The sequence below is a fragment of the Pseudomonas sp. LBUM920 genome (assembly GCF_003852315.1).
Taxonomy (GTDB): Bacteria; Pseudomonadota; Gammaproteobacteria; order Pseudomonadales; family Pseudomonadaceae; genus Aquipseudomonas.
This window is the reverse complement of the sequence record NZ_CP027762.1, coordinates 690801-748471: the sequence shown is the minus strand read 5'-3', so window position 1 is coordinate 748471 and position 57671 is coordinate 690801. Positions and strand designations below refer to the sequence as shown.

49 protein-coding genes and 1 pseudogene (2 of these 50 cut by a window edge) are annotated in these 57671 nt (G+C 62.4%); 30 read left to right on the top strand and 20 right to left on the bottom strand.

The window, feature by feature from the left end:
• The 7 genes in view from C4J83_RS03220 to C4J83_RS03190 are tightly spaced (at most 13 nt apart) and all read left to right on the top strand, a layout consistent with a single transcriptional unit that may run on beyond the window.
• On the top strand, positions 1–826 hold the 3' portion of the coding sequence (locus tag C4J83_RS03220; RefSeq protein WP_124416335.1) for a type II and III secretion system protein family protein. Its footprint begins 395 nt before the window's first position; only the last 826 of its 1221 coding nucleotides appear in the window; its start codon lies off the left edge, out of view; the stop codon is at positions 824–826.
• A complete protein-coding gene (locus C4J83_RS03215) occupies positions 823–2016 on the top strand; it encodes a CpaE/TadZ family protein (RefSeq protein ID WP_124416334.1) in 1194 nt (397 codons plus the stop codon). Before C4J83_RS03220 ends, C4J83_RS03215 begins: the two co-directional genes overlap by 4 nt.
• Positions 2013–3281, top strand: a complete 1269-nt coding sequence (locus C4J83_RS03210) for a TadA family conjugal transfer-associated ATPase (protein WP_106577721.1) — start codon at positions 2013–2015, stop codon at positions 3279–3281. The genes C4J83_RS03215 and C4J83_RS03210 overlap by 4 nt, the downstream gene beginning before the upstream one ends.
• Positions 3282–3294: 13 nt before the next feature.
• Complete coding sequence (locus tag C4J83_RS03205) at positions 3295–4176, top strand: type II secretion system F family protein (protein WP_106577720.1); 882 nt, start codon at positions 3295–3297, stop codon at positions 4174–4176.
• A 1-nt stretch (position 4177) separates the two neighbouring features.
• A complete protein-coding gene (locus C4J83_RS03200; protein ID WP_124416333.1) occupies positions 4178–5071 on the top strand; it encodes a type II secretion system F family protein in 894 nt (297 codons plus the stop codon).
• 10 nt (positions 5072–5081) lie between these two features.
• Entirely contained in the window at positions 5082–5804 is a 723-nt protein-coding gene (locus C4J83_RS03195) for a tetratricopeptide repeat protein (RefSeq protein WP_124416332.1), read from the top strand.
• Between the two features lie 2 nt (positions 5805–5806).
• Entirely contained in the window at positions 5807–6076 is a 270-nt protein-coding gene (locus tag C4J83_RS03190; protein ID WP_119737773.1) for a DUF3613 domain-containing protein, read from the top strand.
• A 142-nt stretch (positions 6077–6218) separates the two neighbouring features.
• Here C4J83_RS03190 and C4J83_RS03185 read toward each other — a convergent pair whose 3' ends face one another.
• Together C4J83_RS03185 and C4J83_RS03180 are read right to left on the bottom strand one after the other, a co-directional pair.
• The gene (locus tag C4J83_RS03185) at positions 6219–7001 is read right to left on the bottom strand and encodes a response regulator transcription factor (RefSeq protein ID WP_124416331.1); all 783 of its coding nucleotides are present in this window, start codon (positions 6999–7001) and stop codon (positions 6219–6221) included.
• Positions 7002–7127: 126 nt separating this feature from the next.
• Complete coding sequence (locus C4J83_RS03180; protein ID WP_124416330.1) at positions 7128–7601, bottom strand: prepilin peptidase; 474 nt, start codon at positions 7599–7601, stop codon at positions 7128–7130.
• Positions 7602–7673: 72 nt separating this feature from the next.
• On the opposite strand from C4J83_RS03180, the gene C4J83_RS03175 reads away from it, so the two are divergent.
• Together C4J83_RS03175 and C4J83_RS03170 are read left to right on the top strand one after the other, a co-directional pair.
• A complete protein-coding gene (locus C4J83_RS03175; RefSeq protein ID WP_106577714.1) occupies positions 7674–8114 on the top strand; it encodes a TadE/TadG family type IV pilus assembly protein in 441 nt (146 codons plus the stop codon).
• The gene (locus tag C4J83_RS03170; RefSeq protein ID WP_124416329.1) at positions 8111–10843 is read left to right on the top strand and encodes a PAS domain-containing sensor histidine kinase; all 2733 of its coding nucleotides are present in this window, start codon (positions 8111–8113) and stop codon (positions 10841–10843) included. The genes C4J83_RS03175 and C4J83_RS03170 overlap by 4 nt, the downstream gene beginning before the upstream one ends.
• On the opposite strand, the gene C4J83_RS03165 is transcribed toward C4J83_RS03170, so the two are convergent.
• The 6 genes from C4J83_RS03165 to pbpC form a co-directional block, all read right to left on the bottom strand.
• Complete coding sequence (locus C4J83_RS03165; protein WP_124416328.1) at positions 10840–12816, bottom strand: pilus assembly protein TadG-related protein; 1977 nt, start codon at positions 12814–12816, stop codon at positions 10840–10842. The genes C4J83_RS03170 and C4J83_RS03165 overlap by 4 nt on opposite strands.
• Before the next feature lie 213 nt (positions 12817–13029).
• Positions 13030–13587 (bottom strand): DUF4136 domain-containing protein, encoded by a 558-nt coding sequence (locus C4J83_RS03160; protein WP_119737784.1) that lies wholly within the window; start codon positions 13585–13587, stop codon positions 13030–13032.
• A gap of 44 nt (positions 13588–13631) precedes the next feature.
• Positions 13632–14234, bottom strand: a complete 603-nt coding sequence (locus C4J83_RS03155) for a DUF4136 domain-containing protein (RefSeq protein WP_106577710.1) — start codon at positions 14232–14234, stop codon at positions 13632–13634.
• A gap of 24 nt (positions 14235–14258) precedes the next feature.
• Positions 14259–15008, bottom strand: coding sequence for a methyltransferase (locus C4J83_RS03150; protein WP_124416327.1), 750 nt, complete (start codon positions 15006–15008; stop codon positions 14259–14261).
• Positions 15001–15309: a MazG-like family protein gene (locus C4J83_RS03145; protein ID WP_124416326.1), complete on the bottom strand. Its 309-nt coding sequence runs from the start codon at positions 15307–15309 to the stop codon at positions 15001–15003. Before C4J83_RS03145 ends, C4J83_RS03150 begins: the two co-directional genes overlap by 8 nt.
• Before the next feature lie 553 nt (positions 15310–15862).
• Positions 15863–18115 (bottom strand): peptidoglycan glycosyltransferase PbpC, encoded by a 2253-nt coding sequence (gene pbpC / locus C4J83_RS03140; RefSeq protein ID WP_256660641.1) that lies wholly within the window; start codon positions 18113–18115, stop codon positions 15863–15865.
• Between the two features lie 250 nt (positions 18116–18365).
• Here pbpC and C4J83_RS03135 point away from each other — a divergent pair, with 250 nt between their 5' ends.
• Positions 18366–18656, top strand: a complete 291-nt coding sequence (locus tag C4J83_RS03135) for a hypothetical protein (RefSeq protein ID WP_119737790.1) — start codon at positions 18366–18368, stop codon at positions 18654–18656.
• A 139-nt stretch (positions 18657–18795) separates the two neighbouring features.
• Here C4J83_RS03135 and C4J83_RS03130 read toward each other — a convergent pair whose 3' ends face one another.
• Positions 18796–23697, bottom strand: a complete 4902-nt coding sequence (locus C4J83_RS03130) for an alpha-2-macroglobulin family protein (protein ID WP_124416324.1) — start codon at positions 23695–23697, stop codon at positions 18796–18798.
• Between the two features lie 299 nt (positions 23698–23996).
• On the opposite strand from C4J83_RS03130, the gene C4J83_RS03125 reads away from it, so the two are divergent.
• Entirely contained in the window at positions 23997–25334 is a 1338-nt protein-coding gene (locus C4J83_RS03125) for an MATE family efflux transporter (protein WP_124416323.1), read from the top strand.
• On the opposite strand, the gene C4J83_RS03120 is transcribed toward C4J83_RS03125, so the two are convergent.
• From C4J83_RS03120 to C4J83_RS03100, 5 genes are all read right to left on the bottom strand, one after another.
• Entirely contained in the window at positions 25279–26172 is an 894-nt protein-coding gene (locus tag C4J83_RS03120) for an alpha/beta hydrolase (protein ID WP_124416322.1), read from the bottom strand. The two genes, C4J83_RS03125 and C4J83_RS03120, sit on opposite strands and share 56 nt — an antisense overlap.
• Before the next feature lie 155 nt (positions 26173–26327).
• On the bottom strand, positions 26328–28241 hold the full coding sequence (speA, locus tag C4J83_RS03115) for an arginine decarboxylase (RefSeq protein ID WP_106577702.1): 1914 nt from the start codon (positions 28239–28241) through the stop codon (positions 26328–26330).
• 213 nt (positions 28242–28454) lie between these two features.
• Positions 28455–28826 carry a translation initiation factor Sui1 gene (locus C4J83_RS03110; protein ID WP_005784408.1) on the bottom strand — a complete coding sequence of 124 codons (372 nt, stop codon included), beginning with the start codon at positions 28824–28826 and terminating at the stop codon, positions 28455–28457.
• A 182-nt stretch (positions 28827–29008) separates the two neighbouring features.
• Complete coding sequence (locus C4J83_RS03105) at positions 29009–29545, bottom strand: NUDIX hydrolase (protein WP_106577701.1); 537 nt, start codon at positions 29543–29545, stop codon at positions 29009–29011.
• 2 nt (positions 29546–29547) lie between these two features.
• Entirely contained in the window at positions 29548–30615 is a 1068-nt protein-coding gene (locus tag C4J83_RS03100) for a DUF2333 family protein (protein WP_106577700.1), read from the bottom strand.
• Between the two features lie 299 nt (positions 30616–30914).
• Here C4J83_RS03100 and C4J83_RS03095 point away from each other — a divergent pair, with 299 nt between their 5' ends.
• The 13 genes from C4J83_RS03095 (at position 30915) to C4J83_RS03030 (ending at position 47977) form a co-directional block, all read left to right on the top strand.
• Positions 30915–32585 carry a response regulator gene (locus C4J83_RS03095; protein WP_106577699.1) on the top strand — a complete coding sequence of 557 codons (1671 nt, stop codon included), beginning with the start codon at positions 30915–30917 and terminating at the stop codon, positions 32583–32585.
• Positions 32586–34051: 1466 nt separating this feature from the next.
• Positions 34052–34600 carry a methyl-accepting chemotaxis protein gene (locus C4J83_RS31000; protein WP_371924133.1) on the top strand — a complete coding sequence of 183 codons (549 nt, stop codon included), beginning with the start codon at positions 34052–34054 and terminating at the stop codon, positions 34598–34600.
• A 296-nt stretch (positions 34601–34896) separates the two neighbouring features.
• Positions 34897–35352, top strand: coding sequence for a type II 3-dehydroquinate dehydratase (gene aroQ / locus C4J83_RS03085; RefSeq protein ID WP_016972516.1), 456 nt, complete (start codon positions 34897–34899; stop codon positions 35350–35352).
• A gap of 24 nt (positions 35353–35376) precedes the next feature.
• Positions 35377–35838 (top strand): acetyl-CoA carboxylase biotin carboxyl carrier protein, encoded by a 462-nt coding sequence (accB, locus tag C4J83_RS03080; RefSeq protein WP_017738537.1) that lies wholly within the window; start codon positions 35377–35379, stop codon positions 35836–35838.
• Positions 35839–35855: 17 nt separating this feature from the next.
• A complete protein-coding gene (gene accC, locus C4J83_RS03075; RefSeq protein ID WP_017136745.1) occupies positions 35856–37217 on the top strand; it encodes an acetyl-CoA carboxylase biotin carboxylase subunit in 1362 nt (453 codons plus the stop codon).
• 277 nt (positions 37218–37494) lie between these two features.
• Positions 37495–38373: a 50S ribosomal protein L11 methyltransferase gene (gene prmA / locus C4J83_RS03070; protein ID WP_124416321.1), complete on the top strand. Its 879-nt coding sequence runs from the start codon at positions 37495–37497 to the stop codon at positions 38371–38373.
• A gap of 30 nt (positions 38374–38403) precedes the next feature.
• On the top strand, positions 38404–39663 hold the full coding sequence (locus C4J83_RS03065) for a DUF3426 domain-containing protein (RefSeq protein ID WP_124416320.1): 1260 nt from the start codon (positions 38404–38406) through the stop codon (positions 39661–39663).
• Positions 39664–39848: 185 nt separating this feature from the next.
• Positions 39849–40862, top strand: coding sequence for a tRNA dihydrouridine synthase DusB (gene dusB / locus C4J83_RS03055; protein ID WP_119737806.1), 1014 nt, complete (start codon positions 39849–39851; stop codon positions 40860–40862).
• Entirely contained in the window at positions 40859–41179 is a 321-nt protein-coding gene (fis, locus tag C4J83_RS03050) for a DNA-binding transcriptional regulator Fis (RefSeq protein ID WP_002555375.1), read from the top strand. Before dusB ends, fis begins: the two co-directional genes overlap by 4 nt.
• 82 nt (positions 41180–41261) lie before the next feature.
• The gene (gene purH / locus C4J83_RS03045) at positions 41262–42869 is read left to right on the top strand and encodes a bifunctional phosphoribosylaminoimidazolecarboxamide formyltransferase/IMP cyclohydrolase (RefSeq protein ID WP_119737808.1); all 1608 of its coding nucleotides are present in this window, start codon (positions 41262–41264) and stop codon (positions 42867–42869) included.
• 167 nt (positions 42870–43036) lie between these two features.
• A complete protein-coding gene (purD, locus tag C4J83_RS03040) occupies positions 43037–44329 on the top strand; it encodes a phosphoribosylamine--glycine ligase (RefSeq protein ID WP_106577691.1) in 1293 nt (430 codons plus the stop codon).
• Positions 44330–44445: 116 nt separating this feature from the next.
• Positions 44446–47217, top strand: coding sequence for a hybrid sensor histidine kinase/response regulator (locus C4J83_RS03035; RefSeq protein ID WP_124416319.1), 2772 nt, complete (start codon positions 44446–44448; stop codon positions 47215–47217).
• Between the two features lie 163 nt (positions 47218–47380).
• The gene (locus C4J83_RS03030; RefSeq protein ID WP_017253590.1) at positions 47381–47977 is read left to right on the top strand and encodes a MarC family protein; all 597 of its coding nucleotides are present in this window, start codon (positions 47381–47383) and stop codon (positions 47975–47977) included.
• Here C4J83_RS03030 and C4J83_RS03025 read toward each other — a convergent pair.
• From C4J83_RS03025 to cobG, 5 genes are all read right to left on the bottom strand, one after another.
• A complete protein-coding gene (locus C4J83_RS03025; RefSeq protein WP_119737813.1) occupies positions 47974–48753 on the bottom strand; it encodes a hypothetical protein in 780 nt (259 codons plus the stop codon). The genes C4J83_RS03030 and C4J83_RS03025 overlap by 4 nt on opposite strands.
• A 237-nt stretch (positions 48754–48990) precedes the next feature.
• Positions 48991–50628 carry a precorrin-3B C(17)-methyltransferase gene (gene cobJ, locus C4J83_RS03020; RefSeq protein WP_119737815.1) on the bottom strand — a complete coding sequence of 546 codons (1638 nt, stop codon included), beginning with the start codon at positions 50626–50628 and terminating at the stop codon, positions 48991–48993.
• Positions 50628–51362, bottom strand: a complete 735-nt coding sequence (locus C4J83_RS03015) for a precorrin-2 C(20)-methyltransferase (RefSeq protein ID WP_177416165.1) — start codon at positions 51360–51362, stop codon at positions 50628–50630. Before C4J83_RS03015 ends, cobJ begins: the two co-directional genes overlap by 1 nt.
• Positions 51359–51985 (bottom strand): precorrin-8X methylmutase, encoded by a 627-nt coding sequence (locus tag C4J83_RS03010; protein ID WP_119737817.1) that lies wholly within the window; start codon positions 51983–51985, stop codon positions 51359–51361. The genes C4J83_RS03015 and C4J83_RS03010 overlap by 4 nt, the downstream gene beginning before the upstream one ends.
• A complete protein-coding gene (gene cobG / locus C4J83_RS03005) occupies positions 51978–53324 on the bottom strand; it encodes a precorrin-3B synthase (RefSeq protein WP_124416317.1) in 1347 nt (448 codons plus the stop codon). The genes C4J83_RS03010 and cobG overlap by 8 nt, the downstream gene beginning before the upstream one ends.
• Positions 53325–53362: 38 nt before the next feature.
• On the opposite strand from cobG, the gene cbiE reads away from it, so the two are divergent.
• Both cbiE and C4J83_RS02995 read left to right on the top strand, forming a co-directional pair.
• Positions 53363–54568, top strand: coding sequence for a precorrin-6y C5,15-methyltransferase (decarboxylating) subunit CbiE (gene cbiE, locus C4J83_RS03000; RefSeq protein WP_124416316.1), 1206 nt, complete (start codon positions 53363–53365; stop codon positions 54566–54568).
• Complete coding sequence (locus C4J83_RS02995) at positions 54565–55284, top strand: cobalt-precorrin-6A reductase (protein WP_124416315.1); 720 nt, start codon at positions 54565–54567, stop codon at positions 55282–55284. The genes cbiE and C4J83_RS02995 overlap by 4 nt, the downstream gene beginning before the upstream one ends.
• A gap of 253 nt (positions 55285–55537) precedes the next feature.
• On the opposite strand, the pseudogene C4J83_RS30995 reads toward C4J83_RS02995, so the two are convergent.
• Positions 55538–55705, bottom strand: a pseudogene (locus C4J83_RS30995) (DUF6124 family protein); the annotation flags it as partial.
• Between the two features lie 284 nt (positions 55706–55989).
• On the opposite strand from C4J83_RS30995, the gene C4J83_RS02990 reads away from it, so the two are divergent.
• The 4 genes from C4J83_RS02990 to C4J83_RS02975 form a co-directional block, all read left to right on the top strand.
• Positions 55990–56385, top strand: a complete 396-nt coding sequence (locus C4J83_RS02990) for a DUF2946 domain-containing protein (RefSeq protein WP_124416314.1) — start codon at positions 55990–55992, stop codon at positions 56383–56385.
• 46 nt (positions 56386–56431) lie between these two features.
• Entirely contained in the window at positions 56432–56914 is a 483-nt protein-coding gene (locus C4J83_RS02985) for a copper chaperone PCu(A)C (RefSeq protein WP_106577682.1), read from the top strand.
• 64 nt (positions 56915–56978) lie between these two features.
• Complete coding sequence (locus C4J83_RS02980; RefSeq protein WP_124418828.1) at positions 56979–57341, top strand: DUF2946 domain-containing protein; 363 nt, start codon at positions 56979–56981, stop codon at positions 57339–57341.
• A gap of 93 nt (positions 57342–57434) precedes the next feature.
• On the top strand, positions 57435–57671 hold the 5' portion of the coding sequence (locus C4J83_RS02975; RefSeq protein WP_124416313.1) for a TonB-dependent copper receptor. The gene runs 1824 nt beyond the window's last position; only the first 237 of its 2061 coding nucleotides appear in the window; the start codon lies at positions 57435–57437; its stop codon lies beyond the right edge, outside the window.

The following is a 57671-nucleotide window of genomic DNA, read 5'->3' as shown; positions in this document are numbered from 1 at the left end:
CAGCCAAGTGCAGACCGACATCCGCTTTGTCGAGGTCAGCCGCACCAAACTCAAGGAAGCCAGCACCAAGATCCTGGGCATGGGCAAGAACTTTTTCCTCGGCAGCCCCAACCTGTTATTTCCCACGCCCAGCACCTTCAAGCTGCCGGTGAGCGCTGACCAGTTCAACATCGGCTTTGGCGGCGGGCGTGTCTCGGCGATGATCAACGCCCTGGAAAGCAGCGGTTTTGCCTACACCCTGGCACGCCCAAGCCTGGTGGCCATGAGCGGGCAAAGCGCGACCTTCCTCGCCGGTGGCGAGATCCCGATCCCGGTGCCCAGCAGTGGCAGTGACACCATCTCCATCGAGTACAAAGAGTTCGGCATTCGCCTGACCCTGACCCCCACCGTCATCGACCGCAACCGGATTTCCCTCAAGGTGGCACCGGAAGTCAGCGAGCTGGACTACACCAACGCCGTGGTCATTCAAAACATCCAGGTACCGGCGCTGACCATCCGCCGCACCGACACCAGCGTGTCCCTGGCCGATGGCGAAAGCTTCGTGATCAGCGGCCTGATCAGCAGCAACAACACCACCAACATCAGCAAGTTTCCGGGCCTGGGTGACATCCCGATCCTGGGCGCGTTCTTTCGCGATTCCTCGGTCAACCGCCAGGACAAAGAGCTGCTGATGATCGTCACGCCGCACCTGGTTCAGCCGCTGGCCGCCAACGCTCAGCTGCCGTCGTTGCCTGGCGAGAACCTGCGCAACTACGACCCGAACTGGTACCGCCTGTACTTCCTGGAAAACGGTAATTTCGACCGCAACAATGGGTTGTCACAATGAGCGATAGCCTGAGCCAGACCTTTCTGGCAATCACCCGCAACACCACTGACCTTGAGTGGCTGCAGGGCGCGCTGGCACCGCTTGGCCAAGTGGTCAGTGCCGGCAGCGGCACGCTGGACGAGTTACTGGCGCTGGTCGATGTGACCTTCGCCAACCTGGTGTTTGTCGGCCTCGACCGCGAGCATGTGGTGGCCCAGAGCGCGCTGATCGAAGGCGCGCTGGAAGCCAAGCCGATGCTGGCCATCGTCGCCCTCGGTGACGGCATGGACAACCAGTTGGTGCTTAATGCGATGCGCGCCGGGGCGCGGGATTTTGTCGCCTATGGCTCACGCTCCAGCGAGGTGGCCGGGCTGGTGCGCCGCCTGAGTAAACGCCTGCCGCCCGTGACCACCAACACCCAACTGGGCGGCCTCACGGTGCTGTACGGCACTCAAAGCAATGCCGACGGCGCCTTGCTCGCAGGTCACTTGGCGCTGGTTGTACAAAAGAGCGGCCAGCAAACCCTGCTGCTGGACCTGGGCCTGCCACGCGGTGACAGCCTGGCGCTGCTGGGGCTGGAAAGCTCGTTCAATTTTGGCGATGCCCTGCGCCACCTGCGGCGGCTGGACGCGACCTTGATCAACAGCGCCTTCACCTCTGCCGAGGACGGCCTGCGCATCCTCGCCTACGCCACCAACGATGAGCCCCTGGAACAGACCAGCGCCGCCGAGCTGTACATGCTGCTCAGCGCCCTGCGCCAGCACTTCCAGCACATCGTGGTCAACCTCGCCGGCCAGCAGGACAGCGAAGCGCTGCGCACCTTTGTCAGCCACTGCGACAAGCTGCTGTGGTGCACCGATCAAAGCGTGCTCGACTGCCGTCGCAACCTCGCGATACTCAACCAGTGGCGCGAAAAAGGCATGAAACTGGAGCACGCCAAGCTGCTGGTCGATCGCTATATCAAAAGCTGCGCGCCCGATTCCGAGGCGCTGGGAAAGAGCTTCGGGCTGGAGGTAATCGCCGTGTTGCCATTGAGTCCGGAAGTACGCCTGAATGCGAAAAACCAGGGCCAGACCTTGTTCGCACTGGCCCCGCGGGAACCGCTGACCCTTGGCCTGAAAACCCTGGGCGAACGCCTGGCAAAACGCTCCGAAGGCATGAAAAAACCATCTCATAACTGGCTTGACCGCCTGTTGGGCACCGGCAAATGAACGGCGAAAAACTCTTCGGCGCCCCCGCTCGCGGCATCGGTGGCAACACCGACCACGATGGGCTCAAGTTGGTGCTGCATCGGTACATCATCGATGCCATCGAAGAGTCGGGCAAGAATCTGCTGGAAGGCTCACGCCCGCTGCTGGCGCAATTTGTCATCGACAAAGTGGCCGAATACATCAACCGCATGCACCTGGCGATCTCGCGTTATGAAATGGAGCGCCTGGCCGAAGAAATCGTCGATGAACTGACCGGTTTCGGCCCACTGGAAGTACTGCTGCGCGACCCGTCGGTGACGGAAATCCTGGTCAACGGCCCCCACCGGGTGTTTATCGAGCGTGACGGTTTGCTGCATCAAAGTGACCTGCGCTTTATCGACTCGCACCACGTGGAGCGCGTCATGCAGCGCATCCTCGCGCCTCTGGGCCGGCGTCTGGACGAGTCGTCGCCCATGGTGGATGCGCGCCTGCCCGATGGCAGCCGGGTCAACGCGATCATCCCGCCGATTGCCCTGGACGGGCCGTGCCTGTCGATTCGGAAATTTCGCAAGGACATGCTCAAGAGCAGCGACCTGGTGGCCATGCAGACCATCGACCAGAATATCTTCGACTTCTTCCAGGAAGCGGTGGGCAAGCGCTGCAACATCCTGATCAGCGGCGGCACCGGCACCGGTAAAACCACGCTGCTGAATATTCTCAGTCAGCTGATCAACCCGCATGAACGGCTCGTCACCATCGAAGACGTGGCCGAACTGCAACTGGGTCACCCTCACGTCGTGCGCCTGGAAACCCGCCCGCCGAACGCCGAGGGCCATGGTGAGGTGAAAGCCAGCGACCTGATCCGCAACGCCCTGCGGATGCGCCCCGACCGCATCATTCTGGGTGAGATTCGCGGCGTGGAAGTGCTTGATGTACTGACCGCCATGAACACCGGCCACGACGGTTCCATGAGTACCGTGCACGCCAACAACGCGGCAGACGCGTTGCTGCGCCTGGAAACCCTGGTGGGCTTGACCGGCCGTGTGGTGGCCGAGAAAACCCTGCGACAAATGATCTGTGCGGCGCTGGACGTGGTGATTCAACTGACCCGCCTGCCGGACGGCCGCCGTTGCGTCAGCGAAGTGGTCGAGGTGGTGGGCATCCGTGAAGACGTGTACGTGACCAACACTCTGTTCCGCCATGACCGGCGCACCGGCTTCGGCTTCCTGCGCGAGGCGGTCAACCCGGCCGGTGAAAAACTGCGCCGCGAACCGTTACTGCCTTGAAGAGGACGCAAGCATGACCGGGGCCATCCTGCTGCTCATCTGCCTGATTCTGATCGGCCTGTCGATTCGCTCCTTCCAGATCGGTTTGCGCCGCGCCCAGACCGAACGCGTGCTCGGCCGCCTCGCCGAAGGCCAGCCGCAGCTCGTCGAAGAGAACAGCCAGTGGAGCGGCGTGGAGCGCATGTTCCTGCGCGCAGGCCTGGGCAAACCCAGTGACAACCTCGGCCTGTGGCTGGCGATCTGGGCGCTGGGCGCAGTCCTGGGCCTGCTGGTTGCCGGCTGGATCGGTCTGTTGGTGATGTTGGTGTTGCCGCTGCTGTTACTGCGCCTGTACATCGCCTGGCGCTATCAACGGCGGATCAAGCGCATGATCGAACAACTGCCGCAATTGCTCGACCACACCGTGCGCAGCCTCAAGGCCGGGCGAACCCTGGCCGACGCGGTGCTGGGCGGCATCGAGATTACCGAAGACCCGCTGCAACAAGCCATGGGCCGTATCCGGCGCAACGTGCAACTGGGCGTGAGCCTGCCGGAATCGGCCCACGACTTTGCCGAATTCTACGAGCGCGATGAGTTTCGCCTGTTCGCGCTGGGTTTGAAGGTCAACCACCGCTATGGCGGCAACGCCAGCGAGCTCTTGGAAAACCTGATCAAGATGATCCGCGAACGTGAGCAAGCTGCCCGCCAGCTGCGCGCGTTGACCGGCGAAACGCGGGTCACGGCCTATGTGCTCACGGCCCTGCCGATCTCGATGATCGGCTACTTCCTGGCGGTGAATCCCGCGTACCTGATGACCATGTGGAACGACGGCACCGGGCGCATTCTGTTGTTCGTGGCGCTGGTGATGCAGTTGTTGGGCTGCTTCACCTTGTGGCGCATGTTGCGGAGCGTATGAGATGGCGATTGCACTGCTGATCAGCGCTGTACTGTTCATCGCCGCCCTCGGGTTGGTACTGGCCAACCTGATAAAACACCGACGCGGCCAGCGCCTGGTTGCTCAACGTTTGCAGGGCCAGATGGCGCGCGAACACACGTTCGGCACGCTGATGCGCCAGCTGGGTAGCAGCCCGCTCGCGCAACGCTCGGTGAGCCTGGACAACGAAACCCAGATCCTGCTCAACCGCGTCGGTTGGCGCAAAGCCAACCAGCGCTCGATGTTCGCCGCCTTCCAGGTCGGTACGCCGTTGCTGCTGTTGATCATTACCCTGGTGGTCCAGGAGGTGATGTACCCCGCGATCGGCTCGCCGTGGCTGGCGCCGTTGCTGGCGCTCGGCATCGGTTATCTGTTGCCCAAGCGCATTCTGGCCAGGGCCGCCAAGGCGCGCCAGCAACGCATCTCCCGCGAGGTATCCACCTTCATTCCGCTGCTGCGCATCCTGTTCGAATCCGGCATGGCGGTTGAACAAGCGCTGCGCGTGCTGAGCATTGAAGCGCAACGCCTGTTGCCGGCGCTGACCCATGAGTTGCGCTTGATCCTGACACGGGTCGACTCGGGCCTTGAGCTGAGCGAGGAGCTGGGCAAGACCGCTCGGCTGCTGGCCGTGGATGAATTCACCGACACCTGCACCATCCTCCAGCAGCTGGTTCAGCAAGGCGGCGGCGCGATGAAATCGCTGCTGTCGCTCAAGCAATTGCTCGACGACCGACGCCTCACGCGGATCCAGGAATTCGTCTCGAAGATGTCGGCAAAAATGTCCGTGGTGATGATGGTGTTTTTGTTTCCCGCCTTGCTGATCGTGCTCGGGGGGCCCGCCTTTATTGGCATCACCCGGGCCTTGAGTAACTTATGAGGAGCGCCCGATGAAAGCCTTGATAGCCGGTTTGAGCCTGTTGCTGCTGAGTGGCTGCGCCACCAATGGCCAAACCCCGTGGGGCGCGTTTACCGGCACCGGCAGTTGCCCCAAGCCCAGTTCCGATCAGGAGCTGTCGCTGAACCTGGCCGATGAAATGGCCGGCGACGGCAAGCTGCACGCCAGCCTCGCCAACCTGCAAAGCTTGCCGGCCAATCTGCCCCAGGTGCGTCTGCGCCAGGCCAAGGCCTATCGCCTGCTCGGGCGCAGCGAAGCCGAGCCGTTGTACCGCAGCCTGATCGGCACCTGCATGGCCGCCGAAGGCGAACACGGCCTGGGGCAGATCGCTTCGGCCAAGGGCGATAACGGGCAAGCAATGGCCCACTTGCAACGCGCCGCCCGGCTGGCGCCCACCGACGAGAAAATCCGCAATGACCTGGGCGTGGTGTACCTCAATCAACTGCGCCTGGAAGACGCACGCTTTGAATTCATGACCGCCATGGAACTCAAGCAAAGCGACCCGCTGGCGGCGGTCAACCTGGTGACGCTATTGATTTATCAGGACAACTGGAAGCAGGCCGCGCAACTGGTCAGCCAGATGGGCTTGAGCCCCGAGCAAGTTACTGAGGCCCAGGCCCGCGCCGAGAAACTCAAAGGCTCAGGCACGCCCGTCGCCAAAGCCAAGGATCAAGTCGCCGCCGTCAGTGATGCCGCAAGCACCCCGAGGAATTGATGATGAAAACACCTTATCTCGCCAGCCTGGCCATGCTCGTGTTGCCCTTCAGCGCCATGGCCATCGAGCCCGGCCCGTCGTCGCCGCAGCAGGCCTTGACCGAGCAATGGCTGACGCTGCAGGTCACGGGCAGCGCGGCGTCGCAAACACCTCAGAAGGCTTCTGCGGCCGAACGTGACAAGGCGCACCAGCGTTTACTGGACAGCTACAAGTATCCGATTCCGGAATATTTCGATCAGAAGGTGGGGGGCAAAACTCAAGGGAGTAATTGAGAAAAAACCTGCCAGGTCTCCATCAACAAGTGGGAGCGGGCTTGCCCGCGATGACGGTGTGTCAGCTAATACAGCCGTGACTGATCCACCGCCATCGCGGGCAAGCCCGCTCCCACATTTTGACCGAGTTTAAACGGGCAGATCAGTGCGCCGTCACTCGCTGGCGCAGCGCTGAATTATTTGGCGATAACGCCAATGCCAATTGCGTGCGGTTGTGCATGTGCGTCAGGCGCAGCACTTGGGACACGTACAGCTTCACCGTGTTTTCAGTGATGCCCAATTCGCAGGCAATCTGATAGTTGGTCTGCCCCTTCCCCACCAGCCGTGCGACATCCAATTGGCGTGGCGACAACTGGTTGAAGATCGCCGGGATTTCCACCGGCCCGGCATCCTCGGGCGACACCTCGTCGCTTTCCCGCCCAGGCCGGCTGCTGCGCACTTTATCGAGGTCCTGATACAGATCGTTGATGGACTCGGAAAGAAACTGCAGTTTCTGGTTCAAGTTACCCAGCTGCAGGTCCTTTTTGCGCTCTTGCAGCGCGGCTTCCTGGCGCTGCAAGCCTTCGAGCAACTCGTGCAGGTTGATCGGTTTCTGGTAGTAGTCCGCGATGCCTGCGCGCAGGGCCTTGATCACGTCCTGCTTGTCGGCACGACCGGTCAACATAATGGCTTCGAACGCGCGCTGCTTACCGGCGATTTTTTGCAGGGCCTGCACCAACTCGATGCCATCCATCTCCGGCATATGCAGGTCGCACAGCACCAGGCCGATGTCGGCATCTTCGCTGAAACGCTTCAGGGCCTGTTGGCTGGATTCACATGGGACGCAGCGGTAACCGCTGCTTTCAAGAAATTCACAGAGCTCTTCCACGATCAGCGGCTGATCATCGACAACGAGCACTTTTACCGCAGAGGTAAGCTTGTTCACGCGCTACTCCATGCATTTCAAGCCAAAAGATTGACCATCCCTTTACGACACATATTCCCGTACATCTACTCATTAAACGTAGACGCACTTTCTGACTATGTACATAGCGTTAATACCCCCTGACGACTAATGGATCCAAAACCACGCAACACTAAAACTCACCAGTAAAAACGGGGCGAATGGCTGCTTTTTTGACACACCGGGCGCCAGATAGCCCATGTGCTTTTTAAGATGTTGATTCATATGCGGCCAAAGCGTTGGCGCAAGGATCAGCCAGACTAAGTTGGCGACTGCCGCCCCTACAAACGACCACAGCAAGTACTTCGCATCCGACACCAGCGCCAATGCTGCAAGCAGCTTTACGTCCCCCGCGCCCAGACGACCGACGGCGTAGCCAGGCAAGGTCAGCAGCAGCGCCAGAAAAAACGCCAACAGCCCCTGCCCGGTCGATGCCCCCAGCCACGTGGTGCCCGTCCAGAACAGATAGATCATCGCCAACAAGGCAACGCCCAGCGTCAGACGATTGGCGAGTAACCGCTGCCGAACATCCTGCGCTGCACACAGCACCAACCACACCATCACCACTGCGCCATGGATCACGTAAAAAACATCCCTTTTTGCCGATTGATTCTATGCTGATATCAAGTAGTAGCCGTCAGGGTAGACGCGGTGATGAAAACAAGCCTCCCGGATAAGCAAAAAGGCGCGGCAGCAATCGAATTCATTGCTGTGTTCGTGATTTTTTTCGCCGTGTTCTACGGCATGGTCAGCTATAGCCTGCCGCTGCTGTTGTTGCAGTCGTTCAACCAGGCGACGGCAGAAGCCGTGCGTCTGAGCGTGGCGCTGGACCCCAACATGCAGGGCTACGCCGCCGCCGTGCAAAACACCGCCAAAACCGCAGTCGCCAACCGTTTGCTGTGGATCCCGCCCGCCTACAAATTCGACGCCGCCACGCAAGTCACCACCACCTTCAACAGCGGCTTGTTGTTAGTGAAGATCAACTACCCCACAGCCAACCTGCAGGCGGTAATGCCGTTTATTGTCCTGCCCGGCATCGGCACCGTACCGCAGCTGCCGACGACGCTGCAGGCCACCTCGAGCCTGCAGTTTTGACCTCGGGGGACAAACTCTTCGGGCGCCTGCTCGGCCGAAGCAGCGCGCTGGCCCTGGACACGCCTGCGCCGCCGGCCGCCGGGCTGCACCTGTGGTTGGACGCGCACGGCCGCGTGCTCGAAATCAGCGGTGCACTGCGTCCACATCTGGCGCAGTACACGGGTTCACCGCCCCTCCTGGACCTGTTGTGTGCCCACAGCGCGAGGGTGGTAGAAGGCGTTCCTGCCGATTGGCAGCGCCACAGCCTCGACCTGGATTTTCGCGGCGTCGCCGGGCAAGTCCTGCAAACGCGAGGCACGATTGAAGCCCAGGATAACGGCTGGCTGCTGCATGCCGTGGACATCGGCGATTTGCTCAATGGCCGGCACCTGGCAGAGCAGCGCGAACAGAATCAGCAATTGGCCAGCCTTGTGAGTGAACACCTGAGTGTGTGCAGCCTCAGCCGGCTGCCCGACGTGTTCAACGAACAGCTGGCCTGCGTGGCGCAACGTTGGCGCATCCCGTGCGTGGCCCTCGCGCTGCTCGATCAAGAGGACCAGGACTGGGTGATCTACAGCCAGTACGCCAACCATGATGCGCCCCTGTTCTGGCACGACGGGCAGCGCCTCGGCACCTGCCTGGACAGCCTCAACGGCACTGCCCCGCTGAGTTTGCAGGCACCTTATGGACGCGGAGAACACCCGCGGTTGCACAGCGTATTCGGCAATGCCGACGGGTTTCTGGTGCCGTATCGCGATGGCCAGGGCGTGGCCGCGTGGTTACTGTGCGGCGCGTACAACGGCCAGCCGCACATGCGCGACCGCGATTGGCTGAACCTCGCCGCCGCCCTCGCCGCGCCGCTGCTCGGCCGCCTGCGCGAGCAACGCCACCACCAACAATTGGAGCGCCTGGAAGCCCTGCAAGGCCTGCTGGGCACCGGCTGGTTCGAGTTGCTGCCGGCCAGTTCTGAAATCCAACTCGCGCCGCAATTGATGCGCAACATCGGCTCAGAGCAAGCCCAAACCCGGCAAGCCCTCGACACCTGGCTGGCGTTCATCCACCCCGCCGACCGGGAGGAACTGCACAGCCGCCTGCGCGACCTGCAGACCCTGGGCAAGCCGTTGCTCGCCAGCGTACGCCTCAACCGTGGCGACAGCGCCCAACCGCCGACCTGGTATCGAGTGCAGGGCCAAGTGCTGGGCGTGGGTGAGCAACGCCGCTGGGTCGGGTTCATGCTCGACATCAGCGACATCAAGAACCAGCAGGTGCAAGCCGATGCCGCCCATGCTCGCCTGGATAACCTGATTGCCAGCTCACCGGCGGTGATCTACGTGCAGCGCTACGTGAACGGCGCTCTGCTGCCGGTGTTTTTCAGTGACAGCCTGCTGCCGTTGCTGGGCCGCACCCTGGCCGAGTGCAGCCACGACAGCCTGGTGCAATGGGTGCATCCCGACGACCGCGACCTGTACTTTCAGCGCACGCGCCAACTGCTGCGCGAAGGCAGCGTACGCAGTCGTTACCGTGTGCAGGACACACACGGCGATTACCACTGGCTGCTCGACGAAGCCAAATTGCTGCGCGACGACCTGGGCCTGCCGGTGGAAGCGATTGGCCTGTGGCTGGACGTCACCGACGCGACCTTGGCCGCGCAACAGGTCAAGGACAGCGAGGAGCGTTACCGAATTCTGGTCGAAGACTCCCCGGCGATGATCTGCCGCTACCGCCCGGACCTGACCCTGACCTTCGGCAACACGCCATTGGCCAACTACCTCGAATGCCGGCCCGCGCAGTTGCGCGGGCTGAACCTGGGCGACTGGCTCTCAGCCGAACAGCGCGAGGCGTTTGTGCAGCGTATCGGGCAGTTGACCCCGGAGTTTCCAGTCAGCACCGCCGAAATCAGCCTGCAACTGCCCGGGCGCGAACACGCCTGGTGGGTCTGGTCGGACCGCGGCGTGTTCGATGAGCACGGTGCCCTGGTCGAGGTGCAGGCCGTGGGCCGCGACAACACCGAAGTGCGTCGCTCGCAGCAGCAACTGACGCAAAGCGCAAAAATGGCCACCCTCGGCGAAATGGCCACCGGCCTGGCCCATGAAATCAACCAGCCGCTGAACGTGATGCGCATGGCCGTCGTCAATGTGCTCAAGCGCCTGGGCAATGGCGACGTGCAGGTCGATTACCTCACTGAAAAACTCCAGCGCATCGATGCCCAGGTTCAACGTGCAGCCCGGGTGGTGGACCATATGCGCGTGTTTGGCCGCCGCTCGGAGGTCGAGCAGCAACCGTTCGACCCGGCGCAGGCGGTTGAGGGCACCCTGTCGCTGCTCAGTGAAGGCCTGCGCGGCAAAGGCGTGGAAGTTCGCCTGACCCAGGCGGACGTTCCCGTGCAGGTCCAAGGCTACGTCGACCAGCTTGAACAGGTGCTGATCAACCTGATGGTCAACGCCCGCGATGCCCTGCTGGGCCAGCGCGAAAAAAACCCTGAGCTGCGCCCGTGGATTGCCGTGCACACCGAACACGATAGCCGCCACGTGCGCATCTGGGTCGAGGACAACGGCGGGGGCATTGACCCGCGCTTGCTCGAGCGGATCTTCGAACCGTTCTTCACCACCAAGCCGATCGGCGTGGGCACTGGGTTGGGCCTGTCGGTGAGCTACGGCATCGTTGAAAACATGGGCGGACGCCTCAGCGTCAGCAATGGCGAACACGGCGCGCGGTTTTGTGTGGAACTGCCCAGGGCCACCGACGCTTAAATCACCAGGTAGGCCTCGCCGGTCTGGCCGCAGGTCAGGTTGGCGCCCACGTTCACATTCGTCAGGCTGATGCCCAACATGTTCAACAGGTTGTTGAGGATCGGGTTGAGCAGCGGCCCCAGCAGGCTGTCCACCACCGGGGTGACGATGGCGCTGACGCCGCCGAGCAGCGACACGACGCTTGCCGCCAGCGCGCCCAACGGGTTACTGCCGACCGGCTGGTACGCCGTAATGCCTACGCCATTAAGCGTGGTCGACAGGCTGCTGACCACATTGGTTGCCGGCGCGGCAGCCTGATAGGTCGGGGTGAGGCCCACGTTAGGTGGCGTGGCGAACGGCGCAGTACTGGAGAACACCAGGGTCTGATTGCTCGCCGCAATCGGGCTTAGCACCTTGATCGCGACGCCACCGCCGGCGAACGGTACACGGGTACCGCAAGTGCCGATTCCGAGGATTTCATGGCAGGTCTTGGTGCCGATATCGATCAGCGCCAAAGGCGCCACGGTCATCGGCAAGGTGCTGGAAAACGCATTGGTGATAGCGCCCACATTCAGCGACGCCAGCGAGGTGGTGGTGTAGGCCGTCAGGCTCTTGGTGCCAGCGCTGCCCGTCGGGCAACTGTAGGCCGTGACATAGCTGCTGGCGCCGCCGGCATCCAGCACGATATTGAGCGGCAGGTTGCCCGGCAACGCCAGCAGGTCCAGTTGTTGGCAGCCGGCCCCCAGCAAACACAGCGCCGAGTTGATCGTGCTCACCAGGTTCAGGCTCAACAGGCTGTTGATCACCGGCGTCAGCGGCCCCACCAGGTTATTCACAGCCGTGGTGAGCCCCGACAAACTGCTCAGCACCGGCAGGCTGACCGTCACCTCGGTGCGCACCTGGGCGGTGCGCACATAAATCGCATTCGGCCCCAGGGGGTTGGCCGCGGCCAACGCCGGGTCGCCAATCGCCGAGAGTTGCGGCGGCTCGATCACTTTGACCTGCGTGGTGATATTGGCCAGCCCCAGCAGGCTGACGGGCAAAGTCGCGGCAGCCGCACTCTGGCTGTTGGACAGCTGCACCACGCCCTGAATCAGCTGGAACACCTGCAGGTTGGCATTCAGCGCGGCGGCGGTAGTGCCCGTCTGCAACTGCAGGATCTGCCCGAGGGTCAGCGGGGCCTGGTTGATGGCGGCGATTTTCAAGCTGCCCAGGGCCGTCAGTACATCCGCCGTCGCGCCGTTGGCGGTGAGCACCGTGATTGCGGCCTGGATCAACTGCGAGGCGGTCACGTTGGTGTTGAGCAGTTGGGTGTAGTTACCTGCGGTCACGCCCAGGTTGATCGCCAGTTGGTCGAGGTAACTGAGCAGGCTGATATTGGTATTGAGCAAGCCATTCCAGCCGGCGAGTGTCAGGTTGAGGTTGCCGCCGAGCAAGCCGCTGAACAAGGGGTTCAACAGGCTTGCGCTGGCGGTGTTGACGCTGGCCAACGTGCTGTTGATGGTCAGTTGGGCCAAGGATGGCGTGGGCTTGGCCGCCACCGCCGTGGCTGACAGGACCGTGTTGAGGCTGACCGGGTTGCCGGAAAACAGGGCCCACACGCCGCCGGCCACGCTGGTCGTGACGGTTTTGCTGGCCACTACCTGAATGGCTGACGACAGCGCGGGGTTTGCGCTGAACGTGCGCTGGCCCGAGGCGCCAGTGGTGACGGAGCCACAGCGGGTCACCAGGGTGTTGCCGTTGCCCACCACGAAATAATTGCGCGCCACGCTTTGCCCGGCGTAGGCCGCCGCACTCAACCCTGCCAGGCAGGTGCCATTGCGGCTGACAGCTTCCAGCGCTGCCGTGTCCGCCACGCCTTGCAACTTGCGCTTTTCCAGGTACAAACGGCCGCTGTCGATCACCAGCAAGGTAAACGCCAACACCACCGCCAATACGCCGGCGGCCATCAAGCCAATGGCGCCGCGCTGCTTGCAATGAAATCGGGGAGACATCGAGCACTCCTGTGCCGGCGAGTCGCCGAGCGCTTACTCTCCTGGGGTGTCTTTGAGTGTAGACAAGGGCTGAGGGATGCGCTGACTCAAGGCTGCAGGAGATCCAATGTGGGAGCGGGCTTGCCCGCGATGGCGGTGGGTCGGTCACAGCATTATTGACTGACACTGCGCTATCGGGGGCAAGCCCCCTCCCACAGGGAATTGGGGAAAGGTTTAGTGCGGCGGGTAGTTGGAGAGGATTTTGCTGACGGTGGTGCGGATGGCGTTGTTGCGATCCTGTGGATTTGGGCTGCTGGCCATCATCTGCTCGTCACTGCCGCGCCACACCAGCTTGCCGTCCTTGCCGTCCAGCAAGTCGATCTGGATGGTTGCGACTTTGTAGGTGATGTTGCGCGTTTCGTTGTACATCGGCGCGCCCCAGTAGCCATTCCATGGGCCACCCCAGGCGCCGCCGTAGTTGGTGGTGACTTGTTGCTGGCGGTCTTCGACGATCAGGTAAGCCTGCACGTTCAGGTCAGCCTTGGTGCCGGCTGCGGCGGGACGCAGGCCGCGTTGGTCAAGTTGTTCGCCCACGGCCTGGCGGATGCGCTGCTCGGTGAGGTCGCTCTTGATCCGCGGATCATCCGGGCGATATTGCAGCGCCGGGTCTTTCCAGGCCCAGTTGCGGTAGGCGCCGAAGTCGCGGCTGGCGTCAAAGTCGTGGTTGACCTGGTTGGACTGGCAACCGCCCAGCAACACGACAACAGCAAGTGCAGCAATGCGACGAAACATGGTTTATCTCCAAAAGACAATTCAGCCTGAGATGAGAATAGCTGCTAACTGGGTGGATAGGCGCTCATTGCCTTCTGCATCGCTTCACGCAAGGCATCGGCCCGTTGGCTCAGGCTGCCCTGGCTGGCGGTTTCGGCGCTGGTGCTCCACACCGGCTGGCGTGTGCGGGCATCGAACAGGCTGATGCGCGCCACGGCGACCGTCACTTCATACGTGCGCACCACCGGCACGGTGTTGTACATGCCGTAGCCATTGCCATAGCGGTTATAGCCGCCGTAACCGTAGCCATAGTCGTCCTGGACCTGGCGCAGCCGTTTTTCCAGACGCACATCGGCGCTCACCAGCAGGTCAGGCGCACGGTTGTCATGCAAGGGTCGCAGGCCACGCTGGTCGAGCGCGCCACTGACCGCCTCGGCAATCTGCGCCGAGTCGGCCCAGGCCGTGCCCGCCGGCAGTTGGCCGTTGAGCCAGCCCCAGCTGCGGTAGGCGCCATAGTCGCGCACCGGCGCCGGGTAGGCGCTGGCATCAAAGGTGTTGGCCGCCTGGGCCGGTGCCGGGGGCATCGGCGCGGAAGCGGCCACGTAGGGATTGGGGCTGGAGCAGGCGCTCAAGCCCACCGACAACAGGATCAAACAGAGACGACGCATTTCGACCTCCGCAGACTGGGCCGCTTAAACCGGACGGCAAATCCAGTGCAAATAACGCCCAAGTCCGGCAAAGCTTGGGTGACGACGGTGAGCGAGTTCCATCTCCAACAAATCCTGCACATCGGCGCGGGCCTGGAATTCCACCGGCATGTAGTCGTGGAACACCCGCACGCCACTTTGGCTTTCGACCTGCCAAAGCCCCTCGAGTTGCGCCGCCAACTCCCGCGGGTCGAGCGGCTGCTGCGGGGTGAGGCTCTGCTTCTCGCCGGCCATGTCGTTCTTGCGCATTTTGCGAAAGTGACCTTTGAGCAAGTTGCGGTAAATCAGCGCATCGCGGTTGTAGAACGCCAGCGACAGCCAGCCGCCCGGCACGGTGAGCTGGTGCAGCACCGGCAGGATCGCATGGGGTTCGGCCAGCCATTCCAACACAGCGTGGCACAGCACCAAATCGTAGGGCTGGGTGAGTTGGCCGAGCAGTTCTTGCCAGGGCGCATGGATAAAGGTTGCGCTCTGGCCGGCGTCGGCGAAGCGTTGGCGCGCGCCTTCGAGCATCGGCTCGGCGGGCTCGGCCAGGGTCACTTGGTGGCCGCGCTCGGCCAGCCACAGCGACATATGCCCCAGGCCTGCGCCGATATCCAACACCCGCAATGGACGGTCCGGCAGCGCTTCGATCAGGTCGGCCTGGAGCACCGCCAGGCGAATTGCGCCTTTGGCACCGCCGTAGATTTTCTCGGCAAAGCGCGTGGCCAGCTGGTCGAAATGACGATCACTCATGGGCAAACCGCCGTTCGCTGTCGGCCAGTTTGGCGCGTACCACCTCGTTCATGTCCAGGCCCAACTCGCTGCACAGCAACAGCAGGTACAACACGATATCGCCGACTTCCTGCCCGGCGTGGGCGAGTGTGTCGGCGGATAGCTGGCGCGATTGGTCTTCGCTCAGCCATTGGAAGATTTCCACCAGCTCAGCCATTTCCACACTGGCGGCCATGGCCAGGTTTTTCGGGCTGTGGAACTGCTTCCAGTCGTTGTTATCGCGGATGCGGTGCAGGCGTTCGGTGAGGTGTTCGAGGTTCATGCGGGGGCTCCTGAAGGTGTATAGCTTCGGGGGGATCAGGGATGAAGGCAAGTGAATCCCGGTGGTGTGTTTGAGGGCGCCATTGCGGGTAAGCCAGCTCCCACATTTGAATCGGGTGTACATCAAACTTGGGGGGGGGGTTGCTGGGGGCGCTATCGCGGATAAGCCAGCTCCTACATTTGAATCGGGTGTAGATCAAACTTGGGGGGTTGCTGAGGGCGCCATCGCAGGCAAGCCAGCTCCCACATTTGAATCGGGTGTAGATCAAACTTGGGGGGGTTGCTGGGGGCGCTATCGCGGGCAAGCCCGCTCCCACATTTGAATCGGGTGTAGATCAAACTTGGGAGGGGTTGCTGGGAGGTCTATCGCGGGTGAGGCTGCGCCTGCATTTGATAGGTGTTCGCGGGCTTGTTGTGGCGAGCGGGCTTGCCCCGCGTTGGGGCGCGAAGCGGCCCTGAAATCTGACGACGCGAGACATGAGTCTTCTGGGGCTGCTGCGCAGCCCAACGCGGGGCAAGCCCGCTCGCCACAATGGGGTGGGGTGGGCGGGTGGCTAATCGATCACGCTGAATTCGAGGCGGGCGGTTTGGCCGGCTTCGTCGAGGACGCTGAGCTGGTAGCGGCCCAGCTGTTCGAAGCTGGCGTTGATGCTGTCCTGATTGGCGCTGTCGCCCAGTGGCGCGCCGTTGAGGAACCACCATCGCCGGCCACTGCCGCCCAGGGCAGATATTTTCAAGTGCAGGGCCTGCTGGCTGGCGGCGGGCAGGCGCAGTTGGTCGCCTTCGCGTACGCCGACGATGGACAGCGGCGACGAGGCGGCCAGCGCTGGCGGCGGGCAATCGGGGTCGGCAGCCGGGATGCGCGCCTCGCGGCGCTCCCCCCTGGGCAGCCAGGGCTCCAGCGGTGCCGGCCACAAGGCGATATTTTTTGACACTGCGCCAGGGCAATGCGCGTCCACCCGCAAGCCTTTGGCATTGACCCACACGCTTTCCATCAATCCCACGCTCAACGGCTGATCCAAGGCCTGCAAGGTCGGCGGCGTGGTGTTGTCCAGCGTCCAGGCAAAGCGTTGACGGCGGCAATTGGGGTCGCTGCGGCTCATGGGCTGGCCCAGCGGCCAACAGATCGCGGCCACGCCAACATTGGCAGGCACCGGCCTGACGGGCGCGCTGATCCCGCGCTGGCTGTCGCGGTTGGTCAGCACGTCATGCACCTGCAACATCAACGGCGCCGCCGACGCCAGCCCGAACTGCCCCGGTACGGGCGTGCCGTCGGGCCGGCCAATCCACACGCCGATCAGGTAGCGCGGCCCCACACCCAGCGCCCAGGCATCGCGAAAGCCATAGCTGGTGCCGGTTTTCCAGGCAAGCACCGGGCGCTGCACCAGCTCGGCACGCGGGTCACGGTCGGGCCGCGCCTGGCCGCTGAGGATGCGCCGCACAATCCAGGCGGACCCTGGCGACAGTAAAGGCCGTTCTTTAAGCGTATCGTCCGGCTGTAATCGGATAGCAGCACTCCTGCCGTCGCGGGCAAAGGCGCTGTAACCGCTGACCAAGTCCTCCAGACGGCTGCCCGCCCCGCCCAGAATCAGCGCCAGGTTCGGTTCGGCCAACGCCGGCAATGCCAGCGGCACGCCGCCGATGCGCATCTGCGCAGCAAACCGTTTCGGCCCATAGGCCTCCAGCAACTGCACCGCCGGCAAATTCAATGAACTGGACAGCGCCGTACTCGCCGGCACTGCGCCGCTGAAACCCATGGAGAAGTTGCCTGGCCGGTAATCGCCATAACGCCGGGGCACGTCCTGCAGCAGCGACTCGGAGTGGATCAACCCCTCGTCCAGCGCCATGCCGTACAGAAAAGGTTTCAAGGTCGAGCCGGGCGAGCGCAGCGCGCTGATCATGTCGACATGGCCAAAGCGCTTGGCATCATTAATATCCACCGAGCCGAGGTAGGCGCGCACGGCCATGGTTTCTTCCTCCACCACCAGGATGGCGGCGGAGGTGTGTTCCGGCAGCCGCGCGCGCCAGCCCAGCAGCAGGTCTTCGAGGCGGCGTTGCAGCGTGGCGTCGAGGGTGGTGCGGATCAGCGGCGGGCTGTCCGGACGGTTGAGGCGGCGGGCCAGCAACGGCGCGAGGCTGGGTTCGAGCCGAGGGGCGAGCAGCAGCGGCTCTTGCAGGGCTTCATCAACGGCCGACTGCGGCCACACCTGGAATTCGGCAAGGCGGCGCAGCACTTTGTCGCGGGCCTGCTGGGCACGTTGCGGGTGGCGATCCGGGCGCAGACGACTCGGCGCCTGGGGCAATACGGCGAGCAACGCGGCTTCGGCATGGGTCAGCTGCGCCGGGGACTTGCCCAAATACGCCCAACTGGCCGCCGCCACGCCCTGCAACGTCCCGCCAAAGGGCGCGCGGTTCAGGTACAGATTAAGGATCTCGTCCTTGGACAAATGCCATTCCAACTGCGCAGTGCGCCACAGCTGACGCAGCTTGCCGTGGAAAGTGCGCGAATGCGGGTCGAGCAACCGCGCCACCTGCATCGACAAGGTGCTGCCGCCCGACACCACGCGCGCGCCGGTCAGGTTCTGCCACGTCGCCCGCAGCAGCGCCAGCGGGTTCACGCCGGGGTGCTCGTAAAACCAGCGATCTTCGTAGGTGAGCAGCGCGTCCAGATAATACGGCGACACCTCCCGGGTCTGCACCGGATACCGCCACACGCCATTGGCATCGGCAAAGCGCCACAACGGCGTGCCATCCTCGGCCAGCACCACGCGCGCCAAATCATCCTTGGGCAAAGGCAGCGGCCACATACGATCCGCCAGCCACAACAGCGCAATCACCAACAACACCAAACCCACGCCCACGCGCAGTAAATGTGGGAGCTGGCCTGCCTGCGATGACGGTCTATCAGTCGCCTCACTCACAACGGCCCCACCCCGCCCACAACAAATCGCAAATTCAACCCCGCAAACCTCTATGCTTCACGGAACTAGCCGCGACCCTTCGCAACCAAAGGCCCAGTGCTGGCAATTTCGTCCACTTATTCATCGAGACACACCTATGCAAGCAGACTTTTTCGGATGGTTGGGTAACACGATTGGCCTGATCATCCACTACATCGTCGAATTCTTCAGTGGGCTGTTCAATATGCTCACCCATGCCGGTGGCGACTTCGTCGATGGCATGTCCCGCGCACTGGGCATGGACACCTCGATCATCAGCATCATCACCCTGATCATCGGCCTGCTCTTCCTGTATTCGGCCGTTCGCGCCTTCATGCGCGCTTCGATCATCCTGGGCGTCATCTGGCTAATGCTCGGCCTCTGGCTACTCAGCTGGGTCGTCCACTAACCTCACAACCCCCCACTCCCCTGTAGGGGCTGGATTGCCTGCGATAGCGATCTATCAGACACCAAAATGTGCCGGCTGACCCGCCGCCATCGCGGATAAGCCAGCTCTCACATTTGAACCGAGTGCCTACCGCCAGGTATCAGCGCCCCTTGATCACCAGATCCGCCGGCGTCTCCCCCACCGCTTGCCAGTTCGGCCGATACATCGACTCCACCTGCGGCGGCGGCACGCGATAAGTCCCCGGCGTCACCGCACGCGCCAGGTACAACAAGTGCGTGGTGGCGCCATAACCCTCCAGGTTCATCGCCGCCACATAGCGGTCATCGCGGAACTCCTGGTGCTTGAGCGACGCGTTCTGCATCGACTCGCGCCACTCCTTCACCTGGCTGCTGGCGTTTTCCAGGCTGGCTGCACTTTGTGCCAGGTTCTGGTTCTCCAGCTCCAGGCCAGCCGGCAACAGGTCAACCACCAACGCGTCCGGTACACGCTGCTTGGCGCTGACCGCCACATGCACCAGCACCAAATCACCGCTGTTGACGTTATGCAGGTTCAACGGCTGGCCATTCATGCCCAGGTATTCGCGGCGGATACTCAGGTTGTCGCCGCCCGGTGCCGGTGGCACTTGGGGGTAACCCGAGATCGTCAGTTGCTGGTAAACCGGCGCCTCGCCCTGATTGCTCAGGGTCAGGTCGCTGGACAGCTGCTTGCCATCCAACGCCAGCGTCGATTGTTGGTTGTTCAACGTTTGCACACCGCCACTGCCGGTCAGCGACACCTGCCAGTTCGACTCTGGCTGGGAAAACCCGAGGCGCCCGGCCAGGAACAGTGAATTACGCTCCTGAGTCGAGAGATATGGGCTGGCGGCCAACTGGTCCGAGAGCGTAAACAAACGCTCCTCGCGCTTGCCCTTGGCCAAGTCGTTTTCTTCAAGCAATGCCAGGATCATCGCCTGATCACGCAGCGGGCTGCCGTAGTCGGCCAGCCACTCGTTGGCATTGCGTTGCGCCGCCAGGCCGGCAAGCAAGGCTTGATCGGCACGTGGCTGGTCGCCCATTTTTTGCAGGGCAATGGACAACTGCACCAACGGCAACCCGGAGCGCGCCTCGCTGCGGCGCTCGAAGATACTGCGCAACGCGCCCAATGGCGCTTGCTGACTGCGCGCCAGCACCATGCCGGCATAGGCCTGCACGGCAAAGCGGGTGTGGTCGGCGTTGTCGCTGTAATCCACTTCGATCAGGTTGCGTTCCTGCACGTAGCGCAGCAGGCGTTCGCTGGCTTTCTTCAGTGCTTCAGGCGGCACGGCAAAGCCCTGGTCGCGGGCGCGCAGCAGGAAGTCGGTGACATAAGCAGTCAGCCAATACTCCTCTTCGCCGTCGGCGCCCCACAAACCAAAGCTGCCGTTGTAGCGCTGCATGCCCAACAGGCGCTCGATGCCGAGCTCGATCTTGCGTTTGCGTTCGCTCTCCGACTCGCCCTTGACGTCCAGGCGCTTGAGCAGGGCGGCGTCGGCATACAGCGACGGATACAGGCCGCTGGCGGTCTGCTCGAGGCAGCCATAAGGATAAGCCTTGAGTGCACTGATCTGCGCGCCGAGGTTCAGCGGCGGCCGGCTCGACAGGCTCAACAGCGCTTCGCGCCCCGAGGCATCGAACAGGTCCAGGCTGCCGACCGGCAAGCTCCACGGCTGATCCTTGAGCACTGCGCGGTAATGCTTGAGCAGCGCCGGGTAGGCCGGGCGCACACCCAGGGTCCACTCGCGGCTGAACGGCGGCAGGTTTTCGCCCGGCAGGTCGAGGCCATTTACGGTGACCTTGACCTTGCCCTGCCCTAACCCGCCCCAGGCTTTGACCGGGATGCGCAAGGTGGTGCGCTGGCCTTGCTTGAGTTCAACGGACTGCGCGCCGCTGTTGACCAGCTCCAGTTGCCCTTCAGTGCTCAATTGCACATCGAGTTTCTGCGCTGTGCCCGACAGGTTGGACAGGTCCAGCGCTAACGTGGTCTGGTCACCACCGGCGAGAAAGCGCGGCGCCGACAGCTCGGCAATCAGCGGCGCGGCAATCACCGTCTTGCCTTCGGCCATGCCATAACGGTCATCGCTCCAGGCTTGGGCCATCAGGCGCAATTGGCCATTGAAGTCGGGGATATTGACGCTGACTTCGCCCTCGCCCTGTTCATTCAACGTCACGGGCGCGCTCTGCAACGCCACAATGGTCACGCTGGTATCCGGGCGCTTGCCGCCCTTGGCCAGCGCCGCATCACCACCGAAGGCCAGGCTGGCCAAACGGCCCTGGCCGGCCTCGATCAACTGGCCGTAGATATCGAACTGGTCCACGCCATAGGCCTTGCGATCAAACAGGCTGGAGTATGGGTCCGGTGTCGGGTATTCGGTGATATTGAGGATGCCCACGTCCACGGCCGCCAGCAGCACATGCACCTGCTTGGGCACGCTGCCGTCGGCGTTCTTGGCGGCGATCTTCACCGTCAGCGGTTGTTTGGGGCGCATTTTTTCCGGCGCGGTGAGGGTCAGGCCGAGTTTGCGCTGGGTGCGATCCAATGGCAGGTGCAGCAAACCCACGGCCCGTTTAGGCGTGATATTGGCTTTGCGCTCACCCGGACGAATCACCAGCGCGCTGACGTACAGGTCATGGCGCGACCATTTGGGGTCGAGCTTCACGGCGAAGCTTTTGCCTTCGGCCGGCACATCGATTTCCTGCCACCACAGCGGCCCTTCACTGGATTCCACCAGCAGGTAGCCTTTACCGGCTGCCGGTGGCGTGACGGTGACATTGGCGGTATCGCCATCGCCATACGCCGGTTTATCCAACGCCAATTTGACTTGGTCGGGGCGCACGGCACCGCCTTCGGTGTTGTCCTGGGCCTGGTAACCGGCCCAGAAACGCAGGCTGCTGACCAGCCCGGTTTGCGGGTCTTCGACCTCGACACGGTACGGGCCCCACTCGACCTGGAAGCTGACCTTGGCGGTGTCGCCAGCCTTGATATTCAGGGTCTGCTCGTCGAGGTTGAGGAATTTCTCGTTGAAGTGGTAACTCCAGCCGTCGCTTTCCGAGTAGTTCCAGTAGTAGTCGCGGCGCTCACGCACCAGGCGCACCTTGAGGTTTTGCGCGGCGAGTTTCTGCCCGTCCTGGTTGGCCAGCAGCACTTCGAATTCCGCTGGGCCATCGCCGTTGGTTTCCTTGCCATCAAACAAACCACGCAGGCCCGGCAGTTGCTCGGCCGGCCAGATCGGCTGCACCAGGCGCCGAGTGATCGGGCGCCCACCTGACTCTTGCAGGCTGGCTTGCACGATCAGTTGCAGGGGTGACTTGGCCTCGGCCCATTTGCTTTCCAGCGTCAGGTCTTCCTGGCCCTTGGCGTCGAGCACGCTTTCGTCCAGCTCGAAATCCTGACTCAGTTCTTCTTCGGTGACGGAGCCGAACTGGTAGCCCGGCAGCGATTTGACGGCCTCGCGCAACGGGCGCACATACACTTGCCCGCTGACGCGGTTGCCCGATGCCGGTGCGCCGTAGAGGTAGCGACCATTGACGTGAATCACCGGGTTATCCGCCGGGCTCAAGGCTGTGTCACTGCCCTTGAGTTCCAGCGCCAGGCGCTCGGGCAGGAAGTCTTCGACAAGAAACTCATACAGCTGCGGCTTGCCGTCGCCCAGGTCGAACACCAGTTGCCAGCGCCCGGTCGGCGCTTCACCGGCCAACTGCAATTGATACTGATAGAGGCCCGACGCATCGGCATCCCACACGAACTTGCGGCTGACCTGCTCATCCGGCCGGCGCACCTCCACGCTCACCGGTTGCGGCTTGACGGCATTGCCATCCTTGTCGCGCAACAAAGCGTTGAGCAGCACGGTTTCACCGGGGCGATACAGGTCACGTGGGCCGAACACAAAAAACTGCAGTGGGTGCGCCGGCTGGCCGCCGATATCGAACTCGGCCAGGTCCAGCGCAGCGCTGTCCAGACGCAGCAGGCTGGTCTGTTCGCCAAGCCTGGCCAGCAACACCTGGGCTTTTTTCGGCAACGGCAACTCGGCATGGCCACCCTTTTCGGTCTTGCCCTGGCCCAGCACACGGCCTTCGGCATCCAGCACTTCGAGGTCCACGCCCTCCAGCGCCTTGCCACCTTCGAGCGCCTGGGTAAACACATCCAGGCGATTGGCATAGCGGTGCACCGACAGGCCGATATCACTCAACGTGAACAGCGTGGCCGGTTGCGAATAGTTGTAGGTGCCCGAGGCGCGCATCACCGCCAGGTACACGCCCGGCTGCTGCAATTGCTTGAGGCCGGCGATCGGCAGCAACAGGGTTTCGCGCGTATTGCGCGCCGGGTTCAGGTCGAAGCGGCCGCCGTAGACCAGGTCGGCCATCGGTAACAGTTCGCGCGACTCATAACTCTGCAGGCTGGTGTTACGCCCCCACTGCGCGAGGAACGAGGGCAGCGATTCGGGCTTGATACGGAAAAACTCGACATCGATCTTGTCAACGTTCAGCGCAATCACCGGCAGGCCTTCGGCCAGGCGCGTCGGCAACAACGTGCCGCGGCTGGCAAAGCCGACCGTGGCTTGCAGGTCACGGGTTTCCAGGCGCGCGGTGTACTCGGCGGCGAGCTTGTTGTCGTTGACCGCCTTGACTCCGGCATCGACGGTCAGCACCAGTTTGCGCTGCGGCTCGAGGTGGCGCAGGCGCAGCTCCATCAGGTTATCGGACAGCTCCCAGGCGCCATCGACCTTGCCGGACTTGCTGTCCACCAGGTGGACTTTGTCGGCGAATTTCTGCTCGGGGTCCAACGGGATGGAAAAGCTCACCGACAGCGTGCTTGCCCCGTCCAACTGGACTTCGGACACGTCCACCACGCTCAACTCACGGCCGGCATAGCGCTGTTTCAGCGCTGCCACATCCACCGCCGCTTTCGCCGGCTTGGGTGCAACCGTCGCCGCCGCAGGAGCGGTCGGGGCAGCCGGTTTATCGGAGGAATCGCAGGCGCTCAGCAGGGCCAGCGCGCAGGCCAGGAACAGTCCTTTGTTAAGCATGGGGCACTCGTAGTGAGAGGGGTCCGAGGGGTGAACTATATATCAGCCTGCGAGGGGCCGATGAGGTGCTGGTCACATTGACCGACGGAGGGTGCTTTGGTTCTTGATCCTCGCTTATCCCAGCCAAATCCCACAGCTGCTGGAGATCAAAATGTGGGAGCTGGCTTGCCTGCGATAGCGGTGTGTCTGCTATCACTATTTTGACTGACAGTCCGCCATCGCAGGCAAGCCCGCTCCCACATTGGTTCTGCGGTGCAGCGGGGGGCCAGTTACAATACCGCTCCCCCAAAGGAGCCTCCATGACTACCCTGCTCACCGACTGGCGCCACCGCCCCACCCACCGTCGCGTCTGGGCGCTGGCCGCGCCGATGATCCTGTCAAATATTTCGGTGCCGCTGGTGGCCCTGGTCGACAGCATGGTCATCGGCCACCTGCCCCACGCCCACCAGTTGGGCGCCGTGGCCGTCGGTGCCAGCCTGTACACCTTCCTCGCCTGGGCCATGGGCTTTCTGCGCATGGGCTCCACCGGGTTCGCTGCCCAGGCCGCCGGGCGCAATGACGGCGCGGCGCTGCGGCAAATCCTGCTGCAAGGCCTGCTGCTGGCACTGGGGTTGGCGATGTTGCTGGGCACCGTCGGCATTCCGCTGAGCCACCTGGCGTTGGAGTGGATGCAACCCTCTCCCGAACTCAATCAGCTGACCCGCGAGTTTTTCCACACGCGCCTGTTCGGCCTGCCCGCCGCCCTGGCCAGCTACGCGTTGGTGGGCTGGTTCCTGGGGACGCAAAACGCCCGCGCGCCGCTGGCGATTCTGTTGACCACCAACCTGGTCAACATCGCTTTGAACCTGTGGTTCGTTCTCGGCCTGGAGTGGGGCGTGGTCGGCTCCGCACGTGCGTCAGTCATTGCCGAATGGACCGGCGCCCTGCTCGGCCTGGCCCTGACGCAAAACGCCCTGCGCGTCTACCCTGGGCATATCGCCTGGGCCGCGCTCAAAGTTTGGCAAAGCTGGCGCCCGTTGCTGGCGGTGAATCGCGACATTTTCATCCGCAGCCTCGCCCTGCAATCGGTGTTTTTCATGATCACGGTGCAAGGCGCGCGCCTGGGCGACGCCACCGTGGCAGCCAACGCGCTGCTGCTCAATGGCCTGCTGCTGACCGCCCATGCCCTGGACGGCCTGGCCCATGCCGTCGAAGCCCTGTGCGGGCATGCCATCGGCGCCCATGATCGGCAGGCGCTGCGCCGTTCGCTGGTGGTTGCCTGCGGCTGGTCACTGATCGCCAGTGTGGGGTTCGCGCTGCTGTTCACCTTTGCCGGCCATTTGTTTATCGCCATGCAAACCGACATCCCCGACGTGCGCGAAACCGCCGACATTTACCTGCCGTATCTGGCCGTGCTGCCGTTGATTGCGGTGTGGAGCTACTTGCTCGACGGTCTGTTTATCGGCGCCACCCGCGCGCGGGAAATGCGCAACGGCATGCTGCTCACCGTGGCGATGCTGCTGCCCTTCGCCTGGGCGCTGCAGCCGTACGGCAACCACGGCCTGTGGATAACCTTCCTGCTGTTCATGGCCCTGCGCAGCCTTACTTTGTGGGCGATTGCCTGGCGCTTGAATCGGCAGAATCAGTGGCTTGGATAAAGGCCGTGACGCGGTCCAATACCGGCGCCAGCCAGCGTAAGGGCCGAGCGATAGACGCCACCAGTGTCGCGTGGCTGGTCTTGGTGAAGTAAAACACTTCAACCGGTACATCCGCTGTGCGCAGTTTTTTCGCCAACCCACCGGTGTTGCGCGTGGGGTTGACCAGCGTGTCGCTCACCGACGCGATCAACAGACTCGGCGGCGCAGCGTGGCTGACATGGTTGATCGGCTGGGAATCCGGCGGTGAGTCAGGAAAGAAAAACACCGGCTTCACGTCAGGGTTTTCAATCGGCAGGAAGTCGTACGGCCCGGCCAGGCCGATCCAGCCCTTCAGCATTGTGGGCGACAGGTTCACTGCTTTAAGCCAGCGCGGATCCAGCGCCAGCATCGACGCGTTGTAGGCGCCGGAGCTGTGCCCCATCAGGTACAGCTGCCTGGGGTCAGCGCCGTAGTCGGCGATGTGTTGATAAGTCCAGGCGACGGCCTGGGCGTTGTCCTGCAGAAACGAGGGGTAGCGCACTTGCGGGTAGAGCCGGTAGTCGGCGATCACCACCACAATGCCGCGTGAGGCCAGAGCCTCGCCGACAAAACCGTAGTCATCCTTGGCGCCGCTGTTCCAGCTGCCGCCGTAGAAAAACACCACGACCGGGGTGTTGGGCAATGCCTTGATCGGACGGTAGACATCGAGTGTTTGGCGCGGGTCATCGCCGTAGGCAATGGAGGCGGTTTTGGTAAAGGTGCTGGAGGGCGTGAGTGCGTTGAGCACTTTGATGGGGGAGCAGGCCGCCAGGAATGCGGCGAATGCCAGGGTGAAGGCTTGCAGCCATTTGCTCGACATCGTTCAGACCCCACATGCAAGGCACTGCCAAATGAAGATTTAAATGTGGGAGCGGGCTTGCTCGCGAAGGCGGTGGGTCAGTTAACACATGTGTGACTGATGTACCGCTTTTCGCGAGCAAGCCCGCTCCCACATTAGATTGCTATCAGCTTAGATCACGACGACAGGTACGAAGAACGCGTCAAACCAAGACGCAACGCGTCGAGGAACTGCGTACGCTCCGACGCACTGATCTTCGCGCTCGCGCACTTGTCACGGTAGTGCGTCATCAACTCCTCCGGCGACAAGTGCACATAGCGCAGCATGTCTTCGATGGTGTCGTGGGTCTCGATCCCGGCGCTGTACACCGAACCGTCTTCACGCTGGTAGATGTTCACCGAGTCGGTGTCGCCGAACAGGTTGTGCATGTCGCCCAGGATTTCCTGGTAAGCGCCCACCAGGAAAATGCCCAGCAAGTAGTCTTCACCTTCGTTCAAGGCGTGCACCGGCAAACTGGTTTCGATGCTCTGCTCGTCGACGTATTGCTTGATCTTGCCGTCGGAGTCGCAGGTCAGGTCTTGCAGCACGGCGCGGCGCAGCGGCTCTTCGTCGAGACGGTGCAGCGGCAGAATCGGCAGGACCTGGCCGATCGCCCAGGTGTCCGGCAGGCTCTGGAACACCGAGAAGTTGCAGATGTACTTGTCGGCCAGCTTGTCGTTGAGCTCGTCCAGCACCTGGCGGTGCGAACGCTGACGGGCTTTGAGCGAGTCGTGCAGGCGGCGGCACACCGCGAAGTAGCACTGCTCGGCCAAGGCTTTTTCCGCCAGGGTGATCTTGCCGTCGGCGTACTGGGTGGCCACGTCGCTCATGTAGTGCGTGGCACGCCAGTAAGTTTCGGTGACCATCTCGATGTCGGTCGGGCCCAGCAGGTCCACCAGCCACTGCACGGTTTCCGGCAGGTTTTCCTTGTTCTCGATCAGCGGGATTTCGTCGTTGTGTTTCTCGACGTCGGTGACTTGCACCACCAGCATGGCGTGGTGGGCGGTCAGGGAACGGCCGCTTTCGGAGAAGATATGCGGGTGCGGCAGGCTCTGCGCGTCGCAGAATTCCTTGAGCATGCCCACGACCACGCCGGCGTAGTCATCCATGTCGTAGTTGATCGAGCTGGCGTTACGCGAGTGGGTACCGTCGTAGTCCACGCCCAGGCCGCCGCCGACGTCGATGTGGTCCACCGGCAAACCGAGGTTGCGCAGTTCGCCGTAGTAACGAATGGCTTCCTTGAACCCATGCTGATAGTCGGCCAGGTTGGCGATCTGCGAACCCATGTGGAAGTGCAGCAGGCGGATGCCCTGGTCCAGGCCGGCAGCGCGGAAGCGCTCGACCACCGACAGCAGTTGCGCCGCCGACAAACCGAACTTGGACTTTTCGCCACCGGTGTCTGCCCACTTGCTCGACGCCAGGGACGACAACCGCACGCGCAGGCCGACCTGTGGCTTGACCTTGAGGTTGGCCGCCTCTTCGATCACCAGCGCCACTTCGGATTCTTTCTCGATCACGATGAACACGTTGTGGCCCAGCTTCTGGCCCATCAGCGCGAGGCGGATGAACTCACGGTCTTTGTAACCGTTGCAGACGATGGTGCCGCCTTTCGGTGCCAGGGCCAGCACAGCCAGCAGCTCAGGCTTGGAGCCGGCTTCCAGGCCGATGGAAACGTCCTGGGTGGCGATGATGTTCTCGATCACCGCTTCCTGCTGGTTCACCTTGATCGGGTACAGCGCGGTGTACTTGCTCTGGTATTCCAGGCGCTCGATGTTCGCGTCGAACGCACCGGTCAGCTGGCGCACGCGGTCTTGCAGGATGTCGGGGAAGCGCACCAGCAGCGGCAAGGACAGGCCGCTTTTGCGCAGCTCGTCAACTTGTTCGTACAGATCGACAGGCGTGCTGTTCGGGCCGTTCGGACGGACTTCAACGCGACCGGCTTCATTGATCGCGAAATACCCGGCCCCCCAATGGCGAATCCCGTAAACACTGCGGCTGTCCGCAACTGTCCATTGGCTGCCATCGTCTTTGCGTGTGCGTCGTACGGACATCGAAGTCCCCTATATAAAGTCGAAGATCACCACACCCTTCTTGTAAGGCTGGCGAAGTCTAAAGAATGAAAATGACGATTTGCCTGTAAGGAAGGTAGACCCCACTCGCAGGACAGAGTTTAGACACCGGTCAGGAACAGGCTCTGTGAAAACCATGGAGACGACAGTTCGCGTTCAGCAAACCGGCGATCGGGGTGGGTTTCACAGAGGCTGCTAGCCGCCGGATTTCTTCGCCTTGTAACCCAGCTTGATCAGCTCGGCCAACAGCAACTCGACGTGATCGCCCTGGATCTCGATAACGCCGTCTTTCAACGCGCCACCGGTGCCACAGCGCTTTTTCAGCGTGGTAGCCAGTTCCTTCAGGGCATCTTCGGCCAGCGGCACGCCGGTGATGGTGGTCACCGTCTTGCCGCCACGGCCTTTGCTCTCGCGTCGCACGCGCGCAATACCGTCGCCTTCAGGGATCAGGGTCTGTTTGCAGGTGCACGAATCCACGGGCTGACGACAGTCCGGGCAGTGTCGACCTGCGTCGGTGGAAAATACCAGGCCACCAAGGGCGGCGAAGGATGCGGCTTTTTTGGCCACCGGCAATCCTCTTGGGAGGACAAAGACTGATCGGCGCTCACCAGGAGCATTACCGACCGCGAAGCCCCACTCAGGCAGGGGCAGCGCTACCGAACCGCAAAGGTGGTTCGGGTGAAAAGTCGCGCAGTGTAACGGCAAAAAGCCGGCTTGCTAAGAGCCAAATAGCGCCAATTTATGCAACTTTAGCGACGCAAGGCCAGATAGCGCCGCAAGCCCTCTTGAGCGTCCGGGCAGTAAGGCTTTTGTTCAGCTTCCTGCAGGACAATGTCAATGGGCAAAAACCGCGCTTCCATCACCTCTTCCGGTTGCAGGCGCAACGGGCCATCCCAGACAGCAGAGTAGGATTTGCACCAGAGCCGGCTGTCGCCATCCTCAAAGTAGAAATGGTCATGCTCGACCAGCGCCACGCCCGCAACGCCGAGCTCTTCTTGCAGCTCACGGACCGCCGAATCGGCGTAGCTCTCACCGGCCGCCACCATGCCGCCCGCTGCGGTGTCCCAGAAACCCGGGTACATCGCTTTGCTCAGGGTGCGCCGATGCACACACAACTCACCGGCAGAATTGAACAGGAAGATAAAGGTGCAACGGCCGATCAGGCCACGTCGGCGCAGGTCGGATCGCACCAGGGTACCGAGCAGGTTGTCATGCTCATCAACCCAGGCGATCAGTTCAGCGTCGGAGGCCGCGCGGTGCGCGGCCTCCTTTTGAGTAGCGTCCATCATCACCCCTGGTTGAGGAGCTGACGCAAGTCGATCACTGCAGCGTTTGCCCGGGAAATATAGTTGGCCATGACCAGCGAGTGGTTGGCGAGGATGCCAAAGCCACTGCCGTTCAGAATCATAGGGCTCCACACCGGCTCCTGCGAGGCCTCCAGCTCACGAATGATCTGGCGCACGCTGACGGTGGCGTTTTTCTTGGCCAGCACGTCGGCAAAGTCGACTTCGATGGCGCGCAGCAGGTGGGACAAGGCCCAGGCCTGGCCACGAGCCTCGTAGAACACGTTGTCGATCTGCATCCATGGGGTTTCCACCACTTCTTCATCGACCTGCGGCACTTCACCAGGCGCCAGGGCTTCGGTTTTCAGTGCGGTGTTCAGTTTCACCCGGCCAACACTGGCCGACAGGCGTTGCGACAGCGAACCCAAGCGGGTCGCGACATCGCCCAGCCAGTTGTTCAGGTTGTCGGCACGCGCGTAGAACAGCGCGCCGCGCTGGTTCGGGTCCGACAGGCGCGCTTCATAGCGGCTCAGGGAATTGATGCCTTCCTGGTACTCCGACTCGCTGGAAGGCAGCACCCAGCTCTTGTTATCGAAGTTGAAACGCGGCTCGGCCTTGGCCAAGTCAGCGTCTTCGGCCGACTGCGACTGGGAACGGGCGAAGTCTTTACGCAGGGCACGGGTCAGGTCACGCACCTGCACCAGCACGCCGTATTCCCAGCTCGGCATGTTGTCCATCCACAGGCCCGGCGGGAAACGGTCGTTGGAAATGTAGCCACCAGGCTTGTTCAGCAAGGTGCCGACCACGGTCTTGAGGGTTTCGACAGTGGTGTAGCCCACCACCATCTGCTTGCCTTCCTTCTCGGCGGCAAGCTGGGCATTTTGCTGGACCGGGAACAGCGCCGGCTCTTCGCTCCAGTACCAACCCAGGGCGCCGGTGACCAACAGGTACAAACCCAGCACGCTGAGCAAGGCTTTGCTCATCAGCAGGTTGCGAAAGTAACTACGGTTGGCCGACTTGGGCTCAGGGGCGGGGCCTTTGGCACTGCCTGCGCGGTTTTTCCAGTCCAGCATGGCGATATCCTTTCAATCACTTGAGTTCATGCACGTCATTTGTCCGGGTGCGTTCAAACACTCCGACCACAACCCTAACCCATCGTGCCCATCGGCGCGGGGCTTTTAACCGAAAGTGGCGCACAGGGGATGTTCGACTATAAATGAAGCACGCTTTTTACGCAGCGCGACCATCAGGTCAAAAACTGAATGGCCCAGACTGCTACTTAATTGACGTATGACACTCATGTGGGAGAAAAGAGGTGCTAGCATAGAGCCATCAGTCGACCTCAGCATGCACCCTAACTAGTAGTCAGGATATGACCGAGCCAGAAGACCCCAGCCGTGAGCGTCTCAAGCACCATTTTGCCCAGCGGGTAATTCATCAGGCACGTCAAATTCTTGAGATCTGGCAACGCCTGCAACGCAGCGAATGGTCGAACACCGATCTGTCCGAACTCAGCGAAGCCAACCTGCGCCTGCTGCGCTTTGCCGAGCGTTTCGAGCAGCCGGAACACGGCCAACTGGCGCGGCACATCGGCGAGTCCCTCAAGGCGGTGGATGAAAATCGCGGCCGCCTGAGCAGCCAGGTGATCACCGAGCTCAACCGCCTGATGCAGCGCCTGTCCCGCACCGGCCTGCGCCAGGGCGACCAGTTGGAACAAACTTTCCTGCCCCCCATGCGCAAGCCGATCTACGTGATGCTGGCCGATCACGACCGCGCCGAGCGCCTGGCCAAGCAGCTTGAATTCTTTGGCATGAGCGCCCAGTCCCTGGACAGCGTGGCAGCCTTTCGCGCGTCGCTGGCCGAGCGCCTGCCGTCGGCCATCGTGATGGATGTGGATTTCTGCGGCGCAGGCCTGGGCCTCAAGCTCGCCGCCGAAGCTCAGGAAGGCCTGGAGCAAAAGCTGCCGCTGCTGTTTTTCAGCCTGCACGAAACCGACACCCCGACGCGCCTGGCTGCCGTGCGCGCCGGCGGCCAGGAATTTCTCACTGGCACGCTTGAGGCCTCAAGCCTGCTGGAAAAGATCGAGGTGCTGACCTGCGTCGCGCAGTACGAGCCCTATAAGGTGCTGATCATCGACGACTCACGCGCCCAGGCGCTGCACACCGAGCGCCTGCTCAACAGCGCCGGGATCGTCACGCGCACCTTGATCGAGCCGATCCAGGCGATGGCCGAACTGGCGGACTTCCAGCCGGACCTGATCATCCTCGACATGTACATGCCCGCCTGCACCGGCACCGAACTGGCCAAAGTGATCCGCCACAATGACCGTTACGTCAGCGTGCCGATCATTTACCTGTCGGCCGAAGACGACCTTGACAAGCAACTGGACGCCATGAGCGAAGGCGGCGACGACTTCCTCACCAAGCCGATCAAACCGCGCCACCTGATCACCACCGTGCGCAACCGCGCGGCGCGTGCACGCAACCTTAAAGCACGGATGGTGCGCGACAGCCTGACCGGGCTGTACAACCACACCCATATTCTGCAACTGCTGGAAGACTGCAGCTTTCGCGCGCGCCGCGAGAACAAGCCGCTGAGCTTTGCCATGCTCGACATTGACCACTTCAAGCGGGTCAACGACAGTCACGGCCACCCCATGGGCGACCGCGTGATCAAGAGCCTGGCGCTGTTTCTCAAGCAGCGCTTGCGCAAGACCGACTACATCGGCCGCTACGGCGGTGAAGAATTTGCCATCGTGATGCCCGACACCGACCTGGAATCGGCCTGCAAAGTGCTGGACGAAATCCGTGGGCGGTTTGCCGAAATTCACTACCCGGCCCAGCCGCAGGATTTGTGGTGCACCTTCAGCGCCGGGCTGGTGGAGCTGTGCGACGGTTCCGACAGCTTGATGATGGCCGCTCAGGCAGACGAGGCGCTGTACCGCGCCAAGGACGCCGGGCGTAACCGCGTGCAGGCTGCGCGCACATCAAAGCAAAGTGCCATCTTTTCACCGGAATCCACCGATTCCGTCATAACTCTGTAATGGAAACGCAATAACTTCAGGCACTTATCTTTTGCTGTCGGTTGAAACCACGCATGCGCCTGAAGCTGCTGACCAATTTAAATACCCTTCTGCTGGTGGCCGTGTGCCTGGCGCTCGGGGCGACGCTATGGTGGTCGCAACGCGCACTGGAACGGCCTTATTTGCTGATGGAGCGCTACCTGGGCCTGTCGCAGGCGTTTCAGAATCAGGCCGCGCGCAATATCGACGACTACCTGGCCAGCGGCGACGCGTTGCGTTTGAGCAGTGCCGGTCAGAGCCTGGAAAACCTCCTGCAGCACCTCGATGAACTGCCGGCGGACCTCGCGCAGAACCTGCGCCCCAGCCTGGTCGAACTGGACACCTTCAGCAAAACCGACCTGCTGGCCGCCGGCAAACTGGCCGGCGACCCACAAGCGCTGCTGCTGCAAGCCGAACGTGAGCTGGGCGCGAATCTGGAACAGTTGAGCCAGTACGCCACGGGCGTCACTTCACCCGACGCTGCACGCTACTTGCCGCCGCTGCTGGCCGCGTCCCAGCACTTGGGCAAACTGTCACTGGCCCGCGACAAGCTGGTGAGCAGCGGGCGCGCAGAGCTGGCCGATGAAGTCGAGCGCGAAGTTGCCAGCATCCGCACGCAGGCCGACCTGTTGGCGCAGTTACCGCTGCTGGGCGTAAAGGCCAGCGCCGAGTCCAGCGCGGATGATTTCTCCGCCATGCTGGGCCTGGAAAGCAGCGAAAAAGCCGAAGTGCAGGACACCGGCGTGGACCTCAAACGCGAACTCAACAGCCTGCTGACCCGCTACCCTGCCGAACTCAAGCGCACTCGCGATCAGATCCAGCTGCGCACTGCGCTGGCCGACAGCACCCATGTGAAGATTGCTGCCGTGCAGCAAGCCATCGCCGGCCTGGAACCCGTTGTTCGCGCCCAACATGCCAGAATCCAGGGCGAAGTGCGCCTGATGCAAGGCGTGATGATCGGGTTGATTTTGCTCATCGCACTGCTGATCGACACGCTGCAACGACGGCTGGCAAGGGTACTGACCAACCTCGCACCGGCCTTGTCCACTTGGGCCGAAGGCGACTTCAGCCAGTCGATTGCCTTGGGCAAGACCAACCGTGAACTCCACGACATCGAGGCCTCGCTTAACCGCCTGCGTGCTTACCTGGTGGACTTGGTGGGCACCATTCGCGGCAATGCCGAAGAAGTCGCCGGCAGCAGCCGCGCCCTCGCCGAACTGAGCAGCGGGTTGCACGACGGCGCTGAGCGCCAGGCCGGCGATACGGCGCAGATCCGTGATTCGCTGGGTGAACTGGAGGCGACCATCCAGCAAGTCGCCGGTGATGCCAGCCAGGCGGCTGGCGCCAGCCGCAGTGCAGGCCAGGCCGTGGAACAGGGCCAACGGGTGATCGGCCTGAGCCTGACCGGGCTGCATGCTCTGGTGGGCGAGGTGCAGCAAAACGCGCAGATGATCGAAAAACTCGCCGAAGAGTCTGCCACCATCGGCGGCGTGCTGACGGTGATTCGCGCGATTGCCGACCAGACCAACCTGCTCGCGCTCAATGCCGCCATCGAGGCTGCACGGGCCGGTGAGGCCGGACGCGGATTTGCCGTGGTAGCCGATGAGGTCCGCTCGCTGGCGCAACGCACCGCCGGTGCCACGGCCGAAATCCAGAGCCTGATCGCCGGCCTGCAAACCGCCGCCCACCAGTCAGTGCAAGGCATGCGCACCCAGGTCGAACACGCTGAGGCCACCGCCCAGCAAGCCCAGGCGGCGGATGGCGCGCTGGATGAAATCGTCGGGGCAATTCAGACCATCTCCGACACAGCGGTGCGCATCGCCGATGTGACCGCGCAGCAGAGTGGCGCCGTCAGTGAGATTCGCGACAACAGCGAGCGGATTCACCAACTGGGTGAGGATAATCTGCTGCGCATCGGCCAGGGCCGCCGCCAGGGCGAACACCTGCTGGTGCTGGGTGGGCAGCTGAACACGGCGGTTCAGGCGTTCCGGGTTTGAGCCCATCTCCTGCCCTATGGAGAGCAAAAAGTGGGAGGGGGCTTGCCCCCGATGACAGTGTGTCACTCACTGCATGTGTGCCTAATGCAGCGCATCGGGGGCAAGCCCCCTCCCACATTTGACATCCACAGTATTCAAGACAGTGTTGCCAATGACTGGATACTGCACCCCAGTCACAAATTTTGCGCAATCCTCGCTAATCGTGCTGCCTACTGCATAGAACTGGACAGTCACAAAGGCTTTGCGGCATAGTCGCCGGGTTCTGACGTACCCACATCAATAACAAGGAACAGCCGATGGCGACCTTACTGGTTCTTCACGGACCCAACCTGAACCTGCTCGGCACCCGCGAACCGGGCGTCTACGGGGCAGTCACCCTCGATCAGATCAACCTCGATCTTGAACGACGGGCGCGTGAGGCCGGCCACCATTTGCTCTACCTGCAAAGCAATGCCGAGTACGAATTGATTGATCGCATCCATGCCGCGCGCGGCGAAGGCGTGGACTTTATCCTGATCAATCCCGCCGCTTTTACGCACACGAGTGTTGCATTACGTGACGCGCTGCTGGCGGTGAGCATCCCATTCATCGAAGTGCATTTGTCCAACGTGCACAAACGCGAAGCTTTCCGCCATCACTCCTACTTCTCCGACGTAGCGGTAGGCGTGATCTGCGGCCTTGGCGCCAGCGGTTACCGACTGGCCCTGGAGGCCGCCCTGGAACACATTGAACAACCGGCCAAGCGCCCCTGACCGACCCTTGGGAGTTGATGATTCATGGATATCCGTAAAGTTAAGAAACTGATCGAACTGCTGGAAGAATCCGGTATCGACGAGCTGGAAATCAAGGAAGGCGAAGAGTCCGTACGGATCAGCCGTCACAGCAAGACCCCGGCTCAACAGTTCTACGCACCACAGATGCAAGCACCGGCTCCGGCCGCTGCTGCTCCAGCCGCCGCACCTGCTGCCGCTGCTCCAGCCGCACCTGCCGCGCCTGTACTGAACGGCTTCGTGGTCAAGTCGCCAATGGTCGGTACGTTCTACCGCACCCCGGCACCGACCTCGCCAGCCTTCGTTGAAGTCGGCGCAACCGTGAAAGTGGGCGACACCATCTGCATCGTTGAAGCGATGAAGATGATGAACCACATCACCGCTGAAAAAGCCGGCGTCATCGAATCCATCCTGGTAGAAAACGGTCAGCCGGTTGAGTACGACCAGCCGCTGTTCACCATCGTTTGAACCGCGGAGCGCCTTCGATGTTGAAACCTGCGAAGAAACTGCAAAAAGTCCTGATCGCCAACCGCGGCGAGATCGCGCTGCGTATCCTGCGCGCCTGTAAGGAAGAGGGCATCAAGACCGTCGCTGTTTACTCGACGGCCGATACCGAATTGATGCACGTGAAACTGGCGGACGAGAGCATCTGCATCGGCCCGCCACTGGCGACCAACTCGTACCTGAAGGTCTCCAACATCATCGCGGCCGCTGAAGTGACCGGCGCTGATGGCATCCACCCAGGCTACGGTTTCCTTGCGGAAAACGCCGACTTCGCCGAACAAGTGGAAAAATCCGGGTTTGCCTTCATCGGCCCGAAAGCCGAAACCATTCGCCTGATGGGCGACAAGGTATCGGCCAAGGACGCCATGATCGCTGCCGGCGTGCCAACCGTTCCAGGTTCCGATGGCCCACTGCCTGAAGACGAGGCAACCGCTCTGCGCATTGGTCGCGAAGTCGGTTACCCGGTGATCATCAAGGCCGCCGGTGGCGGTGGTGGTCGCGGCATGCGCGTGGTGCACAAGGAAGAAGACCTGATCGAAGCCGCCAAGCAGACCCGCTCCGAAGCGGCTGCCTGGTTCGGCAACCCGATGGTCTACCTGGAGAAGTACCTGACCAACCCACGTCACGTGGAAGTGCAGGTACTGTCCGACGGCCAGGGCCACGCCATCCACCTGGGCGACCGCGATTGCTCGCTGCAACGTCGTCACCAGAAGGTACTGGAAGAAGCTCCGGCACCGGGCCTGGACGAAACCGCTCGCCAGGAAGTGCTGGCGCGCTGCGTCAAGGCGTGCATCGACATCAACTACCGTGGCGCCGGTACGTTCGAGTTCCTCTACGAGAACGGCCGCTTCTACTTCATCGAGATGAACACTCGTGTGCAGGTAGAGCACCCGGTGTCGGAGATGGTCACCGGTATCGACATCGTCAAGGAGATGCTGAGCATCGCCGCCGGTAACGTGCTGTCCTTCACCCAGGACGACGTGAAGATCCACGGCCACTCGCTGGAGTGCCGGATCAACGCCGAAGACCCGAAAACCTTTATTCCGAGTCCAGGCCTGGTCAAGCATTTCCATGCTCCAGGCGGCAACGGCGTTCGCGTCGATTCGCACCTGTACAGCGGCTACAAGGTTCCGTCCAACTACGACTCGCTGATCGGCAAGCTGATCACCTGGGGCGCCACGCGCGACGAGGCCATGGCCCGCATGCGCAACGCCCTGGACGAAATCGTGGTAGACGGCATCAAGACCAACATCCCGCTGCATCGGGACCTGGTGCGTGATGAAGGCTTCTGCGAAGGTGGTGTGAACATTCACTACCTGGAACACAAGCTGGCCAACCAGTAAGTGCTCCACCCAACAAAGCCGCCTTCGGGCGGCTTTGTTGTTTCTGAGCCCTCTATTCTGAAGATGTCCATCGTTCAAATGTGGGAGGGGGCTTGCCCCCGATCAGGTAGCGCCAGTGAATGCATCCGTGCCTTACCCACCGCCATCGGGGGCAAGCCCCCTCCCACATTCGGTCCGTGTTCATTCAGCACAGTCGTCTTCTGCTGTTCGCTCGCGTAAACTTGCGCGCTTTCGCGACCCCGCAGTCGCACACTCATTTTTTTCAAAGGTGCCCGCCATGCCTTGGCTGCAAGTCCGTCTCGCCATCAGCCCAGAACAAGCCGAAACCTACGAAGACGCTTTTCTTGAAGTCGGCGCCGTCTCGGTGACATTCATGGACGCCGAAGACCAACCGATCTTCGAACCGGAACTCAACACCACGCCGCTGTGGTCGCACACCCACCTGCTGGCCCTGTTCGAAGACGGCACCGATGCCGCCGCCGTGCTGGCCCATATGGAGTTGCTCACCGGCGGCCCGTTGCCCGAGCACCACAGCGAAGTGATCGAAGACCAGGACTGGGAGCGCAGCTGGATGGACAACTTCCAGCCGATGCGCTTTGGCCAGCGCCTGTGGATCGTACCGAGCTGGCACGCCGCACCTGAGCCGGACGCCGTCAACCTGCTGCTCGACCCGGGCCTGGCGTTCGGCACAGGCACCCACCCAACCACCGCACTGTGCCTGGAATGGCTGGACGGCCAGAACCTGACCGACTGCAACGTGCTGGACTTCGGTTGCGGCTCCGGGATTCTGGCGATTGCCGCCCTGCTGCTGGGCGCCAAGGAAGCCGTCGGCACCGACATCGACGTGCAAGCCCTGGAGGCCTCCCGCGATAACGCCGGGCGCAACAACATCCCTGAGGGCAAATTCCCCCTCTACCTGCCGGAGCAATTGCCCCAGGTGCAGGCCGATGTGCTGGTGGCGAATATCCTCGCCGGGCCTTTGGTCTCGCTGGCGCCGCAGTTGTCGAGCCTGGTCAAGCCGGGCGGTCGCCTGGCGTTGTCGGGCATTCTTGCCGAGCAAGGTGAAGACGTGGCTGCGGCCTATGCCGCGGATTTCGATCTGGATCCGATCGCCAACCGTGATGGCTGGGTACGCATCAGCGGTCGTCGGCGCTAGAATGAGCGCTTGCCTGAATCGGATGGCCGCATGACCGACAGTTTCGTCACCCAGTGCCCGCATTGCCAAGCGCGCTTTCGCGTCAGCCACGCTCAATTGAGCGTGGCCCGTGGCGTGGTTCGCTGCGGCTCGTGCCTGCAAGTGTTCAACGCCGCGCGCCAATTGCTGGAGCAGCGCGCCAGCACCTCGGCGCCGGAACCCGAGCAGCCAAGCGTCGCCGAACACGCCGTTGAGCCAGTGCCCCAGGCACCGCGGGCCATCAGCCAGAAACAGTGGACCGCCGAAGAGCTGGACCTGGACAACCTGGACCTGGACGAAGAACTGGCCAAGCTCGAACGCCGCGAGATTCAACACACGCAACCGCTCGGCGCGGAGCGTCGCCAGGCAAGCAGCGAGCGCCGGCAAAAAGAAGATGCCCTCAGCGCCAGCCGCGACACCGTCAAGGCCGAAGAAGAAAAATGGGCCGCCAGCCTGTTCAGCGAGCCACCCGAAGAGCGCACCCAGGCAAGCGAAGACGAACCTGAGTCGGCCAAGACGCCTGCGACCAAGCAACGCACCGAGCCGTCGATGTCGTTCAACATCGACGATATCGACGATGAGCCCCCGCTGCGTTCTCCACCTGATGACGACGATGACGACCTCGACCCGCCGTTCACGCCGCTGACGGCGGCAGCGGACGCGCCGGACCCTGAAGACCGCCCGCAACCGCGGCGCAAGCGTGCGCGCACGGAAACCAGCGTTCACGACGATGTACTCCAGGACCTGGAAGACGACCCGCTGCACCTGTATGCGCAGAAACGTCCGACGAGCTGGGGCCGTCGCCTCATCTGGATAGTCCTGGTGCTGCTGGCCGCCGCGGGCCTGGCGGGCCAGTACATCGCCTATCAATTCGACGACCTGGCTCGCCAGGACGCTTATCGCCCGTGGTTCCAGCAACTGTGTCCAACCCTCGGTTGCACCGTCCCATCACGGGTCGATATTGCCCACATCAAGAGCAGCAACCTGGTGGTGCGCAGCAATCCCGAGTTCGCCGGGGCGCTGGTGGTGGATGCAATCATCTATAACCGCGCCACGTTCTCGCAGCCCTTCCCGCTGCTGGAGCTGCGCTTTGCCGATTTGAACGGCGGCCTGATTGCCAGTCGTCGCTTCAAACCGGCCGAATACCTCAGTGGTGAGCTGGCCGGGGTGAGCGAAATGCCTTCGCAGACACCGATCCATATTTCCCTGGATATCCTCGATCCAGGCAATAAAGCCGTAAATTACAGCCTGAGTTTCCACTCGCCCGAGTGAGGCGCCGCGCATGCCGAGGTTTGACGGCAGATTATTGACTGGACACTGCGCAACCAAACCGACCGCGATAAAGAAATAACTGTTCAGATTTTATCCAATTCAGCCTTTATCCAGTCATCGAGAGCGGGTATCATGCCAACCCTTTTTCGAACTCTAATGATCCGGCCCCACAACAGGGAAGTCCTATGTCGGCGGTACGCATCGGCCCATACACATTGCAAAACGGCTTGATCCTCGCCCCGATGGCGGGCGTCACCGACCAGCCCTTTCGTCAGCTGTGCAAGCGTTTGGGCGCGGGTCTAGTAGTCTCTGAAATGGTCACCAGCGACATGAGCTTGTGGAACACCCGCAAATCGCGGATGCGCATGATCCACGAAGGTGATCCCGAGCCCCGCTCGGTACAGATCGCCGGTGGCGATGCACAGATGCTCGCGGACGCGGCCCGGGCCAACGTGGAGTTGGGCGCACAGATCATCGACATCAACATGGGCTGCCCGGCCAAGAAGGTCTGCAACAAGGCCGCCGGTTCCGCCCTGTTGAAAGATGAGCAATTGGTAGCCGAGATCCTGCAGGCCGTTGTCGCCGCAGTGGATGTGCCGGTCACCCTGAAGATTCGTACCGGCTGGGACCGGGACAACAAGAACGGCCTGACGGTGGCGAAGATCGCCGAACAGGCAGGCATTACAGCGCTGGCGGTGCATGGCCGCACCCGCGCCGACCTTTACACCGGTGAAGCCGAGTACGACACCATTGCCGCGATCAAGCAGGCAGTGTCGATCCCGGTCTTTGCCAATGGCGATATCGACTCAGCCGAGAAAGCCCGGCGCGTGCTGCACGCAACCGGTGCCGATGGCTTGTTGATTGGCCGGGCCGCCCAGGGGCGGCCATGGATTTTTCGTGAGATCGAGCATTTTCTGCGTACTGGCGAAGTCATGCCGGCACCGGAGCTGATCGAGGTGGAACGTATTCTGCTAGAGCATCTGGCCGCCCTGCACGCCTTCTATGGAGACGTGATGGGAGTACGCATTGCTCGCAAGCATGTCGGCTGGTATCTCGCAACCTTGCCGGGCGCCAGGGAGTTTCGCGCCCACTTCAATCGTTTGGATGATACGGAAGCACAGTGCGCCAACGTTCGTGAGTTCTTCAGCGAGCGTTACAAGAGCCTGGGGACAGGGGACGGAGAGGGGGTGGCCGCATGACGATGATGACCGAGACTTTAGTGAGTGGAACAACACCCGTGAGCGACAACGTCAATTTGAAACAGCACCTCAACACGCCGAGCGAAGAAGGCCAGACCCTTCGCGGGAGTGTCGAGAAGGCGCTGCACAATTATTTCGCCCACCTAGAGGGCGCTTCCGTCACGGACGTGTACAACCTGGTGCTCTCCGAAGTCGAGGCGCCCTTGCTCGAAAGCGTGATGAACTACGTCAAGGGCAACCAGACCAAAGCCAGTGAGCTGCTGGGCCTCAACCGTGGCACCTTGCGCAAAAAGCTCAAGCAGTACGATTTGCTGTAAGCATTCAATCAAACCAGAAAGGCGCCCGCGTAAAAAACGGACGCCTTTTTTGCTGACTCCTTTGCTTTTGATGGAAATTGAAATGACCGACCAGACTACCCGCCTGCCGATCCGCCGCGCCTTGATCAGTGTTTCCGACAAGACCGGGATCCTCGAATTTGCCCGGGAGCTGGAAGCCCTGGGTGTGGAAATCCTCTCCACGGGCGGGACCTTCAAACTGCTGCAGGACAACGGCGTGGCCGCAGTAGAAGTCGCGGACTACACCGGTTTCGCAGAAATGATGGACGGTCGGGTCAAAACCCTGCACCCGAAAATCCACGGCGGGATCCTCGGTCGTCGCGGTATCGACGACGCCATCATGAGCGAGCACGGCATCAAGCCGATCGACCTGGTGGCCGTTAACCTGTATCCGTTCGAAGCCACCATCAACAAGCCAGGCTGCGACCTGCCGACCGCCATCGAAAACATCGATATCGGCGGCCCGACCATGGTTCGCTCGGCAGCCAAGAACCACAAAGACGTGGCCATCGTGGTGAACGCCAGCGACTATGCCAACGTGCTGGAAAGCCTGAAAGCCGGCGGCCTGACTTACGCCCAGCGTTTCGACCTGATGCTCAAGGCGTTCGAACACACCGCCGCCTACGACGGCATGATCGCCAACTACATGGGCACCGTGAACCAGGCCGCCGAGACCCTGAGCACAGAGGGCCGCAGCCAGTTCCCCCGCACCTTCAACAGCCAGTTCATCAAGGCCCAGGAAATGCGCTACGGCGAGAACCCGCACCAAAGCGCGGCGTTCTACGTTGAGGCCAAACCTGCTGAAGTCGGCATCGCCACCGCGACCCAACTGCAAGGCAAAGAGCTGTCCTACAACAACGTGGCCGACACCGACGCCGCGCTGGAATGCGTGAAGAGCTTCGTCAAGCCGGCCTGCGTGATCGTCAAGCACGCCAACCCGTGCGGCGTGGCCGTGAGCCCGGACGCTGAAGGCGGTATCCGCCAGGCGTACGAACTGGCCTACGCCACCGACACCGAATCGGCCTTCGGCGGCATCATTGCCTTCAACCGCGAGCTGGACGCCGAAACCGCCAAGGCCATCGTCGAACGTCAGTTCGTTGAAGTGATCATTGCCCCAAGCGTGAGTGAAGAAGCGCGCGCCATCGTTGCCGCGAAAGCCAACGTGCGCCTGCTGGCCTGTGGCGAGTGGTCGGCTGACCGTGCTGCTGCCTGGGACTACAAGCGCGTCAATGGCGGCTTGCTGGTACAGAGCCGCGACATCGGCATGATCGGCAGCGAAGACCTCAAGGTCGTGACCAAACGCGCGCCGACCGAGCAGGAAATAAACGACCTGATATTCGCCTGGAAAGTCGCCAAGTACGTTAAGTCCAACGCCATCGTCTACGCCAAGAACCGCCAGACCATCGGTGTCGGCGCCGGCCAGATGAGCCGCGTGAACTCGGCGCGTATCGCTGCGATCAAGGCTGAGCATGCCGGTTTGCAGGTAGCCGGTTCGGTGATGGCTTCCGACGCGTTCTTCCCGTTCCGTGATGGCCTGGACAACGCCGCCAAAGCCGGCGTTACCGCAGTGATCCAACCGGGCGGCTCGATGCGTGACGCCGAAGTGATCGCCGCCGCTGATGAGGCTGGCATTGCCATGGTCTTCACCGGCATGCGTCACTTCCGCCACTGACAGATTGATCCCAAGCGGGCACTGGCCCTCTGTGGGGGCTGGCTTGCCTGCGATGCGGGCGCCTCGGTGTATCAAGTACACCGAGGTGTTGCTATCGCAGGCAAGCCAGCTGCCACAGAACGCGGCCCACGGTGCTCCCAGAATTTGCGTCATCCGAGGTTTTTGAAATGAATGTTTTGATCATTGGCAGCGGCGGCCGTGAACACGCCCTGGCCTGGAAAGTTGCCCAGGACCCGCGCGTCCAGAAAGTATTCGTCGCACCCGGCAACGCCGGCACCGCCATTGAAGCCAAGTGCGAAAACGTCGCCATCGACGTATTGGCCCTTGAGCAGTTGGCTGACTTCGCCGAGAAGAATGTGTCCCTGACCATCGTCGGTCCGGAAGTGCCGTTGGTGGCTGGCGTCGTCGACCTGTTCCGCAGCCGTGGCCTGGACTGCTTCGGGCCGACTGCCGGCGCAGCCCAACTGGAAGGCTCGAAAGCCTTCACCAAAGATTTTTTGGCCCGCCACAAGATCCCGACGGCCGACTACCAGAACTTCACCGAGATCGAGCCGGCCCTGGCGTACCTGCGTGAAAAAGGTGCACCGATCGTCATCAAGGCCGACGGCCTGGCCGCCGGTAAAGGCGTGATCGTGGCGATGACCCTGCAAGAAGCCGAAGACGCGGTGCGCGACATGCTTGCCGGCAACGCATTTGGTGATGCCGGTTCGCGCGTGGTCATCGAGGAATTCCTCGACGGCGAAGAAGCCAGCTTCATCGTGATGGTCGACGGCAAGAATGTACTGCCAATGGCCACCAGCCAGGACCACAAACGCGTCGGCGACGGCGACAGCGGCCCGAACACCGGCGGCATGGGTGCTTACTCCCCTGCCCCGGTGGTCACCGCTGAGGTACACAAGCGCGTCATGGACCTGGTGATCTGGCCGACCGTGCGCGGCATGGCCGACGAAGGCAATGTGTACACCGGCTTCCTGTACGCCGGCCTGATGATCGACAAAGCCGGCAACCCGAAAGTCATCGAGTTCAACTGCCGCTTTGGTGATCCGGAAACCCAACCGGTGATGCTGCGCCTGCAATCGAGCCTGGTGCTGCTGGTGGAAGCGGCCCTGGCCCAGGCGCTGGACAAGGTTGAAGCGCAATGGGACCCGCGTCCGAGCGTTGGCATTGTGCTGGCAGCCGGTGGTTACCCTGGCGACTACGCCAAGGGCGATGTGATTGAAGGCCTCGACGCAGCTGCTACGCTGGAAGGCAAGGTGTTCCATGCGGGCACCGCGCTCAAGGATGGCAAGGTTGTAACCGCAGGTGGCCGTGTATTGTGCGCCACCGCAATGGGTGCCAGTGTCGACGCCGCGCAGCAACAGGCGTACAAGCTGGCCGCGAAAATCGACTGGAAAGGTTGCTTCTACCGCACGGACATCGGCTACCGCGCCATTGCCCGTGAACGTGGCGAGAACCAATAAGTAACTGCCCTCCAGTCGCTATCCGTTCGGTTAGGCAAGGGCCTCTGGCCCTTGCCGTACCCATGTCGCCCCGCGCATAGTTAACCCGTGCAATCAACCTACGAAGGGATTTCGCCGTGCGCTGGCTCAGGATCGCCATAGGTTTCACAGTCAGTCTGCTGACCCTGCTCTGCTTGTTCCCGGCCCAGGCCGCCGCGCAAGGCAGTGGATGGGCAGTATTGCTTGATGAACAGGCCGACCTGCAACTGAGCGATATCCGCTCCGCCCGCTACACCAATCAATTTAGCCCCATCGAACTGGACCGGATTACCGCCGCCGAGCCGGACGGTGCGCTGTGGGTACGTTTCAAGCTGCAACCTGGCAAGCACGAGCAAGTGCTGCGGGTATTTGCCCCCGACCTGTCCCACCTGAGCCTCTATGTACTGGACGGCGACACCCTGGTGGAACAACAAAGTACCGGCACCCGCCAGCCGCAGGCGGAACGCCCGCTGCCCAGCAGCGATTTCATGCTGCCGATGCCCCAGAGCCAGAAGCCCCTCGAGGTGTACCTGCGCCTGGTGTCGGAACACGAACTGCGCCCCTACATCACCCTGGAGCCGGCCGTACTGGCCGCCGCCAACCAGAACCAGACGCTGATCTACGGCCTGTTGTTCGGCTGCCTGCTGATGCTGATCCTGCACAACCTCACGCGCTTCGCCTACCATCGCTCGCGCAGCAGCCTGTGGTTGGCGGCCTGCGAGTTGCTCTTGATGTTGAGCCTGGCACTGTTGCTCAACCTGGTGGGGCCGTGGCTGCCGAACTGGCACGCTATCCAGACCCCGGGCGCCTACCTCGCCCTGCTGCTGACCGCGCCGTGCGGGCTGATGTTCGCCTACCGGTTCTTCATGCCGCTGGGCCCGCACCCGCTGAACAAACTGTTGATGGCCGACATCCTGCTGATCGTGCTGTGCGGCCTGCTGCTGTTGTTCGTCAACACCTTGCCGCTGAACATCATCACTTACGCCCTGGTGGCCCTGGCCGGTCTGAGCATGCTGTTTGTCTCGGCCTACCACTGGCAGAAAGGCTACCGGCCGGCACGTTTGTTCGTGGCGGGCATGGTGGTGTTCAACATCGGCACACTGATCATCCTGCCTGCCCTGCTCGGCCTGACGCTGGTGGCGCCGCAAGGCTTGATCGTCACGCTGCTCGGTTTTATCTGCCTCAGCGGCCTGCTGATGAGCCTGGCCCTGGGCGAACGCCAGCGCGCAATTGTCGAAGCGCGCTTCAGCCTCAGCCGCGACCTGGCGGCCAGCAATGCCGAGATCGCCGCCAAAGCCGAGTTCCTGGCGAAGATCAGCCACGAAATCCGCACCCCCATGAACGGCGTGCTGGGCATGACCGAGCTGCTGCTGGGCACGCCGCTGTCGGTCAAGCAGCGTGACTACGTGCAGACCATCCACAGCGCCGGGAACGAACTGCTGACGTTGATCAACGAGATCCTCGACATCTCCAAGCTGGAGTCCGGGCAAATCGAGCTGGACGACGTGCAGTTCGACCTCAACGCATTGATCGAAGACTGCCTGAGTATCTTCCGCGCCAAGGCCGAGCAACAGAACGTCGAACTGATCAGCTTTATCCAGCCCCAGGTGCCCCGCGTGATCAGCGGTGACCCGACGCGTCTGCGCCAAGCGCTGTTGAGCCTGCTGGAAAATGCCCTGCAAAAGACCGACGAAGGTGAAGTGCTGATCGTCGTTGCACTCGACGAACGCAGCACCAAGCCGCGCCTGCGCATTGCTGTGCAAGACAGCGGCCTGCCGATGGAAGCCGCCGAGCGCGACGCGTTGCTGCACAGCGAACTGCACAGCAAGAACTTCCTCTCGGCCACGCGCTTGAGCGGCCACCTGGGCCTGGTAATCGCGAGACAACTGATCCTGTTGATGAATGGCGAGTTCGGCATCAAGAGCGGCAGCCATCAGGGCAGCACCCTGTGGTTGACCCTGCCGCTGGACCCGGAACGCCTGGAACACCCGACCTCCGACCTCGACGGCCCGCTCAAAGGCGCACGGGTGCTGGTGGTCGACGACAACGACACCTGCCGCAAAGTGCTGGTGCAGCAATGCACGGCCTGGGGCTTGAACGTCAGCGCCGTGCCGTCCGGCAAAGAAGCCCTGGCGTTGCTGCGCACCAAGGCGCACCTGCGCGACTACTTCGACGTGGTCCTGCTGGACCAGAACATGCCCGGCATGACCGGCATGCAACTGGCCGCCAAGATCAAGGAAGACCCGAGCCTGAACCACGACATCCTGCTGATCATGCTCACCGGTATCAGCAACGCGCCGAGCAAGATCATCGCGCGCAACTGCGGGATCAAGCGCATCCTCGCCAAACCGGTAGCCGGCTACACGCTCAAGACCACGCTGGCCGACGAACTGACCCAGCGCAGCAAAGGCGTGGTGCAGCCGCGCGCGGCCATCAGCGCGCCGGCAGCCGTGACCGTGCCGGCCGATTTCCGCATCCTGGTGGCCGAAGACAACAGCATCTCCACCAAAGTGATCCGCGGCATGCTCGGCAAGCTCAACCTCAACCCGGACACCGCCAGCAATGGCGAAGAAGCCCTCGAGGCGATGAAGGCTCAGCGTTACGACCTGGTGCTGATGGACTGTGAAATGCCGATCCTCGATGGTTTTTCCGCCACCCAGCAACTGCGCGCGTGGGAAGTCAGCCACCAACGCATTCGAACGCCGGTGGTCGCACTGACGGCGCATATCCTGTCGGAACATAAAGAGCGCGCGCGCCAGGCCGGGATGGATGGGCACATGGCCAAACCGGTGGAGTTGTCGCAGTTGCGCGAGCTGGTGGAGTTCTGGGTGGCGCAGCGCCAGCAACGACCGGAACACGCGCCTTCCTGACCTGAAATACAATCAAAATGTGGGAGCGGGCTTGCTCGCGAATGCGGTGTGTCAGTCAATGCATCTTTAACTGATCCATCGCATTCGCGAGCAAGCCCGCTCCCACATTTGATCTGCGCCGCCTGTTAGACTCACCCCATCTTTCCGCCCGCGAGCCGCCCTCATGCTCCACGTGTTATTCAGCGTTTACCTGAAGATGCTGGTGCTCTACAGCCCGTTCTTCGTGCTGTCCTGTTTTATCAGCCTGACCCGCGGTTACTCCAGCAAGGAGCGGCGGCGACTGGCCTGGAAGGTAGCGCTGGCAACGCTGGTGTCGAGCGTGTTGCTGTACCTGTTCGGGCGAGTGATTTTCAGCGTGTTCGGCATCACCGTGGACGCTTTTCGCATTGGCGCCGGCAGCGTGCTGTTCATCTCGGCGCTGGGTATGGCCCAAGGCAAGTCGGCAGTGCAGACCGACAACGTGCAGCAGGACGTGACCATCGTGCCGCTGACCATCCCGCTCACTGTCGGCCCGGGCACCATCGGTGCGCTGCTGGTAATGGGTGTGAGCCAGCCGCACTGGGATGACAAGATCATGGCCATCCTCAGCATTGCCCTGGCCAGCCTCACGGTGGGCGTGGTGCTTTACCTGTCCAATCGCATCGAACGCATTCTGGGCGACCAGGGCTTGCAGATTGTCAGCCGGTTGATGGGATTGTTCGTGTGCGCCCTCGCCGCGCAGATCATCTTTACCGGCGTACGCGGTTACCTGGTGCCCTAGATACGGTACTTGGCGATGGCCAGTTGGACCTTGTCACCGGCGCTCTCACGCATCAGCTGAAGCGTCGTTTCGTTGACCACCGCGGTATTGAGCACCAGGCAGGTTTGCCCGCTGAAGGCCTCGAACGAGGCGCTGTCCCATTCCAGAAAGGGCAAGCCGACCTGCTTGCTCACACCGTGGCTGCTGTAGGTCACCAGCACCATCATCACTTCCCCTTCGGTTTCGGCGCAGGAAGCCAGGCCGAAATCACCGCCCTGATGCACCGAGCTATTGCGTTTGAACAGGTCGAACGTCGCGGGTTGCTGCTTCAACGCCTCCAACGCATCCGCCGCCAGCTTGGGCAGTGCGGTGAGCAAAGGTCCGGCCAGTGACATCGAGGCCAGCATCGCCGCAATGATGTTCAGCGCCGCCAATTGCACGGTCAGGCCTTTGCCCGAGCGCGTGACCCGCTCGAAGCGGCTGCGCACCGGCAGCCAGCCCAGGCTGACCATCACCTTGATAAATTCGTCGTACCAGGCTTCGGTGCCGCGCTGAACCTTCAACACATCGCTGACGTAGCTGCTCGCAAGCAAGTAGCTCTTGCGAACGTATTCGCGGTTCAGGGCGGACATCCCCTCGATAAACGAGATCACGCCGTTGTTCACCACCGCTGCATTGCTGTCATCGTCCGCGCCCATCGGCACAGAGGTCTGTGCACCCGGCGCTCCCGGCAACTTGTAGGCGGCAATCAACTTGCGCCTCTTTACGCTGTTGATCCTTCGGTGCTGTCGCTCCATTTTCAGTTCTCCACAAGCACCCCACATGGGGCGTGTGTTCACACTAGTCCAGCCGCGAGCGCGCTTTCCAGGCCACGAACATCACTTGCCGGCATGCGACAAGTCCCGCCACCCAACGATTGCTGGGCGGCCCGTGGGCCCTTCCGGATTTCGTCGATAAAAAAAGAAAAAGCCCCGAATAACGGCGGGCGTTCACCCAGCGTTACTCGGAGCTTTCCGGCGTGCGACAGGCCGTTTTCAGGAGGCGGGTTTTTCACCATACCAGCGCGGCGTGTACACCCACTCACCGCCACCGGCGCGCGCAAATACGCACGTGGTGGACGAGCCAATCAGCACCATGGTGCGCATATCGACCTGTTCGGGCGTCAGTTGCCCAAGCGTGGTGACACGCAGTGTCTGGCCTGGGCGACCGATATCGCGCCCCAGCACCACCGGCGTTTCAGGCGTGCGGTGCAGCGCGACGATTTCCAGCGCGCGCCCCAACTGCCATGGCCGCGAACGCGAGATCGGGTTGTAGAACGCCAACGCCAGGTCGGCCTGGGACGCGAGGTCCAGGCGCTTTTCGATGATCGACCAGGGCTTGAGGTTGTCCGACAGCGACATCACACAGAAGTCATGCCCCAGCGGCGCACCCGCTTGCGCAGCGGTGGCAAGCGAAGCCGAGACGCCTGGCAGAATCTGCAGGTCAACCTGATGCCAGGCCGGGTCACTCGACTCATGCAAGGCCTCGATCACAGCCGCCGCCATGGCGAATACGCCGGGGTCACCGGACGATACCACCACAACTGAACGCCCTTGCGCGGCCAGCTCGAAGGCATGGCGCGCACGCTGCATTTCTTCGCGGTTATCGGTGCAGTGCTGCACCTGGTCGTCACGAAATGGCCCGGCCATGCGCACATAGGTTTCGTAACCGAGCACATCGGTGCAGCGCGCCAGTTCAGCCTTGACCGCCGGCACCATCAATTCGGCGGCGCCAGGGCCCAGGCCAATCACCGCCAGACGGCCGCGCGGGCGACCAACATGCGCCAGGTCCAGGGGCTGCTCGGCGACGCTGATGACGATGTCCGCCTCCTGCGTGACGCTGGAAAACAGCAGCGGCACACTCAATGCCAGCGCAGCCTCGTGCAGCGAAGGTTCGGCCATCTGTGTATCGCTGGCCAACACGCAGGCCAGGGATTGAACGGCAATACCCGCGTCGTGCAATGCCGCCCGCACGCGCTCAGCCAGGTGCGCGCCGGGCTTGCAGGTGACGCACACGTTCTGCGGGTAAATCAGCAACTCGTTGGCGGCGGGCACTCGCTCGGCGCTGCCCACATGAATCGCCAGGCGTGCCTGCTGATCCTGCGGCAGATTGGCCTGAGCCAGCCAGGGCGCTGCGCCTTCGATGCGCACGCTTTCGCCGGCCAGCAGGTCCGAGACAAAACGCTTGCCCAGCTCCAGATCCGCCAGTTGATAACCCGCAGGCGGGTTGAGCAGGCAGGTGCCGAACCGCAACTCGCCACTGGTGGTGATCGCGGCAGACACGCCCAATGCAGCGCCAATGTCGCGCGCCATCACGTTCACGCCACCGAGGCCGCCGAGCAACGGCACCACGGCGCTGCCGTCTTCCGCAACGGCCAGCACGGCGGGTTCCTCGCCTTTTTCCAGCAGCAGCGGCGCCAGGGTGCGGATCACGATGCCGGCAGCGCACAGCGCAATCAGCGGCGTGCCCTGTTGATACAGCTGGCGCAGGGTCGCGCCGAACTCGCTGTAGGTCTGGTCGGCGCCTTCGACGCGCCCGGCCAAACCGTGGATCAGCGCGCCGGGGTAAACCTGCGCAATCTTGCGCGCCGTGGCCAGGCTGCCCTGGCCCAGAATGACAATCGCCGGGCGCATCAACCTTGCCACCGTTCGCCGGGCACGATGATCAGCGAGAAGTACGGCGAAGACGCCGGGTCGACCTGATCCAGCGGCACGATTTTCTGGTTGGCCATGGTCGCGCGCTCGACATACAGCGCGCGCTCGGCCAGGCCGAGTTCTTCCAGCACCTGACGCACCTTGGGGAAATTACGCCCCAGCTTCATGATCACCGCCGCATCGGCATCCGCCAGGCGACGCTTGAGGTCGTCATGGGGCAGCACGCCCGAGAGCACCGACAGGCTCTGATTGCGATACACCAGCGGCGCGCCGAGTACCGAGGCGCCGCCGAGCATCGAGCACACGCCGGGAATGACCTGGGCGTCATAGCGCTCGGCCAGGCGGTCGTGCAGGTACATGTAGGACCCGTAGAAGAACGGGTCACCTTCGCAGATCACCGCCACGTCGCGGCCGGCGTCCAGGTGCGCGGCCACGTCCAGGCTTGCCGTGTCGTAGAAGTCGCTGATGACTTGCTCGTAGGACAGCGGCGCCGGCAGCACTTCGGTGGTCACCGGGTACACCAGTGGCATCAGGGTCTGCTGCGCAACCAGGTAGTCTTCGATGATGCCGAACGCATTGCCCTTCTTGCCCTTGGCCACGAAGTACGCCACCACCGGCGATTCGCGCAGCAGGCGCAGGGCCTTGAGGGTGATCAGTTCCGGGTCGCCGGGGCCCACGCCCAGGCCGATCAAACGTCCGCGTGCCGACATTATTCGACCTCCGTGGCCAGGGCGTTGACCGCAGCGGCCGCCATCGCACTGCCACCCAGACGCCCTTGCATGATCACGAACGGCACGCCACGGCTGTCGGCCGCCAGCATGGCCTTGGACTCGGCAGCGCCGACAAAGCCGACCGGGAAGCCCAGGATCAATGCAGGTTTTGGCGCGCCGGCATCGAGCATCTCCAGCAGGTAGAACAGCGCGGTCGGCGCATTGCCGATCACCACCACACTGCCTTCCAGGTGCGGGCGCCACAGCTCCAGGGCAGCAGCGGAACGGGTGTTGCCCAACGCACGCGCCAGTTCCGGCACGCTGTCGTCGCGCAGGGTGCAGATCACCTGATTGTTGGCCGGCAGGCGCGCACGGGTTACGCCTTCAGAGACCATCCGCGCATCGCACAGAATCGGCGCACCGGCGGCCAGCGCATCGCGCCCGGCCTTGCCTGCGCCTTCGGAGAACTGCAGGCCATCGATGGCCTCGACCATGCCGCAGGCGTGGATCACCCGCACCGCGAGTTTTTCCAAATCAGCCGGGATGCGGTCCAACTTGGCTTCCGCGCGAATAATGGCGAAGGAGTTGCGATAGATCTCCTGACCGTCGCGGATGTAATCAATCATCGGTGTTGCTCCGTGAGCGTGCGCGTAACAGGGCGCCCGCCGCTTCAATGGAAAGAGTGCGCGCGTGCAGCCGGCCGAAACCTGGCTGGGCTGCATCGCGAAAATAGACGTCGTAGTGGCCGGGGCTCACTGCCAGTAACGTGACCGGCGCGGTGTGCGCGGCCGCGCAGGAGCGTGCGCAGCCGGATAAGTGCACCTCAACGCCAGGTTGCAACGCGGCCAATTGCAGGGCGTCGGCCTTGGTATCGGCCAGGCCTTTGCCACAGCCGCTTGAGCCGGTGCAGGCGATCAGGCGTGCCAGGGGTTGGTCGACTGAGCAGAGAAAGCCCAGGTGCTCCAGACGCTCAGTCACTGCGCCGTGGCTTTTAATGTTGGGCAGCAGCACGCCCTGCCATGGCGTGAAACGTAAAGTGCCGTCGCCCAACTCCATGGCCAACTGCGCGGCGCCTTTGAGCATGGTTGAATCCAGGCGACCCAGCGGTGCAACGGCGGCGACGTAGAATTGATCTTTTTGCCGCTGTGGATAACTGCCCAAGTGCAGCAAAGCCCCACTGGCCGGGCGTTTGAAGCCCTCCACCGGCAGCAGCGGCAGGCTCAGACGGGCCAATAAGTTATCCACAGACACATGACGCATGCGGGTTTGCGTCGGTGCCGCCAAGTCGAGAAACAGCTCCAGCACTGCAACGACCAGGGCATGACCTTGCGCCAGGGGCACGGCCGCCACCGGCGCATCCAACCCAGGGCAACCCGCCAGCCCGAAGGCCAATAATGTTTCGCCATCGCGCTCAAACGCCGACAGCCACAGGTCGTGGTGATGCTCGAGCATCGCCAGGGCTTCACCGCCATCGAGCTGCACGGCGAACTTGGCCGACAACTCATGGAAACGTGGATGGTTTTGCAAGGTGGCGAGGATCTGCCCGGCCAACGGTCGGGTGTCGAACAACATTTGAGTATCGATACCGGCGCTGGGGCTGAGCATCAGGTTGCGCACATCATCGCCAGCAGCGTTGTTCGGGCCAAGGCCTGCGGCCAGCAGCGCAGCGATCAAAGCCTGCTGCTCGGCACCGATCCCGCGAATCTGCAGATTGGCGCGGTTGGTGGCCTCGATCACTCCACCGGCGTAGGCCTGGGCCGCGTCCGCCACGGCCACCGCCTGCGCGGCGCTGATGGAGCCACCGGCCAATTTGATCCGGCAAATGCCGCCATCCAACGCCTGGACAATACGCAGCAACCCCGGACAAGCCGAGGGGCGCAAGGTGTTCAGAGCAGGTGTTGGGTTCACGGGGCTACCGGTTGACGGGTAAAGGCGCGGTATTATGCCTGCTTTGTCCGGCGGCATGAAAAGCCTGCCCGTCGGATGTCGTTCAAGGAATTGATATGTCGCCCTGGCTGACGGTAGTAGGCATCGGTGAAGACGGCTTCAAGGGGCTGGGCAGAAACGCCCGGCATGCCCTGTTGCGCGCCTCCCGGATTATAGGCGGCCAGCGTCAGTTGGACCTGTTGCCGGTGTGTATTCGTGGTGAGCGGCAGCTGTGGCCGAGCCCGTTTTCCCTGGCGCCCGTGTTGGCGCAACGCGGCGAGCCTGTGTGCGTGCTGGCCAGCGGCGACCCGATGTTCTATGGCGTGGGCGCCAGCCTGGCGCGACAGGTGGCGGCTGAAGAGTTGCTGGTTTTACCGGCGCCGTCGTCGGTGTCGCTGGCGGCGGCGCGATTGGGCTGGCCGTTGCAGGACGTGGTGACGTTGTCGGTGGTGGCGCGGCCGCTGGCGGCACTGAATGCGCATCTGGCCAGCGGCGTGCGGTTGCTGGTGTTGAGCAACGATGGCCGCAGCCCTGCGGCGATTGCCTCGCTACTGGTTCAGTCCGGGTTTGGCGCCAGCCGTGTCAGTGTGTTTGAACACGTGGGCGGCGCGGATGAACAGCGCATTGACGGGCTGGCGGTTGATTGGCCACACGCCTCGGTTGCGGATTTGAATCTCGTCGCCATTGACTGCGTGGCCGACGCCAACACGCCGCGCCTGTCGCGCCTCGCCGGCCTGCCGGACTCAGCCTTCCAGCACGACGGCCAACTCACCAAGCGTGACGTGCGCGCCATGACGCTCGCCCGCCTCGCACCGATGCCCGGCGAGTTGCTCTGGGACGTAGGCGCGGGCAGTGGCTCCATCGGCATTGAATGGATGCGTGCCCATCCCAGCTGCCGCGCGCTGGCGATTGAAGCCGACGCAGGCCGCCAAGGCCTGATCGAACATAACCGCGACGCCCTTGGCGTGCCCGGTTTGCAATTGATTCGAGGAAAGGCGCCGGACGTGCTGCACGGTTTGGAAGCACCGGACGCGATCTTCATCGGTGGCGGCGTCACCCGCGACGGCGTGCTCGACACGTGCTGGCAGCACCTGCGCCCGGGCGGCCGTCTGGCCGCTAATGCCGTGACCCTGCAAAGCGAAATGACCCTGATGGCTTGGCGCGCAGCGCACGGCGGCGAGCTGACCCGCATTCACGTGGCGCAGGCCCAGCCGCTGGGCGAGTTCGACACCTGGCGCCAGGCGTTGCCGATTACCTTGCTGGAAGTGGTCAAGTCGTTATGAAACGCATCCTGCTGTTGGGCGGCGTGACCGAAGCGCTGGCCATCGCGCGTACGCTGGGGCCTGAACATATCTACAGTCTGGCCGGTGTGGGCCGGGTGCCTACCGACCTCACCTGCCACGTGCGCGTCGGTGGGTATGGCGGGGTTGAAGGGCTGGCGCAGTTTGTTCGCGATGAACACATCAGCCTGATCCTCGATGCCACCCATCCGTATGCCGCCCAGATCAGCCGGAACGCCACGCAGGCGTCGCGGCTGTGCGGCATCCCTTGCTGGGCGTTGCGCCGTCCGGCGTGGCAACCGCAGGCAGGCGATGACTGGCGTGAGGTGAGTGATTGGGCCGAGCTGGTTGAAGCGTTGAGGCCCTTCAAGCGCCCGTTGTTCACACTGGGCCGCGAGCCGTTGCAGCATCTTGATGAGATCCCCGCCGATCAGCTCTGGACGCTGCGCGCGCTGGATGTGTATCCGGGCAATGCACGCTGTGAAGTCATCGGCGCACGTGGGCCGTTTCTGATTGAAGACGAGCGCGCGTTGTTTGAGCGGCGTGGGATTGATGTGTTGATCAGCAAGAACAGCGGCAGTACGGCGACCGAACCGAAACTGGAAGTGGCGCGGGAGCTGGGAATACCGGTGCTTGTCTTGAAGCGTCCAGTGCTGGCTGCGGTAGATCGAGAGTTCACCGACGTGGCTGCGGTGCTACAGGCCGTCAACACACTCTAAACACCACCTTTCCAATGTGGGAGCGGGCTTGCTCGCGAAGGCGCTGGGTCAGCCAATCAATCACTGGCTGACCCACCGCCATCGCGGGCAAGCCCGGCTCCCACATTTGGTTTGTGGCGGGCGCAAAATTTTGCCCAGGCACAAATAAGTGTGGGAGCCGGCTTGCCTGCGATGGCGGTGGGTCAGTGAGCCTGGCCGTTGCTGATACACCGCCTTCGCGAGCAAGCCCGCTCCCACATTTGGAACTGCGTTATCAGGCTGCAGTTTTCGTTTGTCCGACGCCCTTGTGCACTCGATCGGCCAGCAACTGCGCCAGCTCAATCAACTGCGCAACGCCGAGCAATTTCTCTGGTTTCGGGCCATCCAGGTCAAAGGCAAGGTCGCACCTCAGCGCATTGGCCGAGGCGAGTGTTTCGCCGAGTTTTCAGCGGTGTACGGAGACTAGAGTTCCATCTTCCTGGGGACAACCTTGAATCTTTGTCGGACGTTTCTATACGCCTCCATCCACCGCCGAACACAAACCAGCCCCCACAGGGTTCAGCGTCACGCTGAATGTCGCGGCCCATCTGCAAAATTGGCAATCTGTGGTTCCCGGCTATCCTGTAGACAACCACTGCGACACCAAACCACACCGGCCTTTTTTACTTATCCCCACCGATCAGGCTAAATACGCACCTGATCGCTTAACCCTACGGATTGTCCGCCATGGCCCGTCAACGCTTTGCAATTGTGTGGATCGCCTGCTTTGCAGTGCTGTTCAACGCCTTTGCCATGCCGATGGCAAGTGCGATGCAGCAGTCCAGCGACCCTGTTCAGCAATTGCTATGGGGCAGTTTTTGCTCCTCCAATGGCGCCAGCCTGAAGACCATTGCCCTGGGCAAGCTCGACATTCCGGCGCCGCAGCAGGACGACCACTCCACCATGCAGCACTGCTGGTGTTGCTCGGGCTCACCGCCTTTGGTGGCCTTGCCGGGGCATGTGCCGCAGTTGTATCTCACCCGTTTTGCAGCGGCGCAGAGCCTGCCGCCGCCTTCATCGCAAGCCCCTACCCCGCGCCAGCAATGGCCGAGCCTCAACCCGCGCGCGTCTCCAACGGTCTGATTTCTTCGCAAGTGAACTGCGTTTAGAACCGTTCTGGAGAACTGCCATGCTCAAATCTTCCCTGCTTCTGGCTGCGTTGTTGCTGCCGGTGTGTGTTGCTGCGAATGCCGATGACTACAAGGCCGGCGACCTGCTGGTCAGCGATCCCTGGTCACAGGAGCTGCCACCGAATGCGCCGACCGTCGCTGCGTATTTCGTGATTCATAACGCCGGCGAAACGCCGGACCGCCTGCTTGGCGTCGAGACGCCGGTAGCGGACAAAGCCGAGCTTCACGAGCATGTGATGCAAGGCGACTTGATGAAGATGCAACAAGTGCCCAGCGTTGCCGTGCCGGCCAAGGGGGATTTGACCTTCGCGCCAATGGCCTATCACGTGATGCTGCTGGGCCTCAAAGACCGCAGCCTGTTGGCCGACGGCAAGCAATTCCCACTGACCCTGACGTTCGAAAAAGCCGGCAAGGTTGAAGTCGAAGTTTCGGTTCAGAAAACGCCGCCAGCGGCTGGCCACGAGTCTATGCACGCTCAATAGGCCAACCTCGATGGGCGCCCCTCGCGCCAGGTTATCCGCGCAACGCCGCAAGCCCCTGGGTTTGATGCGCGCCAGCTGGATCAGCCTGTTCGCCATGCTGATGATCTTTATCGGTCCGCTGATTTCCCAAGCGATGCCGATGGATCATCACGCCGGTATGTCGATGGAAATGTCCATGGACATGCCCAGCTGCCATGGCGATGCACCGCAACACAGCAAAGCGCCTGACAAGCACCACGTGCTCTGGGAAAAGTGCGGCTATTGCAGCCTGCTCTTCAGTTGCCCGGCCCTGCCCGGCAGCGTGTCCTATATCACCCTCGGCACCGCGCCACCCGCCAACGCCCTCACCCCCGCCCCACGCCTGGGCCATGCCCGGCAGAGCATTTTCCCCGGCGCCCGCAGCCGCGCGCCCCCCATCACCGCGTAAGCCTTTCACCGCGCTACTTCACACCGGCCGACTTTAGACAGACAGCCGCAGGCTGCTGGCCGTGTTGTTTACGAATGATTGATGGAATTTTTCATGTCCAGGTTTTCTGCTGACACCCGTATGGGATGTACCCCCGTTTTCGCTGTTCTGTGTGGCGCACTGTTGGTGCCACAGGTACACGCCGACGATCATGAGTTAAGCCCCACGGTGATCACCGCGATTGCTCCCAGCTCGCCGCTGACCGTGATCACCAACCCCAAAGACCCGCGCCAACCGGTGCCGGCCAGCGATGGCGGCGACTACTTCAAGACCATCCCCGGCTTCGCCCTG

Bases quoted from the DNA above. Each gene is read 5' to 3' on its own strand.
- C4J83_RS03125 (WP_124416323.1), top strand. From the start codon at position 23,997: ATGACTACCCTGCTCACCGACTGGCGCCACCGCCCCACCCACCGTCGC.
- C4J83_RS03130 (WP_124416324.1), bottom strand. From the start codon at position 23,697: ATGCTTAACAAAGGACTGTTCCTGGCCTGCGCGCTGGCCCTGCTGAGC.
- C4J83_RS03100 (WP_106577700.1), bottom strand. From the start codon at position 30,615: ATGCTGGACTGGAAAAACCGCGCAGGCAGTGCCAAAGGCCCCGCCCCT.
- C4J83_RS03150 (WP_124416327.1), bottom strand. From the start codon at position 15,008: ATGAGTGATCGTCATTTCGACCAGCTGGCCACGCGCTTTGCCGAGAAA.
- C4J83_RS03155 (WP_106577710.1), bottom strand. From the start codon at position 14,234: ATGCGTCGTCTCTGTTTGATCCTGTTGTCGGTGGGCTTGAGCGCCTGC.
- pbpC (WP_256660641.1), bottom strand. From the start codon at position 18,115: ATGTGGCCGCTGCCTTTGCCCAAGGATGATTTGGCGCGCGTGGTGCTG.
- C4J83_RS03135 (WP_119737790.1), top strand. From the start codon at position 18,366: ATGCAAGCAGACTTTTTCGGATGGTTGGGTAACACGATTGGCCTGATC.
- C4J83_RS03145 (WP_124416326.1), bottom strand. From the start codon at position 15,309: ATGAACCTCGAACACCTCACCGAACGCCTGCACCGCATCCGCGATAAC.
- C4J83_RS02995 (WP_124416315.1), top strand. From the start codon at position 54,565: ATGAAACGCATCCTGCTGTTGGGCGGCGTGACCGAAGCGCTGGCCATC.
- C4J83_RS03190 (WP_119737773.1), top strand. From the start codon at position 5,807: ATGAAAACACCTTATCTCGCCAGCCTGGCCATGCTCGTGTTGCCCTTC.
- C4J83_RS03105 (WP_106577701.1), bottom strand. From the start codon at position 29,545: ATGGACGCTACTCAAAAGGAGGCCGCGCACCGCGCGGCCTCCGACGCT.
- C4J83_RS03210 (WP_106577721.1), top strand. From the start codon at position 2,013: ATGAACGGCGAAAAACTCTTCGGCGCCCCCGCTCGCGGCATCGGTGGC.
- accC (WP_017136745.1), top strand. From the start codon at position 35,856: ATGTTGAAACCTGCGAAGAAACTGCAAAAAGTCCTGATCGCCAACCGC.
- cobJ (WP_119737815.1), bottom strand. From the start codon at position 50,628: ATGCGCCCGGCGATTGTCATTCTGGGCCAGGGCAGCCTGGCCACGGCG.
- purH (WP_119737808.1), top strand. From the start codon at position 41,262: ATGACCGACCAGACTACCCGCCTGCCGATCCGCCGCGCCTTGATCAGT.
- C4J83_RS03010 (WP_119737817.1), bottom strand. From the start codon at position 51,985: ATGATTGATTACATCCGCGACGGTCAGGAGATCTATCGCAACTCCTTC.
- C4J83_RS02985 (WP_106577682.1), top strand. From the start codon at position 56,432: ATGCTCAAATCTTCCCTGCTTCTGGCTGCGTTGTTGCTGCCGGTGTGT.
- C4J83_RS03215 (WP_124416334.1), top strand. From the start codon at position 823: ATGAGCGATAGCCTGAGCCAGACCTTTCTGGCAATCACCCGCAACACC.
- C4J83_RS31000 (WP_371924133.1), top strand. From the start codon at position 34,052: ATGATCGAAAAACTCGCCGAAGAGTCTGCCACCATCGGCGGCGTGCTG.
- speA (WP_106577702.1), bottom strand. From the start codon at position 28,241: ATGTCCGTACGACGCACACGCAAAGACGATGGCAGCCAATGGACAGTT.
- cobG (WP_124416317.1), bottom strand. From the start codon at position 53,324: ATGCCGCCGGACAAAGCAGGCATAATACCGCGCCTTTACCCGTCAACC.
- C4J83_RS03195 (WP_124416332.1), top strand. From the start codon at position 5,082: ATGAAAGCCTTGATAGCCGGTTTGAGCCTGTTGCTGCTGAGTGGCTGC.
- C4J83_RS03065 (WP_124416320.1), top strand. From the start codon at position 38,404: ATGACCGACAGTTTCGTCACCCAGTGCCCGCATTGCCAAGCGCGCTTT.
- C4J83_RS03030 (WP_017253590.1), top strand. From the start codon at position 47,381: ATGCTCCACGTGTTATTCAGCGTTTACCTGAAGATGCTGGTGCTCTAC.
- C4J83_RS03200 (WP_124416333.1), top strand. From the start codon at position 4,178: ATGGCGATTGCACTGCTGATCAGCGCTGTACTGTTCATCGCCGCCCTC.
- cbiE (WP_124416316.1), top strand. From the start codon at position 53,363: ATGTCGCCCTGGCTGACGGTAGTAGGCATCGGTGAAGACGGCTTCAAG.
- C4J83_RS03205 (WP_106577720.1), top strand. From the start codon at position 3,295: ATGACCGGGGCCATCCTGCTGCTCATCTGCCTGATTCTGATCGGCCTG.
- C4J83_RS03175 (WP_106577714.1), top strand. From the start codon at position 7,674: ATGAAAACAAGCCTCCCGGATAAGCAAAAAGGCGCGGCAGCAATCGAA.
- C4J83_RS03120 (WP_124416322.1), bottom strand. From the start codon at position 26,172: ATGTCGAGCAAATGGCTGCAAGCCTTCACCCTGGCATTCGCCGCATTC.
- aroQ (WP_016972516.1), top strand. From the start codon at position 34,897: ATGGCGACCTTACTGGTTCTTCACGGACCCAACCTGAACCTGCTCGGC.
- C4J83_RS02980 (WP_124418828.1), top strand. From the start codon at position 56,979: ATGCGCGCCAGCTGGATCAGCCTGTTCGCCATGCTGATGATCTTTATC.
- fis (WP_002555375.1), top strand. From the start codon at position 40,859: ATGACGATGATGACCGAGACTTTAGTGAGTGGAACAACACCCGTGAGC.
- C4J83_RS03160 (WP_119737784.1), bottom strand. From the start codon at position 13,587: ATGTTTCGTCGCATTGCTGCACTTGCTGTTGTCGTGTTGCTGGGCGGT.
- C4J83_RS03165 (WP_124416328.1), bottom strand. From the start codon at position 12,816: ATGTCTCCCCGATTTCATTGCAAGCAGCGCGGCGCCATTGGCTTGATG.
- C4J83_RS02990 (WP_124416314.1), top strand. From the start codon at position 55,990: ATGGCCCGTCAACGCTTTGCAATTGTGTGGATCGCCTGCTTTGCAGTG.
- prmA (WP_124416321.1), top strand. From the start codon at position 37,495: ATGCCTTGGCTGCAAGTCCGTCTCGCCATCAGCCCAGAACAAGCCGAA.
- accB (WP_017738537.1), top strand. From the start codon at position 35,377: ATGGATATCCGTAAAGTTAAGAAACTGATCGAACTGCTGGAAGAATCC.
- dusB (WP_119737806.1), top strand. From the start codon at position 39,849: ATGTCGGCGGTACGCATCGGCCCATACACATTGCAAAACGGCTTGATC.
- purD (WP_106577691.1), top strand. From the start codon at position 43,037: ATGAATGTTTTGATCATTGGCAGCGGCGGCCGTGAACACGCCCTGGCC.
- C4J83_RS03025 (WP_119737813.1), bottom strand. From the start codon at position 48,753: ATGGAGCGACAGCACCGAAGGATCAACAGCGTAAAGAGGCGCAAGTTG.
- C4J83_RS03095 (WP_106577699.1), top strand. From the start codon at position 30,915: ATGACCGAGCCAGAAGACCCCAGCCGTGAGCGTCTCAAGCACCATTTT.